53 protein-coding genes and 1 pseudogene (2 of these 54 only partly in view) are annotated in these 57,671 nt (G+C 54.9%); 26 read left to right on the top strand and 28 right to left on the bottom strand.

The window, feature by feature from the left end; genetic code table 11:
* From dctP to WA318_RS07810, 7 genes are all read left to right on the top strand, one after another.
* Nucleotides 1-79 carry the final stretch of a TRAP transporter substrate-binding protein DctP gene (gene dctP, locus WA318_RS07840; protein ID WP_114098771.1) on the top strand. Its footprint begins 929 nt before the window's first position, so only the last 79 of its 1,008 coding nucleotides appear in the window; the start codon falls outside the window, past its left edge; the stop codon is at nucleotides 77-79.
* Nucleotides 80-182: 103 nt separating this feature from the next.
* Nucleotides 183-872 (top strand): TRAP transporter small permease, encoded by a 690-nt coding sequence (locus WA318_RS07835; protein ID WP_336080500.1) that lies wholly within the window; start codon nucleotides 183-185, stop codon nucleotides 870-872.
* 12 nt (nucleotides 873-884) lie between these two features.
* Nucleotides 885-2,201 (top strand): TRAP transporter large permease, encoded by a 1,317-nt coding sequence (locus WA318_RS07830; RefSeq protein ID WP_114098773.1) that lies wholly within the window; start codon nucleotides 885-887, stop codon nucleotides 2,199-2,201.
* Nucleotides 2,201-3,517, top strand: a complete 1,317-nt coding sequence (locus WA318_RS07825; protein WP_336080499.1) for a malonyl-CoA decarboxylase — start codon at nucleotides 2,201-2,203, stop codon at nucleotides 3,515-3,517. Before WA318_RS07830 ends, WA318_RS07825 begins: the two co-directional genes overlap by 1 nt.
* 12 nt (nucleotides 3,518-3,529) lie before the next feature.
* Complete coding sequence (locus WA318_RS07820; protein WP_181850296.1) at nucleotides 3,530-5,056, top strand: malonate--CoA ligase; 1,527 nt, start codon at nucleotides 3,530-3,532, stop codon at nucleotides 5,054-5,056.
* A 253-nt stretch (nucleotides 5,057-5,309) separates the two neighbouring features.
* Complete coding sequence (locus WA318_RS07815) at nucleotides 5,310-6,023, top strand: YkgJ family cysteine cluster protein (protein WP_336080498.1); 714 nt, start codon at nucleotides 5,310-5,312, stop codon at nucleotides 6,021-6,023.
* Between the two features lie 113 nt (nucleotides 6,024-6,136).
* Entirely contained in the window at nucleotides 6,137-6,919 is a 783-nt protein-coding gene (locus tag WA318_RS07810; RefSeq protein ID WP_336080497.1) for a glucose 1-dehydrogenase, read from the top strand.
* 85 nt (nucleotides 6,920-7,004) lie between these two features.
* Here WA318_RS07810 and dxs read toward each other — a convergent pair whose 3' ends face one another.
* From dxs to WA318_RS07785, 5 genes are all read right to left on the bottom strand, one after another.
* Nucleotides 7,005-8,924 (bottom strand): 1-deoxy-D-xylulose-5-phosphate synthase, encoded by a 1,920-nt coding sequence (gene dxs, locus WA318_RS07805; protein ID WP_114098778.1) that lies wholly within the window; start codon nucleotides 8,922-8,924, stop codon nucleotides 7,005-7,007.
* A gap of 100 nt (nucleotides 8,925-9,024) precedes the next feature.
* Nucleotides 9,025-9,993, bottom strand: a complete 969-nt coding sequence (locus tag WA318_RS07800; RefSeq protein WP_336080496.1) for an alpha/beta hydrolase family protein — start codon at nucleotides 9,991-9,993, stop codon at nucleotides 9,025-9,027.
* 23 nt (nucleotides 9,994-10,016) lie between these two features.
* A complete protein-coding gene (locus tag WA318_RS07795; RefSeq protein ID WP_114098780.1) occupies nucleotides 10,017-10,913 on the bottom strand; it encodes a polyprenyl synthetase family protein in 897 nt (298 codons plus the stop codon).
* Nucleotides 10,914-10,941: 28 nt separating this feature from the next.
* A complete protein-coding gene (locus WA318_RS07790; protein WP_114098781.1) occupies nucleotides 10,942-11,205 on the bottom strand; it encodes an exodeoxyribonuclease VII small subunit in 264 nt (87 codons plus the stop codon).
* 112 nt (nucleotides 11,206-11,317) lie between these two features.
* Complete coding sequence (locus tag WA318_RS07785; RefSeq protein ID WP_114098782.1) at nucleotides 11,318-12,247, bottom strand: histone deacetylase family protein; 930 nt, start codon at nucleotides 12,245-12,247, stop codon at nucleotides 11,318-11,320.
* Between the two features lie 682 nt (nucleotides 12,248-12,929).
* Here WA318_RS07785 and WA318_RS07780 point away from each other — a divergent pair.
* Nucleotides 12,930-13,247, top strand: coding sequence for an ArsR/SmtB family transcription factor (locus tag WA318_RS07780; RefSeq protein ID WP_068518198.1), 318 nt, complete (start codon nucleotides 12,930-12,932; stop codon nucleotides 13,245-13,247).
* A gap of 101 nt (nucleotides 13,248-13,348) precedes the next feature.
* Here WA318_RS07780 and WA318_RS07775 read toward each other — a convergent pair whose 3' ends face one another.
* From WA318_RS07775 to WA318_RS07760, 4 genes are all read right to left on the bottom strand, one after another.
* Complete coding sequence (locus WA318_RS07775; protein WP_336080495.1) at nucleotides 13,349-14,203, bottom strand: EipB family protein; 855 nt, start codon at nucleotides 14,201-14,203, stop codon at nucleotides 13,349-13,351.
* Complete coding sequence (locus WA318_RS07770; RefSeq protein WP_336080494.1) at nucleotides 14,200-15,150, bottom strand: SPOR domain-containing protein; 951 nt, start codon at nucleotides 15,148-15,150, stop codon at nucleotides 14,200-14,202. Before WA318_RS07770 ends, WA318_RS07775 begins: the two co-directional genes overlap by 4 nt.
* Before the next feature lie 156 nt (nucleotides 15,151-15,306).
* Nucleotides 15,307-17,094, bottom strand: a complete 1,788-nt coding sequence (aspS, locus tag WA318_RS07765) for an aspartate--tRNA ligase (RefSeq protein ID WP_114098881.1) — start codon at nucleotides 17,092-17,094, stop codon at nucleotides 15,307-15,309.
* 244 nt (nucleotides 17,095-17,338) lie between these two features.
* Nucleotides 17,339-17,893: a SixA phosphatase family protein gene (locus WA318_RS07760; protein WP_336080493.1), complete on the bottom strand. Its 555-nt coding sequence runs from the start codon at nucleotides 17,891-17,893 to the stop codon at nucleotides 17,339-17,341.
* A gap of 178 nt (nucleotides 17,894-18,071) precedes the next feature.
* On the opposite strand from WA318_RS07760, the gene WA318_RS07755 reads away from it, so the two are divergent.
* The 3 genes from WA318_RS07755 to WA318_RS07745 all read left to right on the top strand — a co-directional run bounded on the left by WA318_RS07755 (nucleotide 18,072) and on the right by WA318_RS07745 (nucleotide 23,185).
* Nucleotides 18,072-20,219, top strand: a complete 2,148-nt coding sequence (locus WA318_RS07755; RefSeq protein ID WP_114098784.1) for an RNA degradosome polyphosphate kinase — start codon at nucleotides 18,072-18,074, stop codon at nucleotides 20,217-20,219.
* 45 nt (nucleotides 20,220-20,264) lie between these two features.
* Nucleotides 20,265-21,743, top strand: a complete 1,479-nt coding sequence (locus tag WA318_RS07750; RefSeq protein ID WP_336080492.1) for a Ppx/GppA family phosphatase — start codon at nucleotides 20,265-20,267, stop codon at nucleotides 21,741-21,743.
* A 158-nt stretch (nucleotides 21,744-21,901) separates the two neighbouring features.
* A complete protein-coding gene (locus WA318_RS07745) occupies nucleotides 21,902-23,185 on the top strand; it encodes a DUF1835 domain-containing protein (protein WP_336080491.1) in 1,284 nt (427 codons plus the stop codon).
* Here WA318_RS07745 and WA318_RS07740 read toward each other — a convergent pair.
* The gene (locus WA318_RS07740) at nucleotides 23,182-24,096 is read right to left on the bottom strand and encodes a LysR family transcriptional regulator (RefSeq protein WP_336080490.1); all 915 of its coding nucleotides are present in this window, start codon (nucleotides 24,094-24,096) and stop codon (nucleotides 23,182-23,184) included. The two genes, WA318_RS07745 and WA318_RS07740, sit on opposite strands and share 4 nt — an antisense overlap.
* 102 nt (nucleotides 24,097-24,198) lie before the next feature.
* On the opposite strand from WA318_RS07740, the gene WA318_RS07735 reads away from it, so the two are divergent.
* Both WA318_RS07735 and WA318_RS07730 read left to right on the top strand, forming a co-directional pair.
* Nucleotides 24,199-25,062 carry an SDR family oxidoreductase gene (locus WA318_RS07735; RefSeq protein ID WP_336080489.1) on the top strand — a complete coding sequence of 288 codons (864 nt, stop codon included), beginning with the start codon at nucleotides 24,199-24,201 and terminating at the stop codon, nucleotides 25,060-25,062.
* Nucleotides 25,059-25,514, top strand: a complete 456-nt coding sequence (locus tag WA318_RS07730) for a nuclear transport factor 2 family protein (protein ID WP_336080488.1) — start codon at nucleotides 25,059-25,061, stop codon at nucleotides 25,512-25,514. Before WA318_RS07735 ends, WA318_RS07730 begins: the two co-directional genes overlap by 4 nt.
* A 342-nt stretch (nucleotides 25,515-25,856) precedes the next feature.
* Here WA318_RS07730 and WA318_RS07725 read toward each other — a convergent pair whose 3' ends face one another.
* Nucleotides 25,857-26,321 (bottom strand): nuclear transport factor 2 family protein, encoded by a 465-nt coding sequence (locus WA318_RS07725; RefSeq protein ID WP_336080487.1) that lies wholly within the window; start codon nucleotides 26,319-26,321, stop codon nucleotides 25,857-25,859.
* 94 nt (nucleotides 26,322-26,415) lie between these two features.
* On the bottom strand, nucleotides 26,416-26,964 hold the full coding sequence (locus tag WA318_RS07720) for a carboxymuconolactone decarboxylase family protein (RefSeq protein WP_114098797.1): 549 nt from the start codon (nucleotides 26,962-26,964) through the stop codon (nucleotides 26,416-26,418).
* A gap of 178 nt (nucleotides 26,965-27,142) precedes the next feature.
* On the opposite strand from WA318_RS07720, the gene WA318_RS07715 reads away from it, so the two are divergent.
* A complete protein-coding gene (locus WA318_RS07715; RefSeq protein ID WP_336080486.1) occupies nucleotides 27,143-27,721 on the top strand; it encodes a TetR/AcrR family transcriptional regulator in 579 nt (192 codons plus the stop codon).
* A gap of 74 nt (nucleotides 27,722-27,795) precedes the next feature.
* On the opposite strand, the gene rnd is transcribed toward WA318_RS07715, so the two are convergent.
* The 7 genes from rnd to WA318_RS07680 form a co-directional block, all read right to left on the bottom strand.
* Entirely contained in the window at nucleotides 27,796-28,959 is a 1,164-nt protein-coding gene (gene rnd, locus WA318_RS07710) for a ribonuclease D (RefSeq protein WP_114098799.1), read from the bottom strand.
* 130 nt (nucleotides 28,960-29,089) lie between these two features.
* Nucleotides 29,090-30,169: a succinylglutamate desuccinylase/aspartoacylase family protein gene (locus WA318_RS07705; protein WP_114098800.1), complete on the bottom strand. Its 1,080-nt coding sequence runs from the start codon at nucleotides 30,167-30,169 to the stop codon at nucleotides 29,090-29,092.
* Between the two features lie 4 nt (nucleotides 30,170-30,173).
* On the bottom strand, nucleotides 30,174-31,079 hold the full coding sequence (rimK, locus tag WA318_RS07700; RefSeq protein ID WP_114098801.1) for a 30S ribosomal protein S6--L-glutamate ligase: 906 nt from the start codon (nucleotides 31,077-31,079) through the stop codon (nucleotides 30,174-30,176).
* 137 nt (nucleotides 31,080-31,216) lie between these two features.
* Complete coding sequence (locus tag WA318_RS07695; protein WP_336080485.1) at nucleotides 31,217-31,717, bottom strand: ATP-dependent zinc protease family protein; 501 nt, start codon at nucleotides 31,715-31,717, stop codon at nucleotides 31,217-31,219.
* 83 nt (nucleotides 31,718-31,800) lie between these two features.
* Nucleotides 31,801-32,586 carry an HdaA/DnaA family protein gene (locus WA318_RS07690; RefSeq protein ID WP_336080484.1) on the bottom strand — a complete coding sequence of 262 codons (786 nt, stop codon included), beginning with the start codon at nucleotides 32,584-32,586 and terminating at the stop codon, nucleotides 31,801-31,803.
* A gap of 7 nt (nucleotides 32,587-32,593) precedes the next feature.
* Nucleotides 32,594-33,691: an AI-2E family transporter gene (locus WA318_RS07685; RefSeq protein ID WP_336080483.1), complete on the bottom strand. Its 1,098-nt coding sequence runs from the start codon at nucleotides 33,689-33,691 to the stop codon at nucleotides 32,594-32,596.
* A 98-nt stretch (nucleotides 33,692-33,789) separates the two neighbouring features.
* Nucleotides 33,790-34,914, bottom strand: coding sequence for a DUF2066 domain-containing protein (locus WA318_RS07680; RefSeq protein WP_258548734.1), 1,125 nt, complete (start codon nucleotides 34,912-34,914; stop codon nucleotides 33,790-33,792).
* 363 nt (nucleotides 34,915-35,277) lie between these two features.
* Between WA318_RS07680 and purM the strand changes: the two genes are divergently transcribed.
* The 4 genes from purM to WA318_RS07660 all read left to right on the top strand — a co-directional run bounded on the left by purM (nucleotide 35,278) and on the right by WA318_RS07660 (nucleotide 37,810).
* Entirely contained in the window at nucleotides 35,278-36,351 is a 1,074-nt protein-coding gene (gene purM / locus WA318_RS07675; RefSeq protein ID WP_336080482.1) for a phosphoribosylformylglycinamidine cyclo-ligase, read from the top strand.
* Complete coding sequence (purN, locus tag WA318_RS07670; RefSeq protein WP_336080481.1) at nucleotides 36,339-37,013, top strand: phosphoribosylglycinamide formyltransferase; 675 nt, start codon at nucleotides 36,339-36,341, stop codon at nucleotides 37,011-37,013. The genes purM and purN overlap by 13 nt, the downstream gene beginning before the upstream one ends.
* Before the next feature lie 177 nt (nucleotides 37,014-37,190).
* Complete coding sequence (locus WA318_RS07665) at nucleotides 37,191-37,574, top strand: hypothetical protein (protein ID WP_147252008.1); 384 nt, start codon at nucleotides 37,191-37,193, stop codon at nucleotides 37,572-37,574.
* 107 nt (nucleotides 37,575-37,681) lie between these two features.
* Nucleotides 37,682-37,810, top strand: coding sequence for an aa3-type cytochrome c oxidase subunit IV (locus tag WA318_RS07660; protein ID WP_220150325.1), 129 nt, complete (start codon nucleotides 37,682-37,684; stop codon nucleotides 37,808-37,810).
* A gap of 76 nt (nucleotides 37,811-37,886) precedes the next feature.
* Here WA318_RS07660 and WA318_RS07655 read toward each other — a convergent pair whose 3' ends face one another.
* Nucleotides 37,887-38,360 carry an AAA family ATPase gene (locus WA318_RS07655; RefSeq protein ID WP_336081472.1) on the bottom strand — a complete coding sequence of 158 codons (474 nt, stop codon included), beginning with the start codon at nucleotides 38,358-38,360 and terminating at the stop codon, nucleotides 37,887-37,889.
* A gap of 429 nt (nucleotides 38,361-38,789) precedes the next feature.
* Between WA318_RS07655 and WA318_RS07650 the strand changes: the two genes are divergently transcribed.
* A complete protein-coding gene (locus WA318_RS07650; protein WP_147252010.1) occupies nucleotides 38,790-38,927 on the top strand; it encodes an aa3-type cytochrome c oxidase subunit IV in 138 nt (45 codons plus the stop codon).
* Between the two features lie 93 nt (nucleotides 38,928-39,020).
* Here the strand turns inward: WA318_RS07650 and ndk are convergent, their stop codons facing one another.
* Nucleotides 39,021-39,443, bottom strand: coding sequence for a nucleoside-diphosphate kinase (gene ndk / locus WA318_RS07645; RefSeq protein WP_068518216.1), 423 nt, complete (start codon nucleotides 39,441-39,443; stop codon nucleotides 39,021-39,023).
* A 423-nt stretch (nucleotides 39,444-39,866) separates the two neighbouring features.
* Here ndk and WA318_RS07640 point away from each other — a divergent pair, with 423 nt between their 5' ends.
* The gene (locus WA318_RS07640) at nucleotides 39,867-41,774 is read left to right on the top strand and encodes an ABC-F family ATP-binding cassette domain-containing protein (RefSeq protein ID WP_336080480.1); all 1,908 of its coding nucleotides are present in this window, start codon (nucleotides 39,867-39,869) and stop codon (nucleotides 41,772-41,774) included.
* Between the two features lie 180 nt (nucleotides 41,775-41,954).
* Entirely contained in the window at nucleotides 41,955-43,001 is a 1,047-nt protein-coding gene (locus WA318_RS07635) for a helix-turn-helix domain-containing protein (RefSeq protein ID WP_336080479.1), read from the top strand.
* 40 nt (nucleotides 43,002-43,041) lie between these two features.
* Here the strand turns inward: WA318_RS07635 and WA318_RS07630 are convergent, their stop codons facing one another.
* The 3 genes from WA318_RS07630 to WA318_RS07620 all read right to left on the bottom strand — a co-directional run bounded on the left by WA318_RS07630 (nucleotide 43,042) and on the right by WA318_RS07620 (nucleotide 48,898).
* Nucleotides 43,042-46,269: an autotransporter family protein gene (locus tag WA318_RS07630; RefSeq protein ID WP_336080478.1), complete on the bottom strand. Its 3,228-nt coding sequence runs from the start codon at nucleotides 46,267-46,269 to the stop codon at nucleotides 43,042-43,044.
* Between the two features lie 263 nt (nucleotides 46,270-46,532).
* Nucleotides 46,533-46,763 carry an SDR family oxidoreductase gene (locus tag WA318_RS07625; protein WP_336081470.1) on the bottom strand — a complete coding sequence of 77 codons (231 nt, stop codon included), beginning with the start codon at nucleotides 46,761-46,763 and terminating at the stop codon, nucleotides 46,533-46,535.
* A gap of 173 nt (nucleotides 46,764-46,936) precedes the next feature.
* Nucleotides 46,937-48,898 (bottom strand): diguanylate cyclase domain-containing protein, encoded by a 1,962-nt coding sequence (locus WA318_RS07620; RefSeq protein ID WP_336080477.1) that lies wholly within the window; start codon nucleotides 48,896-48,898, stop codon nucleotides 46,937-46,939.
* Between the two features lie 311 nt (nucleotides 48,899-49,209).
* Here WA318_RS07620 and WA318_RS07615 point away from each other — a divergent pair, with 311 nt between their 5' ends.
* Nucleotides 49,210-49,848, top strand: coding sequence for a LysE family translocator (locus tag WA318_RS07615; RefSeq protein WP_114098815.1), 639 nt, complete (start codon nucleotides 49,210-49,212; stop codon nucleotides 49,846-49,848).
* 134 nt (nucleotides 49,849-49,982) lie between these two features.
* Here the strand turns inward: WA318_RS07615 and WA318_RS07610 are convergent, their stop codons facing one another.
* The 3 genes and pseudogenes from WA318_RS07610 to WA318_RS07600 form a co-directional block, all read right to left on the bottom strand.
* Complete coding sequence (locus WA318_RS07610; protein WP_114098816.1) at nucleotides 49,983-50,783, bottom strand: MetQ/NlpA family ABC transporter substrate-binding protein; 801 nt, start codon at nucleotides 50,781-50,783, stop codon at nucleotides 49,983-49,985.
* 57 nt (nucleotides 50,784-50,840) lie between these two features.
* On the bottom strand, nucleotides 50,841-51,500 hold the full coding sequence (locus tag WA318_RS07605; RefSeq protein ID WP_114098817.1) for a methionine ABC transporter permease: 660 nt from the start codon (nucleotides 51,498-51,500) through the stop codon (nucleotides 50,841-50,843).
* 93 nt (nucleotides 51,501-51,593) lie between these two features.
* Nucleotides 51,594-52,322: pseudogene (locus tag WA318_RS07600) on the bottom strand (methionine ABC transporter ATP-binding protein); the annotation flags it as partial.
* 323 nt (nucleotides 52,323-52,645) lie between these two features.
* Here WA318_RS07600 and WA318_RS07595 point away from each other — a divergent pair.
* The 3 genes from WA318_RS07595 to WA318_RS07585 are packed head-to-tail and all read left to right on the top strand — an operon-like array spanning nucleotide 52,646 to nucleotide 56,546.
* Nucleotides 52,646-53,548 carry a hypothetical protein gene (locus tag WA318_RS07595; protein ID WP_336080476.1) on the top strand — a complete coding sequence of 301 codons (903 nt, stop codon included), beginning with the start codon at nucleotides 52,646-52,648 and terminating at the stop codon, nucleotides 53,546-53,548.
* 7 nt (nucleotides 53,549-53,555) lie between these two features.
* Nucleotides 53,556-55,886: a protein-arginine deiminase family protein gene (locus WA318_RS07590; protein ID WP_336080475.1), complete on the top strand. Its 2,331-nt coding sequence runs from the start codon at nucleotides 53,556-53,558 to the stop codon at nucleotides 55,884-55,886.
* 30 nt (nucleotides 55,887-55,916) lie between these two features.
* Nucleotides 55,917-56,546 carry a hypothetical protein gene (locus WA318_RS07585; RefSeq protein ID WP_336080474.1) on the top strand — a complete coding sequence of 210 codons (630 nt, stop codon included), beginning with the start codon at nucleotides 55,917-55,919 and terminating at the stop codon, nucleotides 56,544-56,546.
* 26 nt (nucleotides 56,547-56,572) lie between these two features.
* On the opposite strand, the gene WA318_RS07580 is transcribed toward WA318_RS07585, so the two are convergent.
* On the bottom strand, nucleotides 56,573-57,223 hold the full coding sequence (locus WA318_RS07580) for a TetR/AcrR family transcriptional regulator (protein WP_336080473.1): 651 nt from the start codon (nucleotides 57,221-57,223) through the stop codon (nucleotides 56,573-56,575).
* Nucleotides 57,224-57,458: 235 nt separating this feature from the next.
* Here WA318_RS07580 and WA318_RS07575 point away from each other — a divergent pair, with 235 nt between their 5' ends.
* A protein-coding gene (locus WA318_RS07575) for a homocysteine S-methyltransferase family protein (protein WP_336080472.1) crosses the window boundary here: on the top strand, nucleotides 57,459-57,671 show its 5' end (the start). Its footprint extends 750 nt past the window's final position; only the first 213 of its 963 coding nucleotides appear in the window; it begins with the start codon at nucleotides 57,459-57,461; the stop codon falls past the right edge of the window.

Here is a 57,671-nt window from a genome sequence, read left to right as displayed (position 1 = left end):
GGAAACCTCTTACAAGAAGTTCGTCGAAGAGACCCCGAACGGTCAGGAACTTCTTGATATGGCACTTGCTGTAAAGTGATCCATTGATGATGCGCTGGTGGTGCCGAGGCGTTCGGCACCACCCCATTTCCCGAATAATATAAAAATACAGAACAATCAGGTTCCGTCAGAGGAGTACGCGCGTGTCCAACGCCATGTCCCCGCACCCACTTCCAATTGATCTGCCCGATGATTTCGCGCAGACCCCAAGTGCGTCGCATTCCGTTAAATCCGATATGCCGCCCCCGCCTGATGTCGAGCCCATCGACGATCAAAATGTCAATGCCGCCAATCGTGCGGCTCCGCCCAAAGGGCCGCTTGATGCATTCATTGCCGTCATTCATACGGCATCGCGCATTTGCGGAATCGCGTCGGCATCCATGTTCGGCATTTCAATGCTGATCATCTGCCAGCTGGTTTTCATGCGCTATGTGCTTAATGAATCGACTGTCTGGCAAACCGAAGCTGTGATTTTCCTGATGATCGGCGCAACCCTGATCGGCCTGCCCTATGTCCAGCTGTTGCGTGGCCATGTGAATGTCGACTTGCTGCCGCTTTATCTCAAACACGGCGCACGCATGACGCTTGCCGTTCTCACCCTTCTATGTGGAATGGCCATCAGCGCCATGTTCGGCTTTTACGGACTTGAGCTTGTGATTGAGGCATTTGAAGGCGGATGGCTGTCTGAAACGATCTGGGCTGTTCCGCTTTGGAAACCATATACCGCCCTGCCAATCGGTTTTGGCCTGCTGTTCTTGCAGTTCCTTGCCGACTTCCTGTCCCTTGTCACTCGCCGGTCGACCCCGTTCGATCTGCGCGATGACGCATTCTAAGGAGGCCGCATTATGGATCCTTTGCTTCTTGCGGCCATTGTTGGCATCGCAACCACCGTTGTCCTTTTTTCCGGCATTCCTGTCGGCATCGGCCTGCTTCTGGTCAGTGTCGGGTTCATCATCATCTTCGATGGCACCGGTTCCCTGCCTTTGCTGCCTGAAATCCTGTTTGGCAAACTTGAAAGCTTTGAAGTTCTTGCCATCCCGATGTTTATCCTGATGGGGGCGGTTGTGGCCTCGTCCCGTGCCGGTGGCGACCTTTATTCCGTTCTTGATCGCTGGTTGACGCGCGTACCAGGAGGATTGGTTATTTCCAACCTGGGGGCATGTGCGATCTTTTCGGCTCTTTCGGGTTCTTCACCTGCAACCTGTGCTGCCATCGGCAAGATGGGCATTCCTGCAATGCGTGAACGCGGTTTTCCCGACACCGTGGCCGCCGGCTCCATTGCAGCGGGCGGCACCCTTGGCATTCTGATCCCGCCAAGTGTGACCATGATCGTGTATGGTATTTCGACCGAGACCTCGATTGGTCGGCTTTTCCTTGCAGGCCTTCTGCCCGGTCTTCTGGTTACCGCCCTTTTCATGACCTGGTCGCTTTATTCGACCTGGCGTCAGGGCAATGCCCAGGCTGCGCTTGGCGTGGTCAAATACAGCTGGAAGGAAAAGTTTGAAATCCTTCCGCGTGTTCTGCCCTTCCTTGTCATCATCGGCGCGGTTCTGTTTGCTCTTTACGGCGGCGTTGCGACCCCGTCGGAAACGGCCGGTGTGGGTGCACTGTTCTGCCTGATCACCGCAATGATCATTTACAAGATGTGGAAGCCCGGCCAGCTGTGGCACGTCATGCGTGACACCACCAAAGAGTCGGTAATGATCCTTCTGATCATCGGGGCTGCTGGCCTGTTCAGCTATATGCTGTCATCCCTGTTCATCACCCAGTCGATCGCACAATGGATTTCAGCACTTGAAGTAAACCGCTGGGTCCTGATGGGCTTCATCAACCTGTTCCTGCTGATCAGCGGCTTCTTCCTGCCGCCGGTTGCCGTGATCCTGATGAGTGCGCCGATCCTGCTTCCGGTGATCATCAATGCCGGCTTTGACCCCTACTGGTTTGCCGTCATCCTGACCATCAACATGGAAATCGGCCTGATCACCCCGCCGGTCGGTTTGAACCTGTATGTCATCAACGGCATTGCACCAGATATTCGCCTGCAGACGATCCTCAAAGGTGCCATGCCTTATGTGCTGTGCATGGTTGTTGCGATCATCATTCTTTGCTTCTTCCCGCAAATCGCCACCTGGCTTCCAGAAACGGTTATTGGAGGACGCTAATGTCAGGGATTTCTGTCAGAAGCTGGATTTCAAGCATCGCCGACCGTGGTCGGGAATTGCTTGATCTGCCAATTTCCACCCCGCAGGACCCGTTTGCGCAGCTTCGCGCCATGTGCAAGGACCTCGTCTCGCAAAAAGGCGAGGCCCGTGGCACCGCCGTTGCCCGCGAAGTGGTCCGGCTTTGGGAAAATCTGCCAGAGGAGGATCATCTTCGGTTCTTCCAGATGATGCAGAACGACTTCAGTGCAGATCGCGCCAAGGTCACCAAGGCCGCCGATGCCTTTGCCAAGGACCCGTCAGAAACCAATCTGGCGGCCCTGACCCAGGCATCAGAACCTGCACGTCAGGAATTGCTACGCCGGATCAATATGGCGCCGGGCGGAACCCGGGCCATTGTTGATATGCGTGAAATCCTGATCGGGCTTTTGAAAACCAACCGCGACCTCGAACCGCTGAATGCCGATATGCAGCATCTGCTGACCAGCTGGTTTAACCGTGGTTTTCTTGAACTGCGTCACATTGACTGGGATACCTCGGCCGCGATCCTTGAAAAGCTGATCCGCTATGAAGCAGTCCATGAAATTCAGGGCTGGGATGATTTGCGCCGCCGTCTGGCAACAGACCGGAAATGCTTTGCCTTCTTCCATCCCGCCATTCCCGATGATCCGCTGATCTTTGTCGAAGTCGCACTCGTTCATGGGCTGGCCGATAGTGTTCAGGCCCTTCTCGCACCCGAGATTGATGAAAAGGCTCCTGATACAGCCAATACCGCAATCTTCTATTCAATCAGTAACTGTCAGGCCGGGCTTAAGGGCATTTCGTTTGGCAACTTCCTGATCAAACAGGTTGTCGAGGAACTCAAACGCGAGTTCCCGCAACTTAAACAGTTTGCGACCCTGTCGCCCATTCCGGGCTTTATGGGCTGGCTGCGGACCCGCCAGAAAAGCAAGGCCGATGACGCCAGTCTTGCCAGTCAGGTTCTTGAAGGGCTTAGTGATGATCACTGGATTGATGATCCGGAAAAGGTCGAAGCCCTGCGCAAACCGACGATTGCCCTTTGTGCGACATATCTTGCGACTTGCAAACGCGGGAAATCACCGCTTGATCCCACCGCACGTTTCCATCTTGGCAATGGCGCACAGCTTGAACGGCTGAACTGGCTGGGAGACACATCAATCAAGGGACTGCGCCAAGCGGGCGGCATGATGGTCAATTATGCCTACCACCTTGACAGCATTGAGAAAAATCACGAAGCGCTGATGAATGACGGAAAGATCGCAACATCGAAATCCGTCGCACAGCTTGCCGGCATTTAAGTAGGTATGACCATGTCTGATAATCTTTTTCAAACCTTCCTCGACCGTTTCCCGGCAGACAAGTCGCGCACGTTTCTGATCGAACGTGACGGCACGGAACGCAGCTTTGCATGGTTGCTTGATCGAACCGGTCGCTATGCCGCTGTTCTTGCTTCCCACGGGGTGGTCAAGGGTGACCGCGTCGCAGCCCAGGTCGACAAGTCATCTGACGTGATTGCGCTTTATCTTGCCTGCTTGCAGCTTGGTGCCATTCACCTGCCGCTCAATACCGCCTATACCGGTGACGAGATTGCCTATTTCCTTGGCGATGCCGCACCGCGCGTTTTTGTGTGCCGACCTGCCCATATTGATGCTGCCACGGCCCTTGGCGATCAGAACAATGTTGCTGCTGTTCTTTCCCTTGGCTCCAATGGCGATGGCAGCCTCAACGATCAGGCCGCCAGTGCAACACCGATGACCGACATTGTAAGTGCCGACAAGGATGATGTTGCAGCAATCCTTTATACCTCGGGCACGACGGGGCGGTCCAAGGGCGCGATGCTGACCCATAACAATCTGGGTTCAAACGCCAGGACGCTTCATTCCGCGTGGGGATTCAAACCGGGCGATACGCTTTTGCATGCGCTGCCGCTGTTTCACACCCACGGTCTGTTTGTGGCAATCAACATCATGCTGATGAATGGTGGCAAGGTTATCCTGCTTCCGAAATTCGATGCTGATGACGTTATTGAACGTCTGCCACAATCTACCGTCTTGATGGGCGTTCCGACCTTCTATACCCGCCTGCTGTCTCATCCGCAGTTCAACAAGGATGTTACCGCCAACATCCGGCTGTTCGTATCGGGGTCCGCACCACTTCTGGCCGAAACCCATGATGCGTTCTTTGAACGTACCGGTCATAAAATTCTTGAGCGTTACGGCATGACCGAAACCTGCATGAACACGTCGAACCCGCTGGACGGTGAACGTCGTCCTGGTGCGGTTGGCCCGACCCTTCCGGGGATCGAGGCACGGGTTTGTGACAAGGATGGCAATGTTCTGGGCGCTGGCGAAATAGGCGTTCTCGAAGTGCGCGGGCCGAACGTGTTCAAAGGCTACTGGCAGATGCCGGAAAAGACCGCCTCGGAATTCCGCACCGACGGCTTCTTTATCACGGGTGATCTCGCAACCATCGGTGAAGACGGCTATGTCACGATTGTCGGTCGCGACAAGGACCTGATCATTTCGGGTGGTTTCAACGTCTATCCAAAAGAAGTCGAGGAAGTCATCGCCGAATATGACGAGGTCGAGGAAGTCGCCATCTTCGGCCTGCCCCATCCCGATTTCGGCGAAGCCGTTGCCGGTGTCATTGTTGCCGCCAAGGGCGAAACAGCCGACACCGATACCATCATCAAACGCACCCAGGACAAGCTTGCAAAATTCAAGGTTCCCAAGCGCATCTGGGTGATCAAGGAATTGCCGCGCAACACCATGGGCAAAATTCAAAAGGCCGAACTGCGCAAGCAATATGCCGACACCTTTACCTCCCCTGCTGCATGATGTGATGTAGCCAATATCTCCCGCTGTCCTGACAGACAGCACCCAAAGGGTCATAGACCCAACCTTCCGGTCAGAGCCGATCTGGCCGGAATTTTTTTGTCTGAACGCAGGCCATCGACCCGACGTTTCCCCTTCCGTTACCTGCTGTTATGTCCTTGTTAGGATTTAGAACGCCAAGATGCTAAATTAGAAAACAGATAACAACCACGGCGCTGGTAACCTTAATGCGCCCATCAGGAAGACGCTGGGATATATGGCCGAACTTGACGACGCCATTGACAAGATATCGCAAAGTATTGCCACCACAGGTGCGCTCACCTGCGAGGCATCGCGTCGCTATGACGAGATGTTCCAGACCTTCCGGCGCGAACTTGAACATGCCCTTGATGCCCAGCCAACCATGGCCGATGCCGCACGTTTGGCAATGTCCATGGTCGACACGGCCTCTAAGGCCATCGCATCGAGTTTCCCAAATCCGCAGCATCACGATTGCTGCGATCAATGCAGCGCTTGCTGCAATCTGTTTGTCAGTGTTCCACCCGGTGTCACAAGCCTGATTGCCGATCACATACGCAAGACATTTGATCACCGCGAACAGACAGACCTTCTTGCCCGTTTAAAAAATGCCGCAGCGATCATCGAACAGTCGAAAACAACGGCCGAGGTTCGCGTGCGCTGCCCGCTTCTGGGCGAAGATAACCGCTGTAGCATCTATGATGTCCGTCCGCTGTCCTGCCGTGCCTTTACCTCATCGGATGCAGGACGCTGTCACAGGATGGTCTTTGGGGATGACAGCGAACGTGCAACAACAATTGATCAGGACCCGGGCCATTACCGCCTGCATATCGAGGCGACCGACGCCCTGCAACAGACAGCCTCGCGGCGAAACCTGAACCCGCGGCAAAAGGGCTTTGTGCATGCGCTGCTTGATCAGCTTGATCCCGCGATCAAGTCGCCATCTGTCTGAGCAATCTGCACTTCCGCGCCACCAGCCATTGCAATCCCTGAAAAACAGGACCATTTTCCGCAAGTCGGCTGTTCTGGCCGATCCTATTTTCCACACTCGAACACGGGGCAAATATGAGCAACGCGTCTGATCAACTGGTCGCTTTTGTCACAGGTGCGGCACAGGGTCTGGGTCTTGGCATTTCAAAACACCTTCTTGATACCGGTTGGCGGGTAACGCTGTTTGATCGCGATGAAGACGCCGGCAAAGAGGCCTTTGACGCCCTTGCCCCCGAACAGCAGGACCGCGCCCTGTTCATCGCTGGTGACGTCGCAAACGAAAGCGACGTCAAACTTGCTGTTCAGCAAACCGTTGACCGGTTCGGGCGCATTGATGGTCTGGTCAATAATGCCGGCATTGCAAATCCGCGTTCGGGTGGTATTGAGCACATTGAATGGGATCAGTGGCAGCGTGTGATCAATGTCAATCTGGGTGGTGTGTTCCTTGCGACCAAACATGCAACACAACATCTGCGCCACACCAAGGGTGCGATTGTGAACATCGCATCGACCCGCGCGTTTCAATCCGAAGCCAATACAGAATCCTATGCCGCATCCAAGGGTGGTGTCGTTGCCCTGACCCACGCCCTTGCGGTCAGCCTTGCGGGCGACGTTCGCGTCAATGCCATTGCCCCGGGCTGGATCGAAGTCGGCGACTGGCAGAAATCATCCAACCGATCCCGACCCGAACATAGTGAAACCGACAAATCCCAACATCCGGTCGGGCGCGTCGGCACCCCAAACGACATTGCACAGGCGGTAAGCTTCCTTCTGGATGCAACGAAATCGGGCTTTATGACGGGTGAAACCATCCGCATTGATGGCGGCATGACGCACAAGATGATTTACGTCGAATAAGGTCCGCCAGTCTCCCAAATGAAAACAGCGCAGATATCGCTATCTGCGCTGTTTGTATTTCAACAGACCCGATGATCAATCCGGTTTAGGCCCGCGCCTTGCTCTCGCTCAGACCAAGCGCACCAAGGGCCGTTTTGACAATAGCTGCGGCATCCAGACCGGCTTTCTGATACTGGATCTCCGGCTTGTCGTGGTCAATCAGGCTATCGGGCAATGCCATGGTACGGATTTTAAGACCGTTATCCAAAAGCCCCTGCCCTGCCATGTGCTGAAGGACCATCGCGCCAAAGCCGTTGATCGAGCCTTCTTCGATGGTGATCAGGACTTCATGATTGCGGGCAAGATCGGCGATCAACTGGTGATCAAGCGGCTTGGCAAAGCGTGCATCGGCAACCGTTGCCGGAAGACCGCGCGCTGCCAGATCCTCTGCCGCCAGAAGTGCTTCTGCCAACCGCGTGCCATAGGACAGAATGGCAATCTTTCCACCTTCGCGCAGAATACGGCCCTTGCCGATTTCAAGAACCTGTCCCTCGGTCGGCATTTCAACACCAACACCCTCGCCACGCGGATAGCGGAACGCACTCGGCCGGTCATCAATCGCCCATGCGGTCGTGGTCATGTGAACCAGTTCCGCCTCATCAGCAGCAGCCATCAGAACAAAGTTCGGCAAACAGCCAAGATAGGCAATGTCATAGGCCCCGGCATGGGTTGCACCATCCGCGCCGACCAGACCGGCACGGTCCATTGCAAAACGCACCGGAAGGTTCTGGATCGCAACATCATGAACAACCTGATCATAGCCACGCTGCAGGAAGGTCGAATAAAGCGTGCAAAACGGCTTGTAGCCCTCGCACGCCATACCGGCGGCAAAGGTCACCGCGTGCTGTTCAGCAATACCAACGTCAAAGGCACGATCCGGGAAACGGTCGGCAAAGATATTCACACCGGTGCCCGATGGCATGGCGGCGGTAATTGCCGTGACTTTTTCGTCCTTTTCACCAAGCTTGACCAGCGTTTCGCCATACACCTTGGTGTAGCTTGGCGCATTCGGGGTCGGCTTGGCCTGTTTCCCGGTCACCACATCAAACTTGGCAACGCCATGATATTTGTCTGCGGCACTTTCGGCCGGGCCATAACCCTTGCCCTTTTGCGTGACCGCATGGATCAGGATCGGACCATCAACATCGGCATCACGCACATTTTTAAGTACCGGCAACAGATGATCCATGTTGTGACCATCAATCGGACCGACATAGAAGAATCCCATTTCTTCAAACAGGGTCCCGCCCGTGACCATGCCACGGGTATATTCTTCAAGCTTGCGCGCAGCTTCTTCGATCTGGCGCGGCAGATGCTTTGTCAGGCCCTTCGCAGCGTTGCGCAGCCCCTGATAGCCCTTGCCGGAAATCAGGCGTGACAGATAACCCGACATGGAACCCACCGGCGGGGCAATCGACATGTCGTTATCGTTCAGGATGACAATCAAACGCTGGTCGGTGGCCGCAGCATTGTTCATGGCTTCATAGGCCATGCCCGCACTCATCGACCCGTCGCCGATCACGGCAATGACATTCTTGCGCTTGTCATCGGAAAGCTGGTTGGCCACCGCCATGCCAAGACCGGCCGAGATCGAGGTGGAGCTGTGGCCGGCCCCGAACGGATCATATTCGGACTCGGATCGCTTGGTGAAACCCGAAAGACCACCGCCCTGACGTAGCGTGCGAATACGGTCACGACGCCCGGTCAGGATTTTATGCGGATAGCACTGATGGCCGACATCCCAGATCACGCGGTCATACGGCGTATCAAACAGGTAATGGATCGCAACCGTCAGCTCAACCACACCAAGGCCTGCACCAAGATGTCCGCCCGTGACAGATACGGCATCAATCACCTCGGCGCGCAATTCGTCTGCCACCTGTCGCATCTGCGCAGGCTGCAATTTGCGCAGCTCGTCAGGAGTGTTAATCGTATCCAACAGCGGGGTCTTGGAGGTCGTGCTCATACCGATCTCGATTTTCAATTTTTATATGGCGTAGATTACAACAGGGTGACGTTTCCATGTCCAAGTTGCAAGCTGCGTAAAATAGCGAGGTTCAACTGAATTAGCGACCCTGAATTTCACCTGATTTCACACGTTCGAGAAAGCCGTAAACAACTTGTTCGACAGTGCGATGAATAGCATCGCGTTCACGACCGAAATCACGGCATAAATAGCCAAAGTTTTCAGCAATATACGGGGTACATTGGGGTAAGAATGAATAGTGCCCGGCCCCTTTGACCCGGACAAACTTTGCCCGACCGCGCAGAAGCTTTCGGAAATGCGCGGCATTGACGTGATCATGCAGAATTTCGTCTCTATCGGCCTCGACAAACAGCATCGGCACGGAAACATCCGACAGGCCATCATCAGTGGCCGCCACACCGAATGCCGGTGTCACTGCGATGATTGCCGCAATCCTCGGATCATATTCCGAAACCACCGGCCCGCCATTGGCGGCATGAAGCTGGTCAATGTGATCATCCGTTGGCGCAAACTGGCAAATCACCCTGTCACTTTCGGCATTGAGCGCACAGTAACTTTGCCAAGCCTTGGCATCAAAATCCCAGCCAGCCAGCTTAAGGACCGTCGCCCCGCCAGCCGAATGGCCCAGCGCGTAAATGCGACCCGGGTCGATGTGATCGGCGATTTCCCGATGATCGAGCAACAGATCAAGCGCCAGACGCATTTCGCGCGGACGTCGTTCAATGATCGTCAATTGCCTTGCATCGGATGCATCAAGGTAATTATCCCCTTCATGCTGCGGGGCGGCCACGATATAGCCGCGCCGTGCCAGATATTCCGCCAACCAGAACTGGTTAAACCGATGGCCTTCCGATCCATGCGAAAACATCACAATCGGAAACGGCCCGTCACCGGCAAAGGGCACATTGCGCGCAGCACTGGATGCCACCCCCATATGACGCACCGGCTTTTCCGGCATTTCTGCCGGATACCAGATCGCAAGCGGGAACGGGTCCTTGTCAAACAGCCGGTCACGAAAACCGGCTGTATATTTTGGCTGATCAGTCATGGTGGGGCGCGTGACTGTCTGGCTTACCGGCCGCGTTCAACAACGAACCGCGCCACTGCACGCAGCGGTTCGGCTTCATCGTCAAAGCAGCTCAGATGGTTGATCGCCTGGTCACACAGCATCTTTGCCTGATCGCGGGCCTGTTCCAGCCCCAGCAATTTGACAAAGGTCGACTTGTCCTGATCGATATCCTTGCCTGCGGTCTTGCCAAGTTCTTCGGAACTTGCCTCGACATCAAGCAGGTCATCCTTGATCTGGAATGCCAAGCCCATGTCATGGGCATAGGAACGCAACGCCATGCGAATGCTTTTGGGTGCCTTGCCAAGAATGGCACCGGCTTCGCAGGCAAAGGCAAACATCCGACCGGTTTTCAGCAGATGAAGGTGGGTTACCTGTGCCTGATCAAGGGACTGGCCTTCGCCCGCCAGATCGATCATCTGGCCCCCCACCATGCCATGCGGCCCCGCCGCACGGGCAAGCGCACGCACAAGATCGGTACAGACACGCGGATCAGGATGGGTGTCTTCGTCTGCCAGAACTTCGAATGCCTGGGTCAGAAGCGCATCACCGGCAAGGATTGCGGTCGCCTCGTCAAACTGCTTGTGGCAGCTTGGCTTGCCGCGCCGCAGATCATCATCATCCATCGCGGGCAGATCATCATGGATCAGCGAATAGCTGTGAACCATCTCGACCGCCGCAGCAACGCGCAAAGCAGAATGGCGTGACACCTTGAACAAAGATGCCGAGCTCAGCACCAGAAACGGGCGCAGGCGTTTGCCCTCGCCCAAGGTGGAATAACGCATCGCCTGAAACAGGCGCTGCTCAATCTGGCCATTGGCACGCGGTAAAATTTTGTCGAGTGTCTCACCAAGATCGGCAGACGCTGCACTCAGTCCGGCAAGCAGGTCGTAACTCACCACGGTCTCCGAAAGTTAAGGGGCAATCGCCCTATTCAATTTCAATTGGGGTTGCCGACGGGCGGCCATCCGCATTCAGGGTGATTTTTTCAATGCGCTCTTCGGCCGCACGTAACTTGTCCGCACAATGACGTTTCAGGGCTGCACCACGTTCATATGATGCAATCGCGTCATCCAGTCCAACCTGGCCCTGCTCAAGCTGGCGGACAAGGGTCTCTAGCTGACCCAATGCCTCTTCAAAGCTGAGTTTTGCGATATCATCAGGGATGGCGGAAGATGAAGTAGCCTCGGACATGTAAGCTCCATTTCTTTGAGTGCGCCGGAGTTTACGCGTAAGTCCTGATCAGGGCAACCAGACAGAGTGGAATTTCGTCTTGTCTAAACATTAGGATAACAGTCGCCATCCCTTAGCCCGTCATAAGGGTTCGCACATGCTGCAGCACACTTTCGGCAAGCGACGGCAAATCATATCCGCCCTCAAGAAGCGACACCAGACGCCCCTCGCATTGCGCATCGGCAAGCGCCATTAATTGCCGGGTGATCCAGACGAAATCGTCGGTCTCGAAGCACAGGCCTGCCAGCGGATCGTTCTTGTGGGCGTCAAACCCCGCCGAAACGATCAGAAGTTCCGGCTTGAAAGCTGAAATGCCCGGAATCACGGTTTCATTAAAGGCCGCCTGAAGTTCGGCTGTTCCGGCACCTGCAGGCAATCCGACATTAAGAATATTGTTGGCACAGCCCCGTTCTGTCTCGGCACCGGTGCCGGGATAAAGCGGCCATTGATGGGTCGAACAATAAAACAGATCCGGATCGTTAAAGAACAAATCTTGCGTACCATTGCCATGATGAACGTCAAAATCCATCACTGCGATGCGTTTCAAACCGTAACGCTTGCGCGCGTAATGGGCGGCAATCGCGGCATTGTTAAACAGACAGAATCCCATCGCCCGGTCATATTCGGCATGGTGTCCGGGCGGACGCGTGGCAACAAAGGCATTATGTTCATGACCGTCCACGACCGCGTCAACGGCAACGCATGCCCCGCCGACAGCACGCAGCGCCGCCTTGCCCGATTTTGGCGAAATATAGGTATCGCCATCAAGTGACTTGATCCCGCTTTCCGGAATAGACGCCATCACCTTGTCGACATAGGCCGGATCATGCACAGCCTTGATCAGGTCCATATCGCCCAGCGGGGCTTCTTCCCGGTGCAGAAACATGAATTCCTCGGCCTCGAAAACACGCTGAATGACGCGCAATCGGTCCGAGCTTTCCGGGTGGCCCGGGCCGGTATCATGTTCAATGCAATCGTGATGCGTAACGAACAGTGTCGCCATCTCTTTTGGTCGCCTTCCTGATTGGATCAGCAATATGATCGGGTCTTGCAGGATTATGCTGCGCATCTCCTGCTTATATGCGTGATTTTGGTATCATAATCGCGACGCCGGGCGCGCCGCTTTGTTCTAAATCAGCATATCCCCCATGGGCGCTGCAAGTTCTTTGGTTATTTTTCAAGCCAAACCGGGCGACCTCTGACCGTTAAAATTGCAATCACCTTCACAGTTTCGCCTTTTTCTCGATGTTAGATTTGCGTAATCGACGAAGTTCCTGAAAGCGACGCAAAAGACACCTTTCGACGATAAATTGCCCGTAATTCGGCGCATTTTTGCCTTTAAGCCTTGCAAAAGTCAGGGGGTGGATCAAGAAACGCTTATCAGTGAACTTTCTGATATCAACGCGGAAATCCGGTGTATCGCGAGGTATTCCAACCGAGTAACAATCAAATGATGTCCTGTTGAGAATAAACTGCATCTTGACAGAACCGGCATATACTTGAGAATAAGAACGAGCCAAACATTAGTGTTTGGTGGGTTCAAGAGCCACAACCTTTCAGGTTGTATAAGGAATGGAAACTCCGGTCGCATGATCTTCATCTGCTTTGATGGGATCAAATGACAAAAAAAATCGGATTTTCATTGGGACAATGGCCGCTTGCGGCCAGGCTTATAAGGAAGCCAAATGGAACTAAACCATTTAGAACAAAAGGCCCAACAGGCGAGCACCCTGTTAAAGGCCATGAGCAATCAGAGCAGACTGCTTATTCTTTGCCAACTTAACGAAGGCGAAAAGTCCGTTGGCGAACTCGAACGTATCGTCGGGCTAAGCCAGTCCGCCCTGTCGCAGCACCTTGCACGCCTGCGTCGTGACAAACTTGTTAAAACCCGTCGCGAGGCACAGACCATTTTCTACTCGTTGCATGGTGACGAAGCTCTGCGTGTCATCAAGACACTCTATGGGCTTTATTGCGATACCAGCAGCAATGCCGCTGCTGCGTGAAAATGATCAGGGTAATCCCCCACAAAAAAAAGCCTGCCATTTGTGGCAGGCTTTTTTTTGTGGCTTAACACCATATCACACGCAACAGCATGCCCGTCGGATCATGATCCGCAATCAGGCTGCGGCAGTAACGATACCTTATCAAGCGTTCCCAGCACCTCGAACTCGCCATAGTCGAACCGCATGGCATGGGCGACCCCATTCAGCCCGAAATCCACCGCCATCTCGGTCGAAGGACCATTTTCAGCAGCACCCAGCGGATAGAATGCCAAATTCATGCGATGGAACAGCGTCGTTGCGATCTTGTCAGGATCATCAGCATTATGGTCCGGCTTCTTTTGATCTGAAATGACCACGGCAATCCGGTTGGTCGGTGTTTCACCACTGCCATCAAAGACAAGATCATTGCCAAATTTCTCACCGGCCGCTGCGCGCTCAAGCAACATTGCCGAATGCTGCGTCGGGAACATCGTATCTGCCGGGAGTTCCTCGGTCACTTCAACCGGGACCTGATAGGTCACCTTGACAGCGTCGCTTTCACGGACGGCCGATCCGACGATTTCATCAACCTTGGTACCATCAAGATAGTCGCTCATCCGGAAACGATAATGCGCGCCTGCAAAGTCTTCCCACTGGGTCATGGAATAGGCTGAATTGATTGCGGTTCCTTCCGCGCCTTGCAGAATCATGATCTGCTGCATTTCAGTGACCCAGCCATCGCACATTTTTTCAAAGCGATAACCAAGGACACCCGATGCATCAACCACCGAACTCCCCTGATCAGAACGGGTCATCTTGAAATGATATTCCGCGACATGCGGGACCATTGCACTTTCGACACTGGAAACACTTCCAGCCTGTGCCGCACATCCTGCAAGCCCCAAACACAAGATCAGCGTTCCTGCGAAGGAACGCCGACTTTCTTCAAACTTCGAAAACAAAACCGACAATATCACTCTCCGGTGGCGCCAATCCCGACAATCCAGGGATCTTTAACACCCTTTTTGACAGCAAGAAGGCGTAAATCATTTGCATGTTCTGCCGAAAGCGGACCGACTGCAACCCGCATATAATTGCGACCATTCACAAGCGCGGTCAAAAGCCGGGGCTGATATTCGTTGTAAATCTCAAGGGCCTTCTGCGCACGGGCTTCATTGGCAAAACTTGCCAAGATCACATAATCACCCGGCAGAGGTGCTGCAAGTACATCACCAGCCAATCCCTTGCCATCGACCGCTGCATCAATCCCGGTTGCATTGGCCACAGGCGCATTGTCATCAGTCATAACCGCGGCATCAACCAGGGCAGCTGTCATTGTTTCGGGTTGCGCGGTTTCTGCCGGTTTGGCGTCGGGAACATAACCGGCAATCGCGGCATCGGCTTCGGCCTGCGGATCAAGCACATTGCCTTCATTGCCATAGGACACAACATCACCGGCATCGAACTGCTCGGATGCCGAGGCGACTTCGACCGGCTTTTCATTTGCGGGCGCGCCAAGTTCGGTTTGGGCAATTGTTGCACGCGGCGGAAGATCGGTCTTGATAATCGGCGTTGCATTCATATCAACCGGGCGTGACCAGTTCTCAGCGGGCGCATTGACCGCATAAATCTCGGGTCGGGCGGTACGGATTTCCTGTTTGATTTCCGGCTCGCCCAGTGGGGCGAGTGCTGCTGCTTCTTCGGCAAGAACGATTTCGTCGTCCTTGCAGATATCCTGATCAAACAGCGGACGATGCAGCGCGCAATCCTGTTCGGCAACGATGGACACGGCATGATCTGTCGTGCTTTTTCCTGTGGTGACATAGCTGATCAAGTCACCTGCCAGCTTGGCAACGGTAAGCTCAATCGGCCCACCGCACGCACCGAGTGCCAATGGTGCAGCCACAACGAGTATCTTTTTCACAGGCCATCCCCCGAAGGATCAAATTTGTTATCTTCGCGGTACTTTGGCGCATCGGCAGTTAATATTAGGTAACCAGTTGGCACAAAAGAAAACGGCCCGGACAAAACCGGGCCGTTCATCACATGATATATCCGGGCCCGAAGCCCCGAAACATAATCAGTCTTTTTTCGCCTTCGGCGGCAGCTGCACACGCAGATGCAGTTCTTTAAGCTGCTTGTCTTCGACATTCGAAGGCGCGTTCATCATAAGATCCTGTGCCTGCTGGTTCAGCGGGAAGGCAATGACTTCGCGAATGTTCGGCTCGTCAGCAAGCAACATGACGATACGGTCAACACCCGGGGCAGAACCACCGTGCGGCGGTGCGCCGAATTTGAACGCGTTAAGCATGCCGCCAAACTGTTCTTCGACCACGTCCTGACCGTAACCGGCAATTTCGAACGCCTTGTACATGATGTCCGGACGGTGGTTACGAATGGCACCCGACGACAGCTCGATACCGTTACACACGATGTCATACTGCCAGGCCTTGATATCAAGCGGGTTCATGTTTTCAAGCGACTCAAGACCGCCCTGCGGCATCGAGAACGGGTTGTGGCTGAATTCGATCTTGCCGTCGTCATCTTCCTCATACATCGGGAAGTCAACAATCCAGCAGAACTTGAACATACCTTCTTCGCGCAGTTCAAGTTCGTCACAGACCTTGTCACGGACCTTGCCTGCAAACTTGGCCGCAGCCAAGGCCTTGTCACACACGAAGAACACAGCATCGCCGTTCGATACGCCTGCGATTTCCTTGATCTGCGCAATACGATCGGCATCAAGGTTCTTGGCAATCGGGCCTTTTGCTTCGCCGTCTTCGCCATAAACGATATAGCCAAGACCAGCCGCACCCTCGTCACGTGCCCATGAGTTCAGCTTGTCAAAGAAGCTGCGCGGACGCGAAGCGGCACCGGTTGCCTGAATGGCGCGAACGACCGAACCTTTTTCGATGTTCGAGGCAAAGATACCAAAGCTCGAACCACGGAACGGCTCGGTTACATCGGAAATCAGAAGCGGGTTACGCAGATCCGGCTTGTCCGAACCGTATTTCGCCATCGATTCATCGAACGGAATACGCGGGAACGGGAACGGGGTAACATCACGACCACCGCCGAACTCGACAAAGATCTCATAGAGAACCGGCTCGATCGCGGCGAACACGTCTTCCTGGGTGGCAAAGGCCATCTCGAAGTCGAGCTGATAGAATTCACCCGGCGAGCGGTCAGCACGTGCATCTTCATCGCGGAAGCACGGTGCAATCTGGAAGTAACGGTCAAAGCCAGAAACCATCAGAAGCTGTTTGAACTGCTGCGGAGCCTGCGGCAGCGCATAGAACTTGCCCGGATGCATACGCGACGGAACCAGGAAGTCACGTGCGCCTTCCGGCGAGCTTGCCGTCAGGATCGGGGTCTGGATTTCAAGGAAGCCCTGTGCAGTCATTTTCTGACGCATGGCCGAAATGACCTTCGAACGCAGAACGATGTTCGAATGAACACTTTCGCGACGCAGATCAAGGTAACGGTGACGCAGGCGGATTTCCTCGCCATATTCAACGTCGCCAAAGACCGGCATCGGCAGAACTTCAGCCGCGGACTGAACTTCGATATTCGATGCATAAACCTCAATCTCGCCGGTCGGCAGATTCGGGTTGATGGTTTCCGCAGTACGTTTGACAACCTTGCCATCGACCGTGATCACGCTTTCGGCGCGCGCTTTATCAAGCGTTTCAAACAGCGGGCTGGAGATGTCGATCACGACCTGGGTGATGCCGTAATGGTCGCGCAGGTCAACAAACAGAAGGTTGCCGTGGTCACGCTTACGGTGAATCCAGCCAGACAGACGAACTTCCGCATCTGCGTCAGTCGCGCGCAGCGCATTACAATTATGTGAGCGATAAGGATGCATTGTCATTCCAGGTTGCTTTATATTTTGGGCCGCCAATTTGGCCGCAAAGGTGCATGCCAGACACGCGCTGTCAAACAAAAAACGCACCACAACAGACCCGTTCCGACAATTTCGGAACGTTTCGCGGTGATGTGTTCACTGCCGTTCATACGCGGCGTCAAAATTTCCGCGGTATAAAACGCTCTCGAAGGCGGCGCGTCAAGTGCCCGTCTTGCATATCACCGTCTTGCAGATCGCCAGTTCGTCACGATCCGACCTTGATTGCCTGCAAATCCTTGACCTTGGTAAAGCCGATCAGGGTGCCGGAGCCAAAGGTGATATCCGTCCAGTTTTCCACATCAAATTTGAAATGCGCCAGCGCGCATGTCGGATATTTGCGCGCCATTGCATCTCGGGCCTCGGCGTCCCCGGTCCCGAACAGTGCCTGCGCAAACATCTCGATACCGGGATTATGGCCGATAAACATCACCGACGTCGCGTCTTCATGGGTGTGATGAAGGCTTTCAAGCAACACGCTTTCACCGGCCATATAAAGATCTTCGCTATAGATCACATCGGCATGGGTGGCAAAATCGCGCCCCAGAAGACCAAGTGTCTGCACCGTGCGAGCCGCCGTCGAACACCAGACAAGATCAGGTATCAGGGCCTGCTCACGCAGGAAACGTCCCATAAATGGTGCCGCCTTTTCGCCACGACGGTTGAGTTCACGGTCATGGTCGGCCCGACCGGGGTCGGACCAGCTTGATTTTGCATGCCTGAGCAACAGCAACGTCTTCATGTCTTCGGTCTTTACAGCCATGAATGATGATCAAACGGTGTTCTTCCATGCCATATAGAAGCCTGCAGCGCCATCAGAAAAACTGACACATAAATTTAAGAAAATTGCACGGGCGCAAACAGTTATCCTATACTCCATTTGCAACCGGGAACTGTCGCATAAATTCAAAGACATTCCCTCAATCCGCAGGAGGCATAGCGTGACACACGCCGCTGCAGTTCAATCAAGCGCGATCACCATTGATTCGGAAAGCCGTTTCATAAACCGCGAACTTTCGTGGCTGGCTTTCAACAATCGCGTTCTTGAAGAAGCCCAGAATAGCGGGCACCCGCTGCTTGAACGCTTGCGCTTTCTGTCGATCTCGGCCAGCAACCTTGATGAATTTTACATGGTGCGCGTCGCAGGTCTCGTCGGTCAGTTACGCGCAGGCATGACCAAGGTCAGTCAGGATGGTATGAGCCCGTCCGAGCAGCTGCGCGCCATTACCTTTGATGCCAACCAGCTGATGCAGGATCAGCAACGCATATGGCGACAGCTTAGCCGCGAAATGGAACAACAGGGCATTTCGGTCATTGATCAGTCCGACCTGACCCAGACGGACCGCAAATGGCTTGACGGCTATTTCATGCGCGAAATCTTCCCGACCCTGACACCGCTTGCCATTGATCCGTCACACCCCTTCCCCTTCATTCCCAACCTTGGCTTTGCCATTGTGATGCAGCTGTTTGATCCGGCTGACGGGCACAATATGCGCGGCCTGATCCCGGTCCCGCAAAAGATCGGGCGCTTCCTGCGTCTGCCGGGTCGCAATGAACGCTATCTTCCGGTCGAACAGGCGATCTTGCTGTATCTTGGCAAGCTGTTCCCGGGCTTTGACATGATCGAACATGGCTTCTTCCGTGTTATCCGTGACTCGGATGTCGAGATCGAGGAAGAAGCAGAAGATCTGGTGCGCGTTTTCAAAACTGCCCTGAAACGTCGCCGTCGCGGCAGCATCATCCGCCTTAAGGTCAATGCGGCAATCCCCGAAGACCTGCTGGACTTTGTCATTGATGAACTTGATGTCGCCCTTGAAGAAGTCGTCAAGGTTGACGGTCTTCTGGGGGTTGTCGATGTCAAACAGCTGATCGATTCCGATCTGCATCATGACCTTTTGTTTGCCCCCTATGCGGCGCGTTACCCGGAACGTGTTCGTGACTTTGGCGGTGATTGCTTTGCTGCCATCAGCAAAAAGGACCTTGTGGTTCACCACCCGTTCGAAGATTTCGACGTGGTGGTGCAGTTCCTGCTTCAGGCTGCACGCGACCCGGATGTCGTCACCATCAAGCAGACCCTTTATCGTACCTCGGAAAACAGCCCGATTGTCAAAGCCCTGATTGCGGCTGCCGAGGCCGGCAAATCAGTTACCGCCATGGTCGAACTCAAGGCCCGCTTTGACGAGGAAGCCAACCTGCGCTGGGCGGCTGACCTTGAACGTGCCGGCTGTCAGGTGGTTTATGGCTTCCTTGACTGGAAAACCCATGCCAAGGTGTCGCTGGTTGTCCGCCGCGAAACCCACGGCCTTAAAACCTATGTCCATTTCGGGACCGGGAACTATCACCCGATCACCGCGAAGTTCTATACCGACATTTCATTCTTCTCCTGCGATCCGGCTTTGGGGCGCGATGCGGCAAGCATCTTTAACTTCATGACCGGTTATGCGACCCCGCGTTCCCTTGAAAAGATCGCGATTGCCCCGCATACACTCCGCCCGACACTTTTGACCCATATCGATCAGGAAATCGAAAACTGCAAGGCTGGCAAGCCATGTGGCATCTGGGCCAAGATGAACAGTCTGGTCGATCCGGTTGTGATTGATGCGCTCTATCGGGCAAGCCAGGCCGGTGTGCATGTTGAACTGGTGGTGCGCGGGATTTGCTGTTTGCGTCCGGGTGTGCCGGGGCTTTCGGAAAATATCCGGGTCAAATCGATTGTCGGTCGCTTCCTTGAACATTCGCGTATTGTGGTCTTTGCCAATGGGGCAAAGCTTCCGTCGCGCAAGGCCAAGGCATTTATCTCGTCTGCGGACTGGATGCCGCGTAATTTGAACCGTCGTGTTGAAACCCTTGTTCCGGTTGAAAATCCGACCTGTCAGCGCCAGATTGTTGAACAGATCATGATTGCCAACCTCAAAGACACGGCACAGGCCTGGTACCTGCAAGCTGACGGTTCCTATGAACGCTGCGAAGCCGGTGAAAAGGCGTTTTCGTCACACCAGTATTTCATGACCAACCCGTCCCTGTCAGGCCGCGGTAGCGCCCTGAATGAAGAGGACCCGAATGTCCCCGTTCTGCAGCTTGATGATTGATCCTTCCAAGATGCAGACACACGACCAACAGGTGCCATCAACAGTATGCTAACTGACCAACGGGCTTCCAACCGCATCGCGATTATTGATGTTGGCTCAAACTCTGTGCGCCTTGTCATTTTCGATGGCATGACACGTGCCCCAGTCCCGATTTTCAACGAGAAAGTCATGTGCGGACTGGGACGCGACCCCGAAGACACCGGCAAGCTCAACCCCGAGGGGGTCGAGCTTGCCGTGGTCGCCATGCAGCGGTTTGCAACGCTTTTGCGTGCCATGAAGATCGCTCGTGTAGATGTTCTTGCCACCGCTGCTGTGCGCGCGGCAAGTGACGGCAAACTGTTTTGTGATCGCATTGCAAGGGAAACCGGACTGACGGTCAAGGTAATTGACGGCCTTGAAGAAGCGCGGCTTTCTGCCCTTGGCATTATTTCCGGTGACCCGGTTGCAAGTGGCATTATGGGTGATATTGGTGGCGGGTCGCTTGAACTCGTCCTGCTTGATCGGGGCGAGATTAAAAAGCGCGTCAGCCTTCCCCTCGGGGCCATGCGTCTTCATGCCGTATTCGGTTCGAACCGTGCGCGCCTGACCGCCGAAATCACCCGTTATCTTGACAGTGTCGACTGGCTCTCCGAAGCAAGCGGGCAGCAGCTTTTTGCGGTTGGCGGATCATGGCGTTCGATTGCCAAACTGTTCATCGCCCAGGAAAACTATCCGATTTCTGTGGTGCATAACCTAGCAATGCCCCGATCCGAAATGGATGAACTGACCCACATTATTTCGCAGCAAAGCCGTATCTCGCTTGAAAAGATTGGCGGTGTCTCCAAACGCCGTGTCGACAGCCTGCCCCATGCCGCCCTTGTCATGAACATGCTGTTGGCGCGCATGCGCCCGAACGAGGTCGTCTTTTCCGGCCATGGCCTGCGTGAAGGCTGGATGTATGAAGTCCTGCCAGAAGACTTGCGCCAGCGCGACCCGCTTCTTGATGCCTGCCTCAGCTTCGCCGAGGACGGTGAACGCTTCCATCAGCATGGCGAGGAAGTCGCACGCTGGTGTGCGCCCATCTTCTCCGAACTGCCTGACAATATCGAACGCTTGCGCCTTGCAGCCTGTATCATTGGCGATGTCGGCTGGAACGAACATCCTGATTATCGCGCAATACAGAGCTATAACCGCATTCTGCGTCACCCCTATCTTGATCTGAACCATCATGACCGGGTGTTTCTCGCCTACACAATCGGGTCGCGCTATACCGGCAATTTCAAGGGTGATGAAGCCAGCGACCGGATCCTTGATGATGATGCCCGTCTGACCGGTCGCCTGTTTGGTCATGTCATTCGACTTGGGCATACGCTTTCGGGCGGGGTTGAAGGGATTTTGCAACAAACCCGGCTTCTGCTTGAAGGTGACAAGCTGATCCTTGAGTTCGATGAAAAGGTCTCGACACTCTATGGCGAGGTTGTTGAACAACGGCTTTCAAAGCTTGCCAAACTGATGAACCGCGAAAGCGAAGTCCGTCTGAAATAATTCAGGAACGGTTTGCTTTCGCATACAAAACCGCTATTTTGGGGTTGCCTTTCGGCACCCCGTCCGCGGAAAGGGCTGCGCCCACTCTAGAACGCATATGAAACAAACGGTTTCCTTGCCTGTCAGGCGGACACAGGCCCCATCATCAGGGGAATCGTATGTCCGCGTCACGTACATCCAAATCCGACAAAACCTCTTCTGCACCATCACGTCTTGTCTTTGACGGGCGCTTGAGCCTTGAACAGCAACGCAAACGTGCCAAGGAACTTTTGCGTGCCCTGCACGCTTCTGATCCCGATGCAATCGAACGCCTTGCGCAAAACGGCCAAACGATCCCGAATACAGAAATTTCAGGGACCAAGCTCGCCGATGCCCAGATGGTGATCGCGCGCGAAAACGGCTTTGCCAGTTGGCCAAAACTCAAACATCACATTGACCGTATCACCGAACACACCCGCCAGATCGCAACCGGCACGCAGCCGATGCCTGACACCGGGAACACCCTTCATCTGCGATGTGGTTCGGATATCCGCAACGGACTTCAGATTGCCGGTTTCCTGGGAGACTTTCTGGAATTTGCCGACCCGTTCTGTCAGGGACCGGTGCCAAACCTGCCGCTTGATGAATTTGTATCAGTCAGGGCCGATTTCATTGCCAGTAGCTATCAGATTATCCCCAAAGACGCTCTTGCACGATGCCAACGGGAATATGGCGCTTTAACAACCCTGAGCGACTACGAACATGTTGTTCTCTGGTTCGAACATGACAGTTACGATCAGCTGATTTTGGCATTTCTGATGGATTTCATCGCCGCCACCCGACCGAACACACGCCTTGAACTGATATCGGTTGGACAGGTCCCCGGCGTTGAACGCTTCATCGGTCTGGGGCAGCTCTCCCCGGAACTTCTGATCTGGTGCTGGGAGAACCATCGGCTACCTGTGTCCGAAGCCATGCTGCATGCCGGACAGTCGGCTTGGCAGGCCGTTCGATCATCCAGCCCTGATGCCCTGCAATCCGTCATTGAAAAAGGCGACACGTCCTTGCCCCATATGATTGCGGCATTGAAACGTCATCACGCCGAACGCCCCGATCCGCAAACCGGGCTTGGCCTGACCCAGAAACTGATCCTTCAGATCATTGCCGACCATGGGCCGCTGACAGTCGGGAAGGTCTTTGGTCATCTGATGCGAAGTTACGACCCGCTTCCCTATCTTGGCGACCTGATGTTCTGGACCGAAATTCAGACAATGATGAAATCCACGACGCCACCTTTCACCCTGTCAGGTGACAACAATCAGGATTGGCCAACCCGCACCATCTCCCTGACGCCGGAAGGTACCGAAACCCTGTCGGGAAAACTCAACTTCCTGAAAACCTTCACCGGCACCCGATGGGTCGGCGGAATTGAAATTGCCGGAAACGGCATCTCGAAGAACTAGATCAGGTTGCGTGCAATCCTGAAAATCTCGCTGCGGAGCCATTTATGTGCAGCATTCGCCGCATTCCGGACATGCCAGTATTGAGCAAATCCATATCCGGGAAACGCCAGCGGAAACTCGCAGGTCGCAAAGCCCCCCATCATGTTTTCCGACAGCCGTGACGGTAATGTCGCGATGATCTTGGTCCCGCGGATCAGGTTTGGAATACTGGCAAAGGTTGAAACTTGTAGTGCCGTGCGGCGAGATCGGCCAGCGGCACGAAGCATATCATCAATCGCCGACACATCATTCGCCCCGATGATCACGCGCGCATGATCTGCTGCGCAATAACGATCCAACGTATCGGGTGGCCCATCGTGGAAAGCCGGATCATAAAAGCAACGCATCCGTTCGCGAAACAGGGCCTGCATCGCGATATCAGCATGTTTGCCCGCTGACTGAATACTTATGGCATGGTCAATTTTGCCGTTGCGGAGCAAGCTGACAAAATGGTCCTCGCCACTAATCGACAGAATCTTGAGCCGGATATCCGCCTTGCACGCCTGTAAACGTTGCATCAAGGCCGGCAGGACCACCGCGACTTCATAGTCATTGGCACCAAGAGTAAAGCGCGCGAAGTGATCCGGATTATCGGGATTAAATGTTACCACGCGGGTCAGATCCCGCATGCCTTGCAACAGCACGCGAATTTGCGGTGCAATTTCATCGGCATGTGCGGTTGGCGAGATCGACCGTCCCGATCTTACAAACAACGGATCACCAACGATCTGGCGCAACCGGTCAAGCCCGTGACTGACGGTTGGCTGACCGACACCAAGGCGATTGGCCGCAGCTGTTACCGACCCTTCGTCATAGATGGTCAGAAACAGACGCAGCAAACGATAATCAAGATCCAATTCATCGATATTCATGCATATTAATTATCATATTCATCGAATTGATCATATAACTTATTGCCGTCAAACTCCGTGTTATTCACAGGCGCCGCCTGCCCCTTATCCGGAGAATTTGACATGAAAACACTGATTACCGGCGCAACCGGCCAACTTGGAAGCCTCGTTGTAAAACATCTTCTGGATCACCTTCCCGCCAATCAGATCGCCGTAAGCGTTCGGACACCTGCAAAGGCCGATCAGCTTGCCACCCAGGGCATTGATGTGCGCCATGGCGATTTTGACGACCTTGCTTTGATGACGACCGCGTTCAAGGGCATTGATACCGTCCTGATCATTTCGGCAGAGGCCGATAACGCCACGCGCATTGCACAGCATCGCACCGCAGTTGATGCAGCCAAGGCTGCCGGGGTTAGACATCTGGTCTATACCAGCATTGTCAATCCGCGTGCGGATGCCGATTTCACCTATTCGGCCATCCATCTTGATACCGAGAATTACATCAAGGCAAGCGGCCTGGACTATACCCTGCTGCGCAACAGCTTCTATGCCGACCTGCTGCTGGCCGGTGTGCCGCATGCTCTTGAAACCGGCGCTTATGGCGCACCGGCTGGGGATGCCAAAATCACCTATATCCCGCGCAATGATCTGGCCGAAGCAGCAGCAACCGTGCTTGCCAATCCGACCGCACATATCAACAAAATCTATGATCTGACCGGCGGCAAGGCCGTCACCCATACCGAGATCGCAGGTTACATCGCCAAGGCCACCGGCAAGGATATTCAGTTTGCCGACCTGCCCGCTGATGTCCATGTCGGCATCCTCAATGGCATCGGGCTGCCGGGTCATCTGGTCGAAGCCCTTGCCGGTCTTTATGTTGGCGCCAAGAAAGGTGACTACGAAACCGTCAGTGACGATTTCGAAAAACTTGTCGGACGCAAACCGCAATCTGTTGAGGACTTTATTGCCGGAGCGCTCAAATGACCGGATCAAAATCCATTCTGCGGTCAGCGTTACTCATGGCCTTGCTCACTATCACGCACCCGCTTCACGCAGGCGAGATAGAGGATCGCAATACCGCCAATACCGTCGCATTCTATGAGATGGTTTTTAACCAGCATAATGTCGATGGCGCGATTACCAAGTTTATGGGCGATGAATATATTCAGCATAACCCCTTTGCGCCTGACGGCATTGAAGGGTTCCGCTCAGCCATCACAGGCTGGCTGAAGGCCGATCCTTCGATCCATGCTGACATCGTCCGGACAATTGCCCAGGATGATCTGGTCACACTTCATGTTCGCTCCACGTCCGCACAGGGCGAAAGTGCAGTGATAGATATCTTCCGGCTTGATGCAGATGGCAAGATTGTCGAGCATTGGGATGTTTCCCAGCCTGTTCCTGACCAACAGGCTCACGACAACACCATGTTTTAGACCACTGGCACCGCAACAAACAAACAGCCGCCCGACATTCCGGGCGGCTGTTTGTCTAGATAAGAAAACGGGGCCCGAACGGGCCCCGGCAAGTTTACAGGGAGACATCCTGGAACTGACATTACGGAGCAAACGCCAGCAGGGAAGAAACGAAAAGCACGGCGGTCGATGTGATCGAAAAGACGACATATTTGACAATCATGTTCAGGTTCCTTTGCGGGGAGGCAGGCAAGTCGGCACCGGGGACGCACCACCTTGCCTGCCGGGTAGAACTTGCTTCCGCCGAACTTTCCTATCCGTTTAAGGCACCGGAACATGGCGGGGTAATCGGTTTGGGTTGTTTCAAAGTCCGAGTTCGGACAATCCCGGATGATCATCGGGACGGCGGCCAAGCGGCCAGTGGAACAGCCGTTCCTGTTCAGTAATCGGCTTGTCATTGATCGAGGCAACGCGATGGCGCATCAGGCCATGTTCATCAAATTCCCAGTTTTCATTGCCATAGGCACGAAACCAGTTGCCGCTGTCATCGCGATATTCATAGGCAAAACGCACCGCAATTCGATTTTCACGGAATGCCCAAAGTTCCTTGATCAGACGATATTCCCGCTCCTTCTCCCACTTGCGGGTCAGGAAGGCGACGATGTTTTCACGTCCTTCAAAGATCTCGGCGCGGTTACGCCAACGGCTGTCCTCGGTATAGGCCAGTGCAACTTTACTCGGGTCTTGCCCGTTCCAGCCGTCTTCGGCCAAGCGAACCTTTTGCGTAGCGGTTTCAAGATCAAAGGGCGGAAGTGGTGGACGTGACATGGTTTTCATCCTTGGACTGTCATCAGGAAAAAGACCCCGGTCGACGCGGGCAGATATGCGGAGGGGGGACCGTCGACCGGGGCGCACCGGAATGTTACGCAGCCGCAGCGCGCACTACCGGGAAGTCAATCGGGGTGCCAAATGCCTCGTTGAGGTAATTGGTGAGGGTGTTCAGCGCGACATGCGCAACAATTTCGACAAGCTCGGCTTCGCTGTAACCAGCTGACTTGACGGCATTGACGTCTTCCTCGCTGACCTGCCCGCGCTGGTGAACCAGTGCAACCGCGAAACGCACGGCAGCATTGGCCTTCTGATCGCTCGACTTGCCATTACGGTTGGCTGCGATTTCGGCATCATCAAGCTTGGCAAGGTTTTTACCAAGATAGCTATGCGCTGACAGGCAATAGTCACAACCATTGATCTGGGCAACAGCAAGCGCGATGCGTTCGCGGGTCTGGGCGTCAAGTGCGCCCTTTGCCAGGGCACCATTCAAACCAAGATACCCTTCAAGGGCAGCCGGGCTGTTTGCGGTCAGACGGAAAAGGTTCGGCACGACACCGAGCTGTTTGTTGACGGCCTCAAGAAGCGGCTGGGCAGCTGCAGGTGCGGCGTCAATCGACGCAGGAAGTGTAATTCTGGTCATGGGGTTTTCTCCTCAATAGCGAAATGTTCGTATTCAAGTATCAACATGAATACAGACAGGTCTGTCTACTTGTCAAACATATTTTTAAAACGATCATTCTGAAATTTTGAAACTATTGCTTTTCTGCGACTTTCAGGGCAAAAGAATACAGACCGGTCTGACTATTGGAGATATAAAAGTGCGATCAAAACGCGACGATCTTGTCGATACTGCCTTGCGCCTGTTCTACACACAGGGCTTCAACGCCACTGGAATTGACAAAATTCTGGCCGAGTCCGGCGTCGCCAAAATGACCATGTACAAGCACTTCAAATCCAAGGATGAATTGATCCTTGCCGCGCTGCAACGCCGGGATGAACAGTTTCGTGAATGGCTTGCCGGCGAGATGACAAAGGCATCTGATCACCCGCGCGAACAGCTTCTTGCGATGTTTGATGCCCTGGAACAATGGTTCCGGGGACGTGCCTTTAAGGGACTCGGCTTTGCGGGCTGCGCCTTTATCAATGCATCGGGCGAGTTTTCACAATCCGATCATCCAGCCCACCGCCTTGCAGCTGAACACAAACAATCGGTTCTCGACTACATCGCCGGCCTTTGCGCGGATGCAGGTGCCAGGGATCCGGTCACACTTGCCGAACAACTCGCCCTACTCAAGGAAGGCGCAATTGTGACCGCTCAGGTACGCGGCCTTCCTGATGCCGCCCAAACGGCAAAATCGATTGCCAAGGGATTGCTTGACGCGGCCCTGCCCGCTTAGGTCCCCCCCCCCCCCACAAAACAAAACGGGGCCCGTTACGGCCCCGTTTTTGTATATCCGGTCGTCAGATTTACCTAGTCGTTCAGATCAACAAGAACAACTTCGCCATTCTGAAGTTTCAGACCAAGCTGCCCGTGTTTAAGGCGCAAGGCATACTGACCAAAAAGATCACGACGCCAGCCATGCATGGCCGGAACATCGGCATTATCATCAGCCGCAATGTTCTGAAGATCATCGCCAGATGCCACCAGACGCTGGGCAACACCCTTTTCCTCGGCGCAAAGCTTTAGCAGCACCTTAAGCAGTTCTACCGTCGGGCCAATCCCGGCCGGAAGTTCGATGCGCTGCTTGGGCTTCGGCCACAGGTCCTGCGGACTGTCCAGGGCTGCCTTGATGGCCTCGATGATCGCCTGACCGGGTTTGGAGCTTCCGAAATTACGGCCAACACCCCGGGTCTTGTCGAGATCTTCTTCACTCATCGGCTGACGCGCGGCGATATCAAGAAGCGTGTCATCGCGCAGAATGCGATTCCGTGGAAGGTTCTTGCGCTGGGCCTCGGTTTCACGCCATTCGCCAAGCGCACGAGCAACTGCCAGAAACTTCGGGCTGTTGGACCGTGTCTTGAGACGCAACCATGCTTCCGCCGGATCAATCGAATAGATCGACGGATCGGTCAGACGTTCCATTTCCTCATTGAGCCATACGGCACGGCCATTGGCCTCAAGACGATCATGGAAGTCTTCAAAGATCACCCGCAGATGGGTGACATCCGAAAGCGCGTAGCTGATCTGTTTCGATGAAAGCGGACGGCGCGACCAGTCGGTAAAGCGCATCGATTTATCAATGCTTTTGCGCGCCACCTTGTTGACCAGCGTTTCATATCCAACCTGATCACCATAGCCCAGCACCATGGCAGCCACCTGGGTGTCAAACACCGGATGGGGCACCTTGCCAGACAGATGAACAAAGATTTCGATATCCTGACGGGCGGCGTGAAACACCTTGATCACGCTTTCATCCTGCATCAGGTCAAACAGCGGAGTCAGGTCAATGCCCTCGGCAAGCGGATCGACCGCCGCACCGTTGTCGGAATGTTCAGGGCTTGCAAGCTGCACAAGACACAGTTGCGGCCAATAGGTCGAATCCCGCATGAATTCGGTATCGACAGTGACATATTCGAACTTGCGCAAGCTTTCACACAGTGTGCGCAGTTCTTCTGTAGTTGTAATAGGTTCCATGAGGATTGCTATAGCATTGCCCGGATCAATTCGCCAGTAGCTTCGATGCAGGTCTGATCATCAATATATTCAGACAACAGCAGATACCCAGACATCGCCGCAGCCCACTCAAGTCCCTCGGATAATCTCGTCAGATAATCTCGTCTTCATCCAGCAACGGATCAGATTGCAGATGGGTTTCGATGGCATCCATGCGTTCCTGCACTTCGGATGGTCGCTTGATCGAGGCCACATGAAACAGCGCGTCCCCCTGATTGACAATCGGAAGGTTGGTACGCCCGATAATCAGGCCGTCCTCACGCGCAAAGACTTCTTCATCGGTTTGCCCGAACGGGTCGGCCACGGCGGCCACCACGTCGCCTGCATGGACAAACTCGCCGGCAATCTTGAATGTCCGCAAGATGCCGCCGACAGGCGCGCGCAGCCAGTGACTGTTCGATGACTTGAACGACTTCACGCGCGGTTCGCGTATGGTCCGTTGCGATATCATGCCCAGTTTGCGCATCACGCGCAAAACACCCGACACCCCTGCCCGGATCGACATTTCATCAAAGCGAAGCCCCTCGCCTGCTTCATAAAGCAGGATCGGCACCCCCAGCTCGCGTGCGGCCTGACGAAGCGATCCTTCGCGCAACGGGCTGGTCAGAATGATCGGCGCGCCAAAGGCCTCGGCATATTCCATGATGTCAGGATCGTCTTCATTGACCCTGATCTGGGGCAAGTTAACGCGGTTAACAGCCGCGGAATGAAGATCAATTCCGAAGTCCGACCTTTCAACAATTTCATGGAGGAAAAGATGGGCAAGCTGGGCGGCCAGCGATCCACGCGCATGCCCCGGAAAACTGCGGTTAAGGTCGCGGCGGTCAGGCAAATAGCGCGTATGGTTCAAAAAACCGAAGGCATTGACCAGCGGCACCGCAAGCAAGGTCCCGCGCATCCCGCGCAGTCCTGCTGATTTCAGAACGCGGCGGATGACTTCCACGCCGACAATCTCGTCACCATGCACCGCCCCGCTGACAAACAGAACAGGACCGGGGCGTTTCCCGTGAACGACATTGACCGTCAGATTGACCGGCGTGTGATTGGAAAGAAGCGAGATCGGAATATCGACAATCTTGCGTGTCCCCGGAGCAACCTTTTTCCCGCCAATTTCAAAATCAGGGGTCTTGGGAGTTTTGTTTTTTCCCTTGGCCGTTCCGGTTTCGCTCATGCCGTCATCCTTTGCCTTTGGTCCGGACCTTGCCCGGACGGTAATCTTTCTCAAGGAATTCGATAATCATGCTGGCAATATCCTTGCCGGTAGCACCTTCGATCCCCTCAAGGCCCGGTGACGAGTTGACTTCCATCACGACAGGCCCGTGGTTCGAACGCAAAATATCGACACCACAGACATTTAGCCCCATTGCCTTGGCGGCTTCAACTGCTGTTGATCGCTCCTGCGGAGTAATACGGACAGAGCGCGCCGAACCACCGCGATGGATGTTCGACCGGAAATCGCCCTCGGCCCCCTTGCGTTCCATGCTGGCAACGACCTTGCCACCAATCACAAAGCAACGGATGTCAGTATTGCCCGCTTCCTTGATGAATTCCTGAACCATGATGTCCACGCTGGCACCACGGAAAGCCTCGATAACCGATTTCGCCGACTTTTCGGTTTCGCCAAGAACCACGCCGATCCCTTGCGTTCCTTCAAGCAGCTTGATCACCACCGGCGCACCACCAACAATCGACAGAACCTCGTCGGTTTTCTTCGGATCATGGGCAAAGGCCGTTACCGGCAGACCAACACCACGGCGCGCAAGGATCTGCAGCGACCGCAGCTTGTCGCGCGAACGGCCAATCGCAACCGATTCATTGAGCGGATAAACACCCATCATCTCGAACTGGCGAAGAACAGCCAGACCGAAGGACGTAACCGAAACGCCAATGCGCGGAATGACAGCTTCGTACCCCAGAAGCTTTTTGCCGCCATAATAGATTTCGGGTTTCATCGACGTAATATTCATCGAAACACGCAAGGTGCTGATGATGTCGATCTCATGCCCACGCGCTTCGGCAGCCTCGACCAACCGTTTGTGGGAGTAAAGATTCGGATTCCGCGCAAGCATCGCGATTTTCATACAATGAACTCCCGTGGTCGGCATCAAAAGGCGCGCGAACGATCCAGACGTCGTTTGCGGGGCTTTGAAATACTGTCAGAAAGAAAAAACGATCCTGCCGGGAATTTGTTCCGTCACACGATCGTTCTTCTGCGCATCTAACTCTGTTCGGGCTTCCCTGCAAGATAAGATTTCGATGGCAGCACCAAAAATCTTCCTGCCTTCATCGCCGTACGCCCCAAAAGCATGGGAAACCCCATGATTGAGCGGTTGGCAAGCGACACTTCAACTTTCAATTTGTGATGCCCGACGACGATATGGGTCGACACAATGAACCGTTCTTCGGCATTTCCGTTCGACGAACGAATCTCGCGAAGCTCGACCAGCGGGGCACAACACTGGATGCGCCCGTGACCATCACCGCGATAATGGGGCAAGACGAACTGAACATAATCGCGTCCGTCCAGGGTAATCTGTTTGGGATTAAGCGCGTGCAGCGACGACGTCCTTGCCCCTGTATCGACCTTGGCCTTGATCTGCGGAACATTAAGGTCGGGGAGTCCGATCCATTCCCGCCAGCCCAGAACATGTCCATCAGCAATCAGGGCTTCGGTCTGGGATTTCAATGACGGTTTTGCTTTAAGGCGTTGCGGGCTCACATGCACAGTCCGGTAATTGATAATGCCTTGAATATAGACTGCAAATGGCTGAATGGCATACGGATTTAACGCATCCGGACGATTTAGTCCGCGCGATTACCGTGCCCTATGGCCATCTGGATATCTTCCATCACGCTGCGCACCAGCGGCAAGGTTACGGCGCGCTTTTCAGCAAGCGCACGGCGATCAATTGCCGCCACCAGATCGGTCAGTGCCACAAAGGACCGTTCGATCCGGGGCAGGATATAGCTGATGGTTTGCGGGCCTGCCTGAATTTGCCGATCCGCAAAAAGCTTAAGCAGCAATCCGACCATAAGGTCATCATCGGGCGGCGAAATCTCGCAGACCAGTGCCGCCCCAAGACGCGATTTCAAATCGGGCAAGGTCACTTTCCAGCGCGCAGGCGGCAAGGTTGCCGTCAAAAGCAAATGCCCGCCCCGTTCCTTGAGCATATTGTAAAGATGAAAACAGACCGTCTCGTCGAGACCGCCATCGGCGTCCTCGATGACAAGCCCCTGCGCATCACCAAGAAGCGCGTCGGGATCAACACCGCCAAGATCGCCTGCAGCAACGCTAAGGGCTGCGGACCGCGCCCGCCACACTTCGGCCAGATGGCTTTTGCCACATCCCTTGGGCCCATAAAGACACAAAGCCGGCACCGGCCAGTTCGGCCACTGGTCAATCCAGGCCACCGCTTCGCGGTTACATTGGGCAACCATGAAATCATCACGTCCAAGAGCCGGACGCAATTCAAGAGCCAGTGGCAATTGTTGCGGGGCGACTTCGGGCGTGATTGCCGCGCGGTCATCCTGCACATCCGCCACCGGATTGTCTGTTTCATTGGCCGGATTGTTTGTTGCCCGGGTCACGATGGTCTCAATTCTCGCCGTCTGTAACCGCATCACCGCGTGGATGATCCGGTCCGTGGTCATATAGATGACTACTGAGATACTGCCTTAAACCGTAACGCACAAGTACGCCGATCACCGCCGCAACCGGAACCGCCAGCATCACCCCAAGCAAACCGAACACCGCACCACCGGCAAGCAAGGCAAACATCACCCAGACCGCATGAAGACCGACTTTGTCGCCAACCAGCTTGGGGGTCAGGAAGTTGCCTTCCAAAATCTGTCCGATCCCGAACACCAGCGCGACAAGACCAAGATCAATACCAAATCCGAACTGCGCAATCGCAACCCCCATCCCGACTGCAAAGCCTGCGATCATGCCAAAATACGGCACAAAGGATACCAAGCCGGTCATAAGCCCGATCACAAAGCCGAATTCAAGTCCGGCAAGCGTCAGGCCCAATCCGTAAAACAGGCCAAGCAAGACGCAAACGGTCGCCTGCCCGCGCACGAACCCGGCAAGGGTTTCATCGATCTCGCTGGCACATTGGCGGATATCCTCGGCCGAACGACGCGGCAGATAGCTATCGATCTTGGCAACAATCTTGTCCCAGTCGCGCAACAGATAGAACGACACAACCGGGGTAATAAACAGCAAACTCAGGAAGTTCAGAAGCGCCAGACCACCGGAAAGCACATTGGTCAGAACATTGCCAACCCACTTGAGCGCATTGGCACTTTGGCCCTTAACAGCATCGGAAACACTTTGCAGGGTCTCGGGCGCAACGCGGTCAAGGATATGCTGCAAATACGGTGCAACATTGGTGCGCAACGCATCGACATAGCCCGGCAACCGTTCAAGGAACCCGGCAAGCTGGCTTCCGATCATTGGGACGATCAAAAGCAGGACCAAAATAAAGACAAGGAAGAACAACACCGTAATGATGCTTGTCGCGATGGTTCGGCTGGCGCCGCGCGCTTCAAGCTTGTCTGCCAGCGGGTCAAGGAAATAGGCAATCGCCATCCCGGCAACAAACGGCAACAGGATGCCCGAAAACAGCCAGACCAGAAAGAAGAAGGCGACAGTGAATAAAAGCCAGAAACGTGCCTTTTGCCGTAACGTCATGTCTGGGTACCCCTTTTTGCCAGACGCCCGAAACCTGTGGCGAAAACTCAGGGGGCGTTAACCGCACCCCTGTTAGGCTTTATGGCGCGCCGCTTGGCTTATCCGCCAATCGACAGGCCCTGCAAACGGTCCGAACCGGTCGGCTGGATGAACCAGAGCTCGCCCATGCGACTCAGATTAAGGTTCTGCTGGTTAAGGGCCGTCTGCAGCTGACTGGTCGAACCGACGAAATCCAGCGACAGCTGAACTTCGCGGCGTGACATCGCCACCACGCGCGAGTTACGCACAACCGGAAGACCGATCAGCTTGTCCTCGATCTTGGCCCAGTCCTGCAAACCGGTAATCGGGATAAACACCATCAGGCTGCCGCCCGTGCTGTAATTGATCAGGTTCGCACGCTTCCAGCCATCGGCAAGCTGATCCTGTACCGACTTCGCGGCACGCACCAGCGTCTCGTTCAGCGTTTCACCAGGAAGCGTATTTTCCTGAACACCAAACACCTGCGGGCCGCTGTTGGGATCATAGCGGGTCACGGTCACATTGACACTTTCCCCGCCGGTCGGTCCGGCAACATCTGCACTTGCCACCACGGCGACCCCCGCCCCATAGCGATTTGCCAGTGTCGTAAGACGTTCCATCGACCCATTTTCCGCCTGTTCGGCTGAAATGGTGCCAATATCGGTCAGATCACCAATCGGTGCCTTGACCGGAACAAGTCCCGATGTCGCGATATTGCGTGACCAGACATCGCGCCAGGGATTGGGATCATCCCACAGGCTGACATAGCCCGATGTGCGATAGACCGGGACGATCATCACCGGTTTTGATTGCAGCTCGGCAAAGGAGATATCCCGGAACCGCAAGAAACGGCGCAATTCATCATCCTTGAAGCGCACGGTCATGTCCGCGATGTATCGTACCGACGAAGTTTTTTCGTTCGACAGACCGAAATCGCGCACCATATTGGTGATTTCCGAGGTCGCAGGAATCTGCAATCCGGCGCGGTCTTCGGGCAGCGTCAGGCGCGCAACCACTTCTTCGAATGCTTTGCGCTGTCCGATTTCCAGTGCCTTTTCGCGCGCAGCTGCGGCGGTTTCCGCACTTTCATCGACATGAACGCCCGTTACGGTGAAAATGTCCTGTGCGAAAGCCGGAAATGCCATCAGCGCAGAAACGGTAACGGCGCCAGCCAACATCTTGATGTTTTTCAATGAAGTAAGCACGTATGCCTCGTTGCCCTAATCGTGTCTTGTCGAATTCTTGTGCAATGCTCTTTGTGGCATGTTGCACGCATTCTGCAAAGAAAACTCTGTCATGCGCAGGTGATCATTGCATATTGTCCGCGTTTGAGTATTTTCGGCCCAGCGGAAATTATCAAGCCCGCGTTTTTTATCAGTAGGACTGACGAATATTCCTGCATCTGATTAAAGGCGTCAGTAAGGCGGATTGGTCAAACAGCAGCATATCCGCTGCGACCCGGCCCGCAAATGCCCGGTGAACGTCGATTGGAAGTCGGTACGTATTGATGAAAAACGCGGGTTATGCCGCCCTTTTTTCATGCATGCTTGATGCCAAGGATCACCAAAATGACCGCCTCCAAAGGCCTTACCTATAAGGACTCCGGTGTCGATATCGATGCCGGTAATGCCCTTGTCGATCGAATCAAACCGTTGGCCAAGGCCACCTCGCGCTCCGGTGTTTCCGGCGGGCTTGGCGGTTTCGGTGCACTTTTTGACCTGAAGGCTGCCGGTTACAACGACCCGGTTCTGGTTTCCTGCACCGACGGTGTCGGCACCAAGCTCAAGGTCGCCTTCCTTGCCGACAAGCACGACACCGTCGGTATCGATCTTGTCGCCATGAGCGTCAATGACCTTGTCGTTCAGGGCGCTGAACCGCTTCTATTCCTTGATTACTTCGCAACCGGCAAACTGTCGGTCGATAATGCCGCCGACGTGGTTGCGGGCATCGCCGAGGGCTGCAAACAGGCTGGCTGTGCACTGATTGGTGGTGAAACCGCTGAAATGCCGGGCATGTATTCGGATGGCGAATATGATCTGGCCGGTTTTGCCGTGGGTGCCGCCGAACGCGGTGCACTTCTTGATGGCAGCAACGTTGCCGAAGGTGACGTGATCCTTGGTCTGGCATCGAGTGGCGTTCACTCGAACGGTTATTCGCTGGTCCGCAAGGTTGTCGACAAGGCAGGCCTTGGTTACAGCGACGAAGCCCCGTTCGCACCGGGCAAAACCGTTGGCGAGGCCCTTCTTGAACCGACCAAAATTTACGTCAAAAGCTGTCTGGCAGCCCACAAGGCCGGTCTGGTCAAGGCCCTTGCCCACATCACCGGTGGCGGCCTGACGGAAAACGTTCCGCGCGTTCTGCCGGAAAACCTGACGGCTGTCTTTGATGCCAGCACCTGGGAATTCCTTCCGATCTTCAAATGGCTCGCCAAAGAAGGCGGCATTCCCGCCGTCGAGATGGCACGCACCTTTAACTGCGGCATTGGCATGTGCGTTGTGGTTCCGGCTGACAAGGCAGACGAGGCCGAAGCCATCCTGCGTGAACATGGCGAAACCGTCAGCCAGATCGGTGTGATCGGCCCGCGTGCCGGTGACGGCCCGCAGGTCGTTATCAAGAACATGGGCCCCGCATGGGAAAAGTAAGCAAGCTTAAACTCGCCGTTCTGATTTCAGGCGGCGGGTCCAATTTGCAGGCCATCATTGATGCCTGCAATGCAGCTGACTACCCTGCCGAAATCGTTCTGGTTTTCTCAAACCAGCTTGACGCAGGCGGGCTTGAACGCGGCCGCAAGGCAGGCATCCGTGCCGAAGCCATCCCGCACAAGGGCTATCCCGGCGGGCGCGAAGCCTATGACGCGGCGGTCAGCACCCTGATCGAGGAAAGCGGTGCGGATCTTGTGGTGCTTGCCGGATATCTGCGACTGGTCAGTGAAAGCTTTGTCACCCGCTGGAAAGACAGGCTGATCAATATTCACCCGTCGCTTCTGCCAAGCTTCAAGGGCCTGCATGTTCATCAGGCTGCCCTTGATGCCGGGGTCAAATTTGCCGGATGCACCGTGCATTATGTTGTCCCCGAAGTCGATAGCGGCCCGATCATCGCCCAGGCAGTCGTCTCTGTTCTTCCAGGCGATGATGCGGGCAAACTCGCCCAGCGCATCCTTAAACAGGAACACCGCATCTACCCGCAGGTCATCCGCTGGATCGCCGAAGGCCGCGTCTCGGTCAATGACAAGGGCATCGTGACGGTTGCCGACGCCCCGCAGGCCGATTTTGCTGAAATCAACCCGGCGCTTGAACCCGGATGAAAGAACCTTTGGCGCTGGCTGCGCAGGTTTCTGAACGCATAAAAGGCGGGACATACCATATGTCCCGCCTTTTTCTTGGCCTGCTGCCAGATCCGCAAACCGGGGTCATAATCTTTGCGCATTCTGATGCTGTTATGGGATCAACGAATACCACCACCGCCACGGAAAACCGATACCATGATGCGCAAGCTCTCCGGACTGATCATCCCCTTCGCCCTTTTGGCCATGCTCACCAGTCCTGCGATGGCCGATTCCGATCCAGATCTGGACTCCTACAAGGCCGATATGCAAACGGGTGAAAAATCCTGGCGGGCACAAAAATGCGCTGTCTATCAGGAAACCCGGGATGAAATGCTTGATGAAATTCCGCGCGGCGCACTCAGCCCCGAATTTGCCAAGGCCGAAGAAGACTATATCGAGAATGGCTGTGCCGGGCGAGCCTATGCCTGCCCGAAATCCAAGACAGAGCTCGACTACGCCAACGAGATGTCACTTGCGATGATGAGCCACGGGCTCACCGGTACCTTCCTGCCCTATGGTTGTCGCAACGATGGTCAATGAGCCAGTGTGACCTTGGTCAAAGGGATGATATTTATGGTTAATCTTGGGCTTGCCTCACCTCAACCCAGCAGATATAAATTTGAAAAATTCAAACCTAGGAGGCAATCTTGCAGGGTAACGACTACGAACTTACCGACACCCATGTCGCGATTTATGACGGTTTCACCAGCTTCGTGAAATGGTCGACCATTTCGGTTATCGCCATTCTGGTCCTGATGGCCATTTTCCTGCTGTGATCTGCCTTTGGCATTGATCTGATTGCATCAAGCCGGAATTTAAAAAGCTGCCATTCTCTGGCAGCTTTTTTTGTTTTCAGATCGTATCTGTCACATAAGTGACGACATCAAAGCCCTCGTGAATGGCTGGTGGTTGAAAAGCCGCACAAATCTGGTGGAACTGGGTGTCACTGGCCGCAAACTGATGCGTTCCCGTCCGGTTGCGTGCCCGCAGGCGCTGCTTGCAGACATCTTCACCCAGATCAAGAAAATGCAACGTGTGACCGGCACCGGCATCTTCGTATATCTGCCGCATCCAGCCGCGCAAGGTCACGGTATTGGCAGGAAAATCAAGCACCACGGAAATCCCCGACATCAGCAACATGCTGATATGCGGGCCCATGACGGTGCGAAGTTTCCCTGAAACACGGATATAATCGGCAACAGAGGTCATCTGATCGCCAAACAAGACCGAAAGCCATTCATCCTCGGCAATCAGAACTGTTCGGGGTTTTCGCGCCAGTTCTGCGGCAAGCGTGGATTTTCCGGCGGCGATCTTTCCGCATAACATATGCAGCACGGGGGCCGCTTGGGCTGGTTCGGCTGGCTCGGCTGATTGACGTCGATCTTGATGCGATGGCGCAGGCTGCATTTAAATCTCCCTTGTTCAAAAAATACCGGGAGACAGCCACAAAAAACCCGCCTCGCCGGCGGGTGGGTTTCATTTGGTCAAAACGTCGCTACCCCGCCATCCTGTGAATGACGGTAAAAATTCGTGCAGATGCATTGGTTACAACATTTTCCATACCGGCATCATTGCATGGGGACCCTGCCTTGTCCACAACGTTGCGGCGCACAAAACGATCCGTGAACAAAAGATATTCACCCTCAGGTTAAATATCGCTAAGATTTGTCTGTTGTCTTGATTGATAGCCGGGGTACCCCCGAAATCCGAAACAATCGGACCCAGCAATTGGGCCCAGAAATTGGGGAGGAAACAATGCAAGGAAGCGACTACGACGTCGAACTGGTCAAGGTCCACGAAACGGGCTGGCACAACTGGACCAAGTTCGTTCTCTGGAGCATTATCTCCATTGCTGTTTTGCTGCTTTTGATGGCGGCTTTCCTGATAGATTGATCTCTCATTCCAGAACGCAGGCACAAAAAAAAACGCCCCGCAATCTGCGGGGCGTTTTCTTTACCGGATGAACCGGAATTCTGTATTCCAAGCTTAGCCGACGATCTCGGTCTGAGCGAAGAAGTAAGCAATTTCGATTGCAGCGTTTTCGAGCGAGTCCGAACCATGGACCGAGTTCGCTTCGATGGATTCTGCAAACTGCTTACGGATGGTGCCCTCTTCGGCGTTTGCCGGGTTGGTTGCACCCATAACTTCGCGGTAGGTCGCGACAGCGTTTTCGCCTTCCAGAACCTGGACGACGACCGGGCCGGAGACCATGAAGTCTACGAGCTCACCGAAGAACGAACGTTCTTTGTGAACTGCATAGAAACCTTCAGCCTGAGCGCGGGTCAGTGCGACGCGCTTCTGTGCGACAATGCGCAGGCCAGCTTCTTCGATGACGGCATTGATTTTGCCAGTCAGGTTGCGGCGCGTTGCGTCCGGCTTGATGATCGAAAGAGTGCGTTCGACAGCCATTGGTTTCACCTAGCTTTTTAAAATTTCGTTACCCCCCAAGAGGGCTTCCAAAAGGGCCTGCGGAACATAAAGGAGCCATAGATTAGAGCTCCCTTATCATCCACAGACCCAAAGGTTGGCGCTATATAAACGGGCTTGAAGCGCAACGCAACAGATAGTTCTGCCCGCGCAATACAGACCTGCAGTAGCTGCATTGACCTCAAAACCATCACGAAAATGCGCAAAAACGCATAAAACTGCGATTCTTCCGATGGTTACAACCCTGCTGTTTCCGGTGATTTTCCACGGGTTACAGTTTCAAGAAACCTTGCTTCAAACGGCACTCTGCCCTATTGAAAGCACAGAAATCCTTGCGATTCCCCCGACCACTGGCGGGAATGCTCGGGAAAACCGGATTACACGATCAAGAGAACGACCGATAAAATGCTGCAAATTACCGATCTCACCTATCGTATTGGTGGCCGCGTCATTCTTGACCAGGTTTCCCTGACCATTCCCGATGGCCATAAAGTCGGCCTGATTGGCCGCAATGGTGCTGGCAAATCCACCCTGCTCAAGCTGATCTCGGGCGAACTGGCAACCGATGGTGGCGACATTGTCCTGTCAAAGCGTGCCCGCATGGGCGTGGTTTCACAGGAAGCTCCTGCTGGCAGCCGGTCCCTTCTTGATACTGTTCTTGCCGCGGATACCGAACGCGCAAGCCTGCTTGACGAGGCCGAAACAGCCACCGATCCCCATCGCATTGCTGAAATCCACACCCGCCTTGCCGATATTGATGCCCACACCGCCGAAGCGCGTGCTGCATCGATCCTTTCGGGCCTCGGCTTTGACGCCGAGGCTCAGCAACGCGCCTGTGATGACTTTTCCGGTGGCTGGCGGATGCGTGTTGCCCTGGCGGCGACCCTGTTCCTGCGTCCTGATCTGCTGCTGCTTGACGAGCCGACCAACCACCTTGATCTCGAAGCCACCATCTGGCTTGAAAACTATCTGATCAACTATCCCGGCACGATCATCCTGATCAGTCATGATCGCGATCTTTTGAACCGCGTGGTCAAAACCATTGCCCATCTGCATGATGGCACGGTGACGCTCTATGGCGGCAATTACGACAAATTCGCCAAGACGCGCCGCGAACAGATGGAACTGGCCTCCAAGCATTATGAAAAACAGATCGCCCAGCAAAAGCATCTGCAATCCTTCATCGACCGCTTCCGCGCCAAGGCCAGCAAGGCCAAACAGGCGCAAAGCCGTGTCAAAATGCTTGAAAAAATGGGTCCGGCCATTCCGGTGGTCGAGGATCGCGGCATTAGCTTTGACTTCCCGAGCCCCAAGGAACTGCCGCCGCCCCTGATCAATATCCATAATGGTGAAGTCGGCTATGAGGCGGGCAAACCGGTTCTGCGCAATATCAGCCTGCGCATTGATATGGATGACCGCATCGCCCTTCTTGGCGCCAATGGCAATGGTAAATCAACACTGGCCAAACTGCTGTCGGACCGGCTTGAACTGACCGACGGCGAAAAGACATCCTCGAACAAACTGCGCATCGGGTATTTCGCCCAGCACCAGACAGACGAGCTCCGCGGCGATGAAACGCCTTATCAGCATATGGCATCCCTGATGCCCGATGTGATCGAAAGCAAGGTCCGCGCCCAGCTCGGCCGCTTTGCCTTCGAAGGCGCGAAGGGCGACACCAAGGTCAAGGACCTTTCGGGTGGTGAAAAGGCGCGTCTGCTGTTTGCCCTGATGACGCTTGATGCCCCGCATATGCTGATCCTTGACGAACCAACCAACCATCTTGATATCGACAGCCGCGATGCGCTCAACCATGCGCTCAATGCCTATGAAGGTGCGGTCATCATCATCAGCCACGATCCCTACCTGATCGAGGCCTGTGCGGATCGTCTGGTTCTGGTAGCGGACGGCACGGTCACATCGTTTGACGGCGACGTTGCCGAATACCGCCAGTATCTTCTCGATCGTGCGCGCATGGAACGCCGTGCCAACAAGAACGGCGGCGAAGACGGAAACGGCAATGGCAAACCCGCCAAACGCGACCGCAAGGCAGAACGCCAACAGGCCGCCGAAAAGCGTAAAGTAGCCGCCCCCATAAAGCGCGAAGTCGAAAAGCTTGAAAAGCAGATGGAAAAGCTTTCCGAACGCAAAGCCGGCATCGAAGAAAAAATGGCTGACCCGACCCTTTACGAAGACGCCAACGCGCAAAAACTGGCCGACATCCAAAAGGAACTCGGCCAGATCGAAAACGAGCTTGCCATGGTCGAACAGAAATGGCTCGACAAGCAGGAAGAGTATGAGGCGATGGTGGCCTGAAAAAGGCAGAACCACTAGGATATTGGGCCCACACCACCCTTAGAAAGCTTCTAATGGCGCTTGTCTAAAGCGATGTGACGAAATATAAATTAGCTGCAATCATCAACCTTCGGTTAATTTAAAAACGGGTGAGGGACATCGTTTTGGCCCACCTGCTTGCCTTACCCGCAATGTGAAAGAATGTTCAGATTGTCCGAAACGGCACAGGTTCCGATATCGCATTTTGACACGGCCAGTATCGAGCCAGATCATCGCTTTGATGCCTGGCAAGAAAATATCGGCGTCTTTTTCGATCTTGCCATGCCCGATGGCGGGAAGCAGTCAACGAATGTTCATGCAAAAATCGATGTCTGCAATCTCGGCGACGCCGTTTTTGGTGTAACCAGATCACAAGCCCAGCGATTCACGCGCAATACCCGCCGGGTGATACAGGATGACATGGATCACATTCTGGTTCAGCTTTTCCTCAAGGGCAGCGGTGTTACCAAAGACAACGAGCATATCGTTGCAGGCGACATGCTGATCATTGATCTTGATCAGCCCCATGACATGACCAACAGCGATTTTGAAAACCTGACCCTTGTCCTCCCACGGGACAAGCGACCGGAAATATCCGATCGCTTGTCGGCTTTGCATGGCAGGAGGCTATCATCGGAAAATCCGCTGATCAGCTTTATTGGAAGCGGTCTTTTAAATCTGTGGCAAAGCATTCCCGGCATGACAATCAGTCAGGCGGACAGCGCGATGCAGGGTACCCTTGATCTGATGCAGGGATGCCTGCTGCGCAAGGGGCTTTTCCCCGATGAATATGATTTGCCGACTTCTGTGGCTTTAACCCGGATCATCTATCGCTATATCGAAAACAACCTGTCCGAAAACATCACCCCGGCATTGCTCGCCCAGACCTTTCGAATGTCACGGTCACAGATTTACCGCATCTTCGCCCCCCATGGCGGCGTGGCGACTTATTTGTGGGACTGCCGCCTGCAGCGCAGCCTGCAATTGCTGTCACAGCACCGCTTCAGCCACAAGAATATTGGCACCATCGCCTTTGAATGCGGCTTTAACAGTGAATCCCATTTCAGCCGGACCTTCCGGGCTAAATTCAACGCAACACCAAGTCAGGTCCGCGCCGAAGCCCTCAATGCTCTTTTGCGTGACGGGGACACACCCCCGTCATCAACAAGCTATGCCGCAGGGTTGCCGTACTGGGTGCGGCAGCTTTAACAGCGGGGCGTCGGATCAATCGAATACAAGACCCTCGCTCCTAGAACGTCATCCTGAACCCTGCGCCAAAGGCGTGTTCACGGGCACTCTCCGACACAGACGGCTGGTAATCGGCATAAAGGCTCCAGCCATCCTCATCGGCAAGGGAAAAGCCGAGATTGCCGCGCAGAGTATTGCGGTCGGTCTCGCTGCCCGACACGGTAAAGGCAGACGTGCCGGCAAAGGCAAGCGTGGTGCTGCTGGTGGTCGGGCCGATATGGCGGTCCCAGCCCAGACGAAATTGCGGGATCAGGGTCTTGTCATCCCCGACATTGATCATCCCGGCAAGGCGCAGTCCCAGACCGGCAGTACCGGTCAGTGCGCTGTCAGCTTCGCGTGACAGGTTGGCAGACCCGGCCCCGCTTTCATCAAAGCTGTCATAATGGTTCCACAGAATCCCGACCATGCCATAGGGTTCGATCCGCCAGTTGCGTACAAGGTCAAATCCCTTTGCCAGTTCGATATCGGCATTGAACGCATTGTCGGTGTAATCGGCAGTTGCCGTGCGGTTAATCCCGCCGAAATCAAGATTGCGGCGGCTGCCGGTAACGATCCGGGTCCATCCCGCCTGACCGGAGACGCGCCAGTCATTGCCAAGATCATGATCCCCATAGATCCCGAACATATAGTTCCCGGTATCAATCGTGGCATCGCGACTGCTTTGGCGGCTTTTGCCATCGGCATAGCCGAAATAAGCCCCGACCTGTGTGTGTTCGGACAGGGTGGTATCATAACCGCCGATCATGCCCGTCCATTTGTAATCGGTGTCATCAATATTGTCATCGCCGTCAATGCGCCCGATGCCACCAATCGCCTGAAACCAGATCGCCGAACCGGCCTGAAACAGGATATCATTGCCAAGGGCCAGCATCGGCGCGTCGCTGTCATCAGGGCCGTGATCACTTGCCATCGGCCCGACAGACGCAAACCCCGCCATGGCGGCGGGGGACAGGGTGCTGCTTGCTACCAGTGTCCCCGCACCGGATCCGCCGCTGCGAAGTGCGGCCAAACGTCCGCCGATCTGCCCTGCTGCCTGACCGTTTATCTGGGTGTTGACAGCCGTGCTGCTGGCATGAACATCGCCAGAAAGCTGCTGATATGCCTTTTGTGCGTCGCCTGTCGACAAGCCCAAAATGGCATTTCGGATGGTCTCGCCGCCCGTGCCAGGCAAAGAATTCAGGATAACAGCCACCGCCGACTGGTTGCCTGATGCCGCATGATCCTCAAAGGACGTATAGTTACGCGTTAGCCGGAGCGTCACATCATTGCCATCGCCCCCGGTGGTGCTACTGGTGATGTCATAGAAGGCCAGTTTATTGTCAATATCAGCGAAATCGCCGGTGACCGCATCGGCCCCGTCATTATTTATGATGACATAATCGTAAGTGTAACTGCCTCTGAAAGCTGTGTCGGAAACATGGGTAACGCGCAGCTTACTGCCGGTAATGTCGACCGTGCCATTGACAATGACCTGATCGGCATTACCCGCACTATCGACCTCGATCAGCAGGATCGCGTTACTCGACAGCGTGTAATTGCCCGAAACTGTCTGTGTGCCAATCGAATTACCCGGCGCGTGGATTCCGCCCGGTGCAATGGTTGTTCGCCCCACGCTGCCAGTACCGGCAAGGGTGGCATCAGACTCGACATGCACGCTCGAACCGGCAATCGATCCATTCACCGCCAGCTTCCCCGCCGAAACGGTGGTCGCGCCGGTATAGGTATGTGTACCGGTCAGGGTCAGGGTACCGGCACCGTATTTGTTCATTATGCCGCTGCCTGACATCACTCCGTTATAACTCCCGTCCGCCGACTGGTTGAAATTGACGGTGTGACGGTTGTCAACATTGCCCTGTAAAGAGGCCGTATCGCCGATCAGGCGACCATTAAAAACGGTCCAGTCCTGATTACCGGTGCCTGTCAGGGTCCAGCTTGACCCGTCAGTCTTGGTGAAGGTTTCAAAGCCTTGATATTGCCCCCCGACCTGACTGATATCAAAGCTGGCATCGCTGTCACCGCCAAGTGTGAATGTGTCGCTTGTGCCATTGGCCCGGACAGCACCGGTGATGGTGCTGCCAGCATGCAGTTCGAGGGTATTGGTACCCCCGTCAAAGGTAATGGCGTTGCCATCTGAACCGGCCGTTCCCGCATAACCCCCCGATCCAGCAGCCGCACCTGTGCCGCCAGCTATCGTTCCGGCATTGATGATGATCAGGTCCGTTCCAGAGACCCCTGTCCCACCACTGCCACCATTCCCTGCTCTCCAGTCAGCACTATTACCGCCATTGCCACCATTGCCGCCAGAAATGGTGCCAAAATTCTGTATGGTAATCCCGGTACCGCGGATCCCGTTCCCACCATTGCCGCCATACCCGCCATTCGGTGTGGTATCCGACGTCGATGCCCCACCGCCTGCCCCGCCGCTGCCACCCGAAACAGTTACCCCGGCAACGAAGCTGAGGTTACCACCATCCGATGCGATGCCAACCCCGCCGCCGCCACCGCCACCGGCCCAGCCGTCGTTGCTGGAACCGCCGTTCCCGCCAGAACCGCCAGTAACATCAGCCCCCGAATTGAAAACAAGTGCCGCACCATCCGATACGATGCCCGCCCCACCGCCGCCGCCGCCGCCACCTGCGGCGTAGTAACCCGACTCAACAGCTCCAGCCTTGCTCCCACCGTTACCGCCCGAACCACCGGTGGTGGAAGATGACAACGTTTGGCTGTCCGTTGACCCGTAAAAAGCACCGTCTCCCCCGCCACCGCCGCCACCACCGGATGCAAATTCGTTGCCGTTTTGCCCGTCAGCACCATTATTGCCGATGTTACCCCCATTTCCGCCCGAACGGGAACCCAAACCCATGTTTCCTGCGGTTGCCCCCCCAGGGACATTTCCACCACCACCGCCGCCGCCCGCGCTGGCGCCATACCTATCCTCACCAAACCCGGAGGCACCATCATTCCCCGGCGTTCCCCCACTGACACCGAGATCACCTCCGTAAGATCCGCCCGATGCGCCATTGCTATTGGTGGCCGTGCCATCGGCACCGCGACCACCCGAGCCCGGATGGGAATACCCGTTCCCGCCATTTCCACCATTGCCGCCCGCCAGTGTCGGGGTGGTGCATGTCAGTAGAATGGAACAGGCTGACACGCCGACCATAAGTCCGGCTTTGCAAACCCGCTTTCCGTGAACACGGACATCCCGCGATAAATATCCCTTGATCATTCGCTTTCCCAAATGGCACAGACTTTTGTCCGTCAGGATACACAAACCCTCTGCATCCGTTTTGATCCAGCGTCCCAAATCATTGGTCCCAGCGTACCCGACGGCATTCTCTCCCGACCGGATCACCGTTGATACCGCCCCTATCCTTGCCCGCGCTTTTCCTCACTGCGCCGAATTCTGAATGAACACCCTGACGCGAAACGATCTTTGGAAGGCTCGTGATATTCCGGACCGTCGAGAACGGATCGAGCACATCCACCCTGTTACCGCTTAAGGACAGCAATTTCGTAAGGGTCAGAACCTGACACGAACACAGGCCCGCCATCGACGCCGATCACCTGCCCGGTGATCCAGTCATTTGCCGGGTCAAGCAGATGGATGACGGATCGGGCGATGTCGTTTGGCACACCGCGCCGTCCAAGCGGGATCATCTCGATTTCCTGCTGTTTCACCGCGGCCTCTTGCTCGGGTGACCGCAACATGCGTTCGCGCAGGAACGCGGTCTCAGCCGGACCCGGTGCGATTGCTATGACTTTTCCGGTGGCTGGCGCATGCGTGTTGCCCTCGCGGCGCCCCTGTTCCTGCGTCCTGACCTGCTCCGGTTAAGGGCACAAAAAAACGCCCAGTCATGGTTACAAGACTGGGCGTTTGGGGTTGGCTTTTTGTGTTACTTCAGGGCACTGGCGAGATCACCACTCTTGGATTTTCTGATCCGCTTGTTCTGGTACATTTTTTCATCTGCCAGTCCCAGCAGCGCGACCGTTTCCTTGCAATCTGTCGGGAAAATCGCGATCCCGACACTTGCACCAACGGTAATGCTCAGCGCATCAATCTCGATCGGGCGCTGGATCGATGCTGCAATTTTCTGGGCGACCCATTCGGCTTCTTCGCGCCCGTTCACGTCATCGGCAATCACCGCGAACTCATCCCCGCCAAGACGTGCGACCGTATCGCCCTGACGGATTGTATTCTTGATCCGCTCGCCAACCTTGCGCAGGACCTGATCGCCGATTTCATGGCCATAACGATCATTGACCGGCTTGAAGCCATCAAGATCGATATAGAGAAGCCCGACCGAATGCCCTTCATTCTCGGAATGACCGCACGAGACTTCAAGACGGTCCTCGAACAAAAGCCGGTTCGGAAGCCCGGTCAGCGCGTCATGATTGGCCTGACGCCACAATTCCTGGGCATTTTCCATATGGCGCGAGATATCAAGTCCCATCTCGACAAAATTGACATCCGATGTTGTGGGATCGGTAATCGCGCTGACCACCACATTTGAATAGAAGAAATCCCCGCCCTTGCGACGGTTGCGCACTTCGCCTTCCCAGATGCCATTGGCGCGCGCCGACATCAGGATATCGTCAAGCGCTTCGGCATTTTCGCGCTGGGCACGCAGGAAGGAAAGCGGCTTGCCGACCGCCTCGTTGGGCAAATAACCCGTCATTGCCGTAAAGCCCGGATTGACCTTAAGAATGATGCCATTCTCATCGGCGACGACCACACTGTTCTTTGACGCACGCAGCACCTGTTCGGACAGGCGGGCATCGAAGCTGGCAATAATCTGGTTCTGGCGGGTCCAGGCATAGGCGGCACTGCCCACCGCAATCAGCAAAAGAAAGGCTGCTGAAACGATGATCAGTGTGTCGCGCTCGGGCGAAAGAAGCTGGTTTAACGTATCGGTGGGCAGCCGGGCACCGACATAAAGGTTCAAACGGCTGCTTTTTTCGTCGTCACTGCCAAAAATAACCGCCAGCGAACGCAGGGAATTGCGTGCCAGAAACAGGTCGGAAACATCAAGACGCTGGACCGAATAAAATCCGCTATCAACCCGGAAACTTTGCAGGCCAAGCTGCATGTTCTCCCACGCCTTCGGATAACGGTCGCCGATGCTTGATGGTTTGCCGGTCAGTTCCTCGGACCAGTTTTCCCCCTCCTCGCCGCCAAGCATCCAGCCACCATCATCATCAAGGACAAAGGGCTCTGCGCCATCAAGGCGCAAGGCATCGACGACCTCGTTAAAGATCGGAGCCGCACGCAGGTTCAGAACCATGACACCGTGGCGCTCGCCAAACTTGTCAAACACCGGTGCAGACAACCGGACCACAGGCTTGATCGGTTTTTCGATCTGTCCGAATTCCTCGTTCAGATCAACGCCCGAAATATAGATTGTCCCGCGCGGTGCATTTCTTGCCATCCGGAAATAGGAGCGGTTGCTTTTATCCTGAAGCTCACGCACCGGCACGGAAAACGGGATGCCGCTGCCATAATTGACGCGCACAACTTCAATACCGTCATTATCAAGCAGGCGGATCTGGTCATAGAGACCGCGGCGCAGGGAAAAAACCGCAAACTCGTCCGCAAGTTCCGTCAGGTTTGATGTGCCCGCAACAACCGCGTCAATCTGCTTGCTTTCAGACAGGATCAAAAGATCGGAAATAACAATTTCAATACGTTCCCGCAGGACCGAGATCGACTTTTCAAGGGCATAGCGCTGGTCATCGGCAATGGCCTTTTCCCGGACAGAGCTTCCCTCCCATGCCAGAAATCCGACAATGCTCAGAAAGACGGCGGACAGCGGTGCGAAACACACCATAAATGACTTCACATGGCCCAGTTTGATCATCGCCTTCCTGCTTCTGTCAGTCGCACATTGCGCAAGCCGCCAAAGCCTGCCCTCACCCAAGGCACCCTATTCTCAAGTATGACACCTGCAAATAATACCCGAAGAACAGACTTTCGCACACAAATTGTCCCGCCCCGTGAAATGTTCTTTTGGTTGAACATCTAATATAAGCAACCCTACATTACAATGGTTCCAGATTATTCCCGCCAGAAGGACCATCATGCGACCGACATTCCTGACATGATCCTGTCAGGAGCGCCCTGCTAGCTTCCGGGTGACAAACTTTTACGAACCCCGATGCAAGGCGTGCCATGACCTATGTTGAAAATCTCTGGTTATTTTTTGTTCTGCTTTCGGGCATCATTATCGTGCCCGGAATGGATATGTTTTTTGTCATCGCCAATGCCCTGACCGGCGGGCGGCGTGCCGGTCTTTCGGCAACGGTCGGTATCATGCTTGGCGGGGTGTATCACACCCTGCTTGGCGCAATCGGCATCAGCGCCCTTCTGGCCATTGCTCCCTGGCTTTTGAATGTGATGCTGTTTGCCGGGGCGGCCTATATGGTCTGGATCGGGGTTACCCTGATCCGAAGTGCGATCACCGTTGGCGCAATCCGGGCGGCAAAACCATCATCACTGTGGATCGCCTTTCGTCAGGGCATGATCACCTGCATGCTCAACCCCAAGGCCTATCTGTTTATCTTTGCTGTCTATCCGCAATTCATCCGCCCGCAATATGGCCCGCTTTGGTCACAGGCGCTGGTGATGGGGATCATGACGGCTGCGGTTCAGCTTGCCGTCTATGGCGCGCTTGCCCTTGCTGCCGGAACCAGCCGCAATCTGATCACGGGCAACCCGGTCGCCACCATCTTTATCGGGCGGGCGGCAGGATTGCTGTTTATCGGGGTTGCCCTTCTGACCGCATGGCACGGCATGGTCACACTTGATTGATGACTCTACGTTGAGGGTTACGAGTTGCGGATTGAGGCCAAGCTCGATCCCCGACAATCAGGAACCCGAAATGAAAATCGCCCGCGGACCGGAAGGCACGCGGGCGATTAACTTAAATTGAATAATCAGGCTGATTATTCAGAAATTTTAAAGACCGGAAGAACCGAACCTTCGTATTTGGTTTCGATGAACTCGCGGATTTTGTCATCGTGATAGGCCTCAACCAGCGTCTTGACCCAGGCCGCATCCTTGTCCTGGGTGCGGGTGACGATCACGTTGGCATAGGGGCTGTCATTGCCTTCAATCGCAATTGAATCCTTGATCGGGTTCAGACCGGCTTCAAGCGCATAGTTGGTGTTGATTGCCGAGGCATCAAGATCAGCCAGCGAACGCGGCAGCTGTGCAGCATCAAGCTCGACAAAGCTGATGTTTTTCGGGTTTTCGATGATATCAAGCGGGCTGACAACCAGACCGGCTGCCGGATCAACCTTGATCAGGCCCTGTGCCTGCAGCACCAGAAGCGCACGACCACCATTGGTCGGATCGTTCGGAATGCCGATTTCCGCACCGTCTTTAAGCTCGTCGAGGCTTTTGATCTTGTCGGAATAGATGCCCATTGGGGTCAGGATGTTGTAACCGACAACTGCCAGATCATAACCACGATCCTTGATCTGGTTATCAAGATACGGCTTGTGCTGGAAGCTGTTGGCCTGCAGATCGCCATCATCAAGCGCCTGGTTCGGAATGACATAATCCGAGAAGCTGACGATTTCGATATCAAGACCCTTGGTCGCCGCAACCTTGACGACTTCTTCCATGACCTCTTCATGCGCACCCGGGGTGACGCCGATTTTGATTTTTTCGTTGGCAAGTGCCTGACCGGTCAGGGCCGATGCCAGAACGGCCGCAGCCGTCAGTTTAAGCAGAAACCGCATTGTAAAACTCCTTGTTTTAGCTGGTTCTTTGCGGGAATTTCAAAATATGAGGATTGCTCATATATTACGTTTATCAGCCTTGCGCGCCATCCAGTCGCCAGAGCTTTGAACAGCCTGCACCACAACAATCAGGGTGATCACAACGGCCGCCATCACGTCGGGGCGGAACCGCTGATAGCCATAGCGAATACCAAGATCACCCAGCCCACCGGCACCAACCGCACCGACCATGGCCGAATAGCCGATCAGGGTCACCGCGGTCAGGGTCAGGCCATGAATGATGCCGGGCAATGCCTCGGGCAGCAGAACCTTGGTCACGACCTGAACCGGGCGTGCGCCCATGGCTTGGGCGGCTTCGATCAGGCCGCTATCGACTTCACGAATGGCCCCTTCGATGATGCGCGCAATGAACGGGATCGCCGCCACGGTCAGCGGCACAATCGCCGCGGACGTACCAATTGACGTTCCGACAATCAGGCGGGTGAACGGAATGATCGCCACGGCCAGAATGATAAAGGGAACCGAACGGGTCGCATTGACAATCGGGCCAAAGATACGCTGGAACCAAAGCGCTTCAAACAGTTCGCCACGTCCGGATGTGGCCAGAAGCACACCAAGCGGCAGGCCCATCGAGGTGCCCAGCGTCAAAGCAGCAGCAACCATGTAAAGGGTTTCCCCGGTCGCCTGAAGCAAGATCGGTGCGAGTGTCGAAAACATGAATTAACCCTCCTGCCCGTTAGATTGGTTGCTGGACTGGTTGCTGGACTGGTTACTGGACTGGCCGGCGCGGAATTCGACGAATTCATCGGCCAGAAGCGATTTGGTGGTGTCGTGAACCGGATTGGCGAAAATGCCGTCAACCAGCCCTTCTTCGACAATCACACCACCATCCATGACTGCAACACGATCACACAGCGCCTTGACCACCGCCATTTCATGGGTGATCACCACCATGGTCAGACCAAGACGTTTATTGATGTCTTTAAGCAGATTAAGGATCTGGCGGGTGGTTTCCGGATCAAGGGCCGAGGTCACCTCGTCACACAAAAGAACCTTGGGGCTCGATGACAGGGCGCGCGCAATACCGACACGCTGTTTCTGACCACCGGACAATTCCGCCGGATAGCGATCGCGCTTTTCTTCCAGTCCGACCAGCGGCAAAAGCGGATTTACCGCCTCGGCGATTTCGGCCTTGCTGGCACCGGCCAGTTCAAGCGGAAGCGCGATATTGTCATAGACCGTGCGCGACGACAGCAGATTGAAATGCTGAAACACCATGCCAAGCTGGCGACGGAACAACGGAAGATCACGCTTGGAAAGCTTGGTCACGTCCGTACCATCCACAACCACGGAGCCCGAGGTCGGCGTTTCAAGCAGATTGATACAACGGATCAGGGTAGATTTACCGGCACCGGAACGGCCAATGACACCAACAATCTCGCCTGCTGCAATATCAAGATCGATACCGCGCAGCGCTGTATGTTCTTCACTGCCACGCCGGGCAGCATAAGTCTTCTGGACGTTCGAGAGCCTGATCATGGACCCCAACCTTTCCGTAGATACAAAAAAACCGCCGCGGCTTAACCGAGGCGGTCGTACATACGGAGCATATACGCCCTCTCGCTTTAGCCGCATTTTTATCGCGCCCGCAAGCTGAGGAGCAAATCGGCGCGTTCGATTGCTCTTGTGTACCTGACTGGACGCCGTTCATCAATGGCAATGATCATGCATTTTACGCATAGCTTTCATGAAGTTGAAATATACAACACAAATATTTTGTTCAAAAGACCCCACCAGTCGGCATTCACAAACCCGCTGCTGTCCCGTCTAGGGATGGTCAATATCAAAGCGGGATTGGACAGATGGCCTATGCCGACCGGATCAATGACCTTGCCAGAACACTGGCCCAGTACCCGACCGTCGTGACGGTCACGGGCAACAAGGTGGATGTCCGTACCAAGACACAGCTTTCCACCCTGTCATCGGAAACGGCGACGCTTGAAAAGCTAGCCGCCGAAGGCGATGTGGCGATTGCCAGTGGCAAATGCCCGGATGCCGCAAATCTTGCATCCCGACTGTCCTCCGGTGCCGGTCAGATATCGGCGACCCTGTCGGCCTTTCGCGCGCAGGACGCCGAACGCCTGAAATCCATGAGCATCTTTAGCAAACAGAAATTCGATGCCAGTGCCGCAACACGCTATCAGGCCGAGAAACGCTTTGCTGATGAAATTGCAAAACTTCTGACCCAAGAGTCCCAGGCGGTTGGTACCCTGCAAGGTGGCAGCGGCATCAAACCCGATCCCAAGCCACAACCTCAGCCTCAGCCGCAACCAACACCGGTCCCGACGCCAGTTCCGACACCAGTTCCGACCCCAACGCCAACTCCGACGCCAGCACCGGCCCCCTCGCCCGTGCCCTCCTTGCAGGATGTCGTCGCATCCCTGCCCGGATACTTGCAGATCACCATTCCCGACGCGGTCGCGGGCTACGACGCCGACAGTCTGGCGAACGCCAGCAAAGCCGCCGGGGATGCCGCGATCAAGCTTGGCGCGAAAACCCCCGACGGGATCACTGATTATGCGACGGCGCAATTCACAGGTGGTCCGGACGTCTTCAGCCAGCCTTGGGCCAGCGCGATCCTGAAAGATACCGGTCTTGGCACCATTGATGACCGGATTGCGGTTTTAAACAACGCACTTCAGGCACGGCAACTGATTGCCGATGCGTTGCACGAACCCCCATCCCACGAACCTAGCAGCCGCTGAGGACGCCATGGCAAATTACACCGTCCAGCTGACCGCCCCCGCCGGAGTTTACCCGTTTAACACAGTACGTGTTTCACTTACTTGCGTGGGCCAGCCACAACAAATCCAGAATGTCGTCCTTACGCCGAATGTCGCGGTTTCGCGTGTATTTAACATCGCAAACGGCACATGGGATCTTGAGATTTCCGGTGCCGGTTTCGTGCCTGTCAACGAACAGAACATTGTTGTGAATGGCGATGCCGTCAATGCGAAGAATCTCGATGTTGTCTGGTATACGCTTCATACTGATCGCAATCGCGATGGCAATCTGGATGATGCCGGTCTCCTTAATCAGGTAACACCGGGGGCAATCACCTATGGCACCGCCGGCGTGGGCGCGATCATTCCGGTCAACTGCAATCGTGACGGCAACAATACCGCTGCTGGATACACAGATAATCAGGATCAGCGGGTCAATGGCAACAATGACCTTGTCACCGGCACATCCCGCCTTGAAATCCGGCGAAATGCCCTTGGCCCGAATGCAGGTGCCCCGGCTATTCCGGTGGGCTGGAGCTTGCTGTTAAGCGTGATCGGAACTCTTGGCGAAAACCCTGCCCAACAGCATTTGCGGATTTTCGACGGCATCCTGAATAACAGCGCCGAAATCATTGGCCCCGAAACGACCCACAGCGTCCCGATCACCACCGTCACTGTCGGTGCGTCCAAACTCTATGCAGTTGAAGCCGTCCGGTTTGCGGGCACCGGATTTACATCCGGGCAAATCCGCATCGCCCTGAACGTGATCCAGCAGGAAGTCACAGGGAATGGCAATCCCACCTATCTCTTTGCAGACCGGGTTGTCGTTGCGCGCTGGATCGGCAATCATCATCGTCAAACTGTTTCGCAGATTTATGTTGTCGATGCCAATAATGCCAACTTTCAAGCGGCCCTTGGCGTTCCCGTCGCCAACGAAAACCCGCCCTATGCCCTGACATTGGCCACACCGGGCACGTCCGCACTCACACACGTTCCCTATCTGAACGGCAATGCCTGGCAGAATTTCATTGCTGCGGGAAGAATCGCGAGGCCCGGCATCAGCAGGGATCGCTGGATGCGCGATACCATTGTCTCAGGTCACAGTGTCTGGCCAGGAAACGGAGCAGGTGTTCAAAGCAAGGACACCTTCATGAAAGCTCATCGCTGGCGGTCATTACAGAACTGGATTTACCAAACGCTGATCAGCCAGAATGTAGGGCTGTATTACCCTGCGGCCGGGAGTGCTGATGGCATTAATGATGGCAATTCCGGGGGTAATATTGCCGTTACGCCCCCCGTGCAGAAAACGGTGAACGGCGCGACAACCTATTACCGATATGGACGGATCTATTTCGGCAACAATGTCCAGAGCACCGTGGATCAAAGCAGCAGAGACTTCTTTGATGCGCAGAACATGCAGCCGCCAATCACACTGAACACTGACTGGTTGGCGGTTGGTCATGTGGACGAGATGATGACATTCGTTCCGGACGACAACCCGGCCAATGCCTTCAAGAAATGGAAACTGCTGATCGCAAGTCCGGCAACGGCCTATGGCATTCTGCGCAATAACCGCAATGCACATGGCAACGCGCCACTTATTGCGCGCCCACCACATTCGCCGGGCAATGCGACCCCAAACTTTGCAGGGCTTAGCATCGGCAACGCCATAGATGCGACCGGCACAATCACCGACTTCCTGGGCAACGGGCAGGCCCCAACAAGCTGGCAGGATATCAATACCGGAAACCTGCAAAACTACACATACAAACAACTCAGAGACTGGAATATCTATGGTATTGAAAATCTGATCAATCAGAACATCCGTCGATTAAAGGCAGCGTTCGATCTGACGGACAATGATATCATCAAGGTGCCCGTAATCTTCATTCCCGTGCATCAGATCAATGGTAACTTCACAATTTCTGACAAGATCAGCTTCTGGACAATTGGCGCAGATAACGGCTTCAATATTTATCCTAGTCGAGAATGCGGTTTCCGCAGTGGCGCCATGACCGGGGATATGGTCAATATGTTCGTCGGGAACGACAAACTCATGATTCCCAAGCCTTTTGGTCCCTGGATTGTCGACAACACGATGCCCAATAACGGTCATGATCTGTTTGAGGACGATATCAGACAGAAGATCGCGGCAATTCAGAACGGTCCGGAATGCGTCTTTATTGATGATTGGGACGACTACCATGTCGCGCATGGCGAGATTCACTGCGGCACAAATGAACTTCGCGCCCCCTATGACGGCCAGACGGCCTTTGGCAATGCGCGCTATGCAAACTGGTGGACGGCGGTCGATGCCTGATATCATCGCACATGAAAAGGGAGTTTCCCGATGAGTGCACAAAGTGACTATCAACAGGCCCTCAAAGATATTTCCAGTCTTGCCAGCTCGATGGAAGACCGCATTTCAAATCGCCCCGCCCCTTACACGGTTGATCAGATTTTCCGTCGATATAGTGGCACGATTGCGGCCCCGATGATTGACGACCTCAAGGCCGGGGTGTGGAAAAAATGGGAAAACTGGCAGCTTGGCGGGGCGATATCCTATCTGGGAAGTTATGGTACGTCAGCCGCTGTCGCGCCGTTGCGCGAGATCGAACAAAACTATCCGGTTACAGATATTCAGAAACAGGCAAAGGAACTTGCCGATTTGTTGGCGACACTTGATGTTGCAGTATCGGAGGCCAAGCAAATCCCGCAGGTTCAGGATGCTATCAAAAGCGGTGATGCCGATCAGATGGCGCGGAGCATGCTGTTGGGACTTGCACAAATTGATCCCGACTGGCCTGTACGTGCATCCGAAATTCAGTCAAAGCTGTTTGACCTGGCATCCGACAGTTTCCCGGCAATCAATGAAATGGCTGCGGGAAAACTGACCGAGCAAGACGTAACAAAGGCACTGGTGGAAATCCTGTTTGCCGAATTCCTTCCGGGCCCTGGCACCACACAACCCAAACCTTAGCGGCAAGGGTCCCATGAATGCACATTCTATCGCTGGGTAAAAAGCAGCTTTAAAAAACTGCGCAGCAGCATGACCTGATCGGCGAGTTTGCGGGGCTCGTTGAGTGCCTTTGACATGACAATCCCGCCTTCGAGCACGGTTGAAATCATGTCGGCGACCTGTTCGAGGTCGACCGGCTCGGTCGTCTGGTACTGGCCTGCGATATCGTCAAGGATCGCGCGGAAACGGGTGCGCCAGGCCAGAACGGCGTGACGGTTGAGATCACGGACTTCCTTGTCAAACAGCCGTTCCTGATAGCAATAGACCGCAACGATGCAGCCCGGATGACCGTTGGGCAGATCTTCGAGCACCTCGGCCAGCATTTTAAGCGCTGCCAGCAATTGATGCAGCGGATCGTCGACCAGTTCGCGGGCGCGATCAAACACCTGATCGAGGATTTCGTCATCCTGTTCGATATAGCGTTGCAAAAGTGCGCGGGCGAGTTCGTTCTTATCGGAGAAATGATAGAAAAACCCGCTTTTTGTCAGTCCGGCTTCGGCAATGATTTCCTCGATCGAGGTCGCTCCGAAGCCCTTTTCCAGAACTGCCTGTGATGCGATTTCCAGAATGCGTTCGCGCGTGCGTTCGCCCTTGCGTTTCGGGCCACCGAACGTGTCGGTGATTGTCAGTTTTTCCATCTCACCCCCCGCTTACCCTACCGCCGGTACAGTTTTTCGTCGTCAAAGGCCGCCATGGCCGCGCCGAAAAACACCGGATAAATCATAAGCATCTGTTTTGAATATATTTTTGAAAATCTGAAAAACCTGACCGTGTGCCTACTAGAAGCAAAACTCAATCAGGGCGAGATTTCCGATCCGCGATTACATACCCCCGCGGTAGAAATTTTGAAACCCAAAACTGAAATTTGGACCCATGAGCACAGGCAATCTGCACCTTCCGCCGCACGGAAAGGCAAAATTCATCACCGATGGCGGTCTTGAGACCACCCTGATCTTTCATGACGGGATCGACCTGCCGCATTTTGCATCCTTTGACCTTCTGAAAACGGATGCGGGCTGCGCGCGTATCACCGCCTATTACGAACGTTATCTTGATCTGGCCAAGCAGGCCCAAGCCGGATTTATC

This window comes from Thalassospira sp. CH_XMU1448-2 (assembly GCF_037027285.1).
Classification (GTDB): Bacteria; Pseudomonadota; Alphaproteobacteria; order Rhodospirillales; family Thalassospiraceae; genus Thalassospira; species Thalassospira profundimaris_C.
Note: the sequence above shows the minus strand (reverse complement) of the source record. Positions and strands in the feature narration are given on the sequence as shown.

Coding starts and splice junctions, on each gene's coding strand:
- WA318_RS07830 (WP_114098773.1), top strand. CDS start 885: ATGGATCCTTTGCTTCTTGCGGCCATTGTTGGCATCGCAACCACCGTT.
- WA318_RS07825 (WP_336080499.1), top strand. CDS start 2,201: ATGTCAGGGATTTCTGTCAGAAGCTGGATTTCAAGCATCGCCGACCGT.
- WA318_RS07820 (WP_181850296.1), top strand. CDS start 3,530: ATGTCTGATAATCTTTTTCAAACCTTCCTCGACCGTTTCCCGGCAGAC.
- WA318_RS07815 (WP_336080498.1), top strand. CDS start 5,310: ATGGCCGAACTTGACGACGCCATTGACAAGATATCGCAAAGTATTGCC.
- WA318_RS07810 (WP_336080497.1), top strand. CDS start 6,137: ATGAGCAACGCGTCTGATCAACTGGTCGCTTTTGTCACAGGTGCGGCA.
- dxs (WP_114098778.1), bottom strand. CDS start 8,924: ATGAGCACGACCTCCAAGACCCCGCTGTTGGATACGATTAACACTCCT.
- WA318_RS07800 (WP_336080496.1), bottom strand. CDS start 9,993: ATGACTGATCAGCCAAAATATACAGCCGGTTTTCGTGACCGGCTGTTT.
- WA318_RS07790 (WP_114098781.1), bottom strand. CDS start 11,205: ATGTCCGAGGCTACTTCATCTTCCGCCATCCCTGATGATATCGCAAAA.
- WA318_RS07785 (WP_114098782.1), bottom strand. CDS start 12,247: ATGGCGACACTGTTCGTTACGCATCACGATTGCATTGAACATGATACC.
- WA318_RS07780 (WP_068518198.1), top strand. CDS start 12,930: ATGGAACTAAACCATTTAGAACAAAAGGCCCAACAGGCGAGCACCCTG.
- aspS (WP_114098881.1), bottom strand. CDS start 17,094: ATGCATCCTTATCGCTCACATAATTGTAATGCGCTGCGCGCGACTGAC.
- WA318_RS07760 (WP_336080493.1), bottom strand. CDS start 17,893: ATGGCTGTAAAGACCGAAGACATGAAGACGTTGCTGTTGCTCAGGCAT.
- WA318_RS07750 (WP_336080492.1), top strand. CDS start 20,265: ATGCTAACTGACCAACGGGCTTCCAACCGCATCGCGATTATTGATGTT.
- WA318_RS07745 (WP_336080491.1), top strand. CDS start 21,902: ATGTCCGCGTCACGTACATCCAAATCCGACAAAACCTCTTCTGCACCA.
- WA318_RS07740 (WP_336080490.1), bottom strand. CDS start 24,096: ATGAATATCGATGAATTGGATCTTGATTATCGTTTGCTGCGTCTGTTT.
- WA318_RS07735 (WP_336080489.1), top strand. CDS start 24,199: ATGAAAACACTGATTACCGGCGCAACCGGCCAACTTGGAAGCCTCGTT.
- WA318_RS07730 (WP_336080488.1), top strand. CDS start 25,059: ATGACCGGATCAAAATCCATTCTGCGGTCAGCGTTACTCATGGCCTTG.
- WA318_RS07725 (WP_336080487.1), bottom strand. CDS start 26,321: ATGTCACGTCCACCACTTCCGCCCTTTGATCTTGAAACCGCTACGCAA.
- WA318_RS07720 (WP_114098797.1), bottom strand. CDS start 26,964: ATGACCAGAATTACACTTCCTGCGTCGATTGACGCCGCACCTGCAGCT.
- rnd (WP_114098799.1), bottom strand. CDS start 28,959: ATGGAACCTATTACAACTACAGAAGAACTGCGCACACTGTGTGAAAGC.
- WA318_RS07705 (WP_114098800.1), bottom strand. CDS start 30,169: ATGAGCGAAACCGGAACGGCCAAGGGAAAAAACAAAACTCCCAAGACC.
- rimK (WP_114098801.1), bottom strand. CDS start 31,079: ATGAAAATCGCGATGCTTGCGCGGAATCCGAATCTTTACTCCCACAAA.
- WA318_RS07685 (WP_336080483.1), bottom strand. CDS start 33,691: ATGACGTTACGGCAAAAGGCACGTTTCTGGCTTTTATTCACTGTCGCC.
- purM (WP_336080482.1), top strand. CDS start 35,278: ATGACCGCCTCCAAAGGCCTTACCTATAAGGACTCCGGTGTCGATATC.
- purN (WP_336080481.1), top strand. CDS start 36,339: ATGGGAAAAGTAAGCAAGCTTAAACTCGCCGTTCTGATTTCAGGCGGC.
- WA318_RS07665 (WP_147252008.1), top strand. CDS start 37,191: ATGATGCGCAAGCTCTCCGGACTGATCATCCCCTTCGCCCTTTTGGCC.
- WA318_RS07655 (WP_336081472.1), bottom strand. CDS start 38,360: ATGTTATGCGGAAAGATCGCCGCCGGAAAATCCACGCTTGCCGCAGAA.
- WA318_RS07650 (WP_147252010.1), top strand. CDS start 38,790: ATGCAAGGAAGCGACTACGACGTCGAACTGGTCAAGGTCCACGAAACG.
- ndk (WP_068518216.1), bottom strand. CDS start 39,443: ATGGCTGTCGAACGCACTCTTTCGATCATCAAGCCGGACGCAACGCGC.
- WA318_RS07640 (WP_336080480.1), top strand. CDS start 39,867: ATGCTGCAAATTACCGATCTCACCTATCGTATTGGTGGCCGCGTCATT.
- WA318_RS07635 (WP_336080479.1), top strand. CDS start 41,955: ATGTTCAGATTGTCCGAAACGGCACAGGTTCCGATATCGCATTTTGAC.
- WA318_RS07630 (WP_336080478.1), bottom strand. CDS start 46,269: ATGATCAAGGGATATTTATCGCGGGATGTCCGTGTTCACGGAAAGCGG.
- WA318_RS07620 (WP_336080477.1), bottom strand. CDS start 48,898: ATGATCAAACTGGGCCATGTGAAGTCATTTATGGTGTGTTTCGCACCG.
- WA318_RS07615 (WP_114098815.1), top strand. CDS start 49,210: ATGACCTATGTTGAAAATCTCTGGTTATTTTTTGTTCTGCTTTCGGGC.
- WA318_RS07610 (WP_114098816.1), bottom strand. CDS start 50,783: ATGCGGTTTCTGCTTAAACTGACGGCTGCGGCCGTTCTGGCATCGGCC.
- WA318_RS07605 (WP_114098817.1), bottom strand. CDS start 51,500: ATGTTTTCGACACTCGCACCGATCTTGCTTCAGGCGACCGGGGAAACC.
- WA318_RS07595 (WP_336080476.1), top strand. CDS start 52,646: ATGGCCTATGCCGACCGGATCAATGACCTTGCCAGAACACTGGCCCAG.
- WA318_RS07590 (WP_336080475.1), top strand. CDS start 53,556: ATGGCAAATTACACCGTCCAGCTGACCGCCCCCGCCGGAGTTTACCCG.
- WA318_RS07585 (WP_336080474.1), top strand. CDS start 55,917: ATGAGTGCACAAAGTGACTATCAACAGGCCCTCAAAGATATTTCCAGT.
- WA318_RS07580 (WP_336080473.1), bottom strand. CDS start 57,223: ATGGAAAAACTGACAATCACCGACACGTTCGGTGGCCCGAAACGCAAG.